Source organism: Streptococcus sp. CF8_St5-17 (assembly GCF_024295665.1).
GTDB lineage: Bacteria > Bacillota > Bacilli > Lactobacillales > Streptococcaceae > Streptococcus.
Genome location: NZ_JANCOU010000001.1, coordinates 1 through 57671 on the forward strand (window position 1 = coordinate 1; position 57671 = coordinate 57671).

General features: G+C 38.8%; 57 protein-coding genes and 1 other annotated feature (1 of these 58 running past the window's edge). Of the genes, 13 read left to right on the forward strand and 44 right to left on the reverse strand.

The genetic code is table 11. The annotated features are described in order from the left end of the window. Window positions 1–35: 35 nt before the first annotated feature. Window positions 36–1415, reverse strand: a complete 1380-nt coding sequence (gene nox / locus NMM19_RS00005; protein ID WP_178895122.1) for a H2O-forming NADH oxidase — start codon at window positions 1413–1415, stop codon at window positions 36–38. A 326-nt stretch (window positions 1416–1741) separates the two neighbouring features. On the opposite strand from nox, the gene NMM19_RS00010 reads away from it, so the two are divergent. Genes NMM19_RS00010 through NMM19_RS00020 form a run of 3 tightly spaced genes read left to right on the forward strand, consistent with a single transcriptional unit; the run spans window position 1742 to window position 4563 of the window. Continuing rightward, a complete protein-coding gene (locus tag NMM19_RS00010; protein ID WP_178895123.1) occupies window positions 1742–2662 on the forward strand; it encodes an FAD:protein FMN transferase in 921 nt (306 codons plus the stop codon). 33 nt (window positions 2663–2695) lie between these two features. After that, window positions 2696–3301: an NADPH-dependent FMN reductase gene (locus NMM19_RS00015; protein WP_004252640.1), complete on the forward strand. Its 606-nt coding sequence runs from the start codon at window positions 2696–2698 to the stop codon at window positions 3299–3301. A gap of 17 nt (window positions 3302–3318) precedes the next feature. After that, window positions 3319–4563, forward strand: coding sequence for an NAD(P)H-dependent oxidoreductase (locus NMM19_RS00020; protein ID WP_254729642.1), 1245 nt, complete (start codon window positions 3319–3321; stop codon window positions 4561–4563). A gap of 96 nt (window positions 4564–4659) precedes the next feature. On the opposite strand, the gene NMM19_RS00025 is transcribed toward NMM19_RS00020, so the two are convergent. The 5 genes from NMM19_RS00025 to rplJ form a co-directional block, all read right to left on the reverse strand. Next, window positions 4660–4917, reverse strand: coding sequence for a DUF896 family protein (locus NMM19_RS00025; RefSeq protein WP_178895125.1), 258 nt, complete (start codon window positions 4915–4917; stop codon window positions 4660–4662). 15 nt (window positions 4918–4932) lie between these two features. Continuing rightward, a complete protein-coding gene (gene glyS, locus NMM19_RS00030; RefSeq protein ID WP_178895126.1) occupies window positions 4933–6969 on the reverse strand; it encodes a glycine--tRNA ligase subunit beta in 2037 nt (678 codons plus the stop codon). A 206-nt stretch (window positions 6970–7175) separates the two neighbouring features. Further along, window positions 7176–8093 carry a glycine--tRNA ligase subunit alpha gene (gene glyQ / locus NMM19_RS00035; protein ID WP_178895127.1) on the reverse strand — a complete coding sequence of 306 codons (918 nt, stop codon included), beginning with the start codon at window positions 8091–8093 and terminating at the stop codon, window positions 7176–7178. Window positions 8094–8504: 411 nt separating this feature from the next. Further along, entirely contained in the window at window positions 8505–8873 is a 369-nt protein-coding gene (rplL, locus tag NMM19_RS00040) for a 50S ribosomal protein L7/L12 (protein WP_001196964.1), read from the reverse strand. A 75-nt stretch (window positions 8874–8948) separates the two neighbouring features. Further along, complete coding sequence (gene rplJ, locus NMM19_RS00045; RefSeq protein WP_178895128.1) at window positions 8949–9449, reverse strand: 50S ribosomal protein L10; 501 nt, start codon at window positions 9447–9449, stop codon at window positions 8949–8951. 38 nt (window positions 9450–9487) lie between these two features. Next, window positions 9488–9623 (reverse strand) — a sequence feature (ribosomal protein L10 leader region). A gap of 635 nt (window positions 9624–10258) precedes the next feature. Between rplJ and NMM19_RS00050 the strand changes: the two genes are divergently transcribed. Both NMM19_RS00050 and NMM19_RS00055 read left to right on the forward strand, forming a co-directional pair. Continuing rightward, window positions 10259–10786 carry an ECF transporter S component gene (locus tag NMM19_RS00050; RefSeq protein ID WP_178895129.1) on the forward strand — a complete coding sequence of 176 codons (528 nt, stop codon included), beginning with the start codon at window positions 10259–10261 and terminating at the stop codon, window positions 10784–10786. Window positions 10787–10796: 10 nt separating this feature from the next. Then, entirely contained in the window at window positions 10797–11312 is a 516-nt protein-coding gene (locus NMM19_RS00055) for a transcription repressor NadR (protein WP_178895130.1), read from the forward strand. Here NMM19_RS00055 and NMM19_RS00060 read toward each other — a convergent pair. The 5 genes from NMM19_RS00060 to uvrB form a co-directional block, all read right to left on the reverse strand. Continuing rightward, complete coding sequence (locus NMM19_RS00060; protein ID WP_178895131.1) at window positions 11309–11776, reverse strand: 8-oxo-dGTP diphosphatase; 468 nt, start codon at window positions 11774–11776, stop codon at window positions 11309–11311. The two genes, NMM19_RS00055 and NMM19_RS00060, sit on opposite strands and share 4 nt — an antisense overlap. 19 nt (window positions 11777–11795) lie before the next feature. After that, window positions 11796–12230 (reverse strand): hypothetical protein, encoded by a 435-nt coding sequence (locus NMM19_RS00065; RefSeq protein WP_229026665.1) that lies wholly within the window; start codon window positions 12228–12230, stop codon window positions 11796–11798. Between the two features lie 2 nt (window positions 12231–12232). After that, window positions 12233–12733 (reverse strand): hypothetical protein, encoded by a 501-nt coding sequence (locus NMM19_RS00070; RefSeq protein WP_229026667.1) that lies wholly within the window; start codon window positions 12731–12733, stop codon window positions 12233–12235. A gap of 543 nt (window positions 12734–13276) precedes the next feature. Continuing rightward, a complete protein-coding gene (locus NMM19_RS00075) occupies window positions 13277–13903 on the reverse strand; it encodes an NAD(P)H-dependent oxidoreductase (protein ID WP_178895132.1) in 627 nt (208 codons plus the stop codon). Between the two features lie 14 nt (window positions 13904–13917). Further along, window positions 13918–15906, reverse strand: coding sequence for an excinuclease ABC subunit UvrB (gene uvrB, locus NMM19_RS00080; RefSeq protein ID WP_178895133.1), 1989 nt, complete (start codon window positions 15904–15906; stop codon window positions 13918–13920). 179 nt (window positions 15907–16085) lie between these two features. On the opposite strand from uvrB, the gene NMM19_RS00085 reads away from it, so the two are divergent. The 3 genes from NMM19_RS00085 to zwf all read left to right on the forward strand — a co-directional run bounded on the left by NMM19_RS00085 (window position 16086) and on the right by zwf (window position 19908). Next, window positions 16086–17531 (forward strand): amino acid ABC transporter substrate-binding protein/permease, encoded by a 1446-nt coding sequence (locus NMM19_RS00085; RefSeq protein ID WP_178895134.1) that lies wholly within the window; start codon window positions 16086–16088, stop codon window positions 17529–17531. Then, a complete protein-coding gene (locus NMM19_RS00090; protein ID WP_178895135.1) occupies window positions 17531–18271 on the forward strand; it encodes an amino acid ABC transporter ATP-binding protein in 741 nt (246 codons plus the stop codon). Before NMM19_RS00085 ends, NMM19_RS00090 begins: the two co-directional genes overlap by 1 nt. Before the next feature lie 149 nt (window positions 18272–18420). Next, window positions 18421–19908 (forward strand): glucose-6-phosphate dehydrogenase, encoded by a 1488-nt coding sequence (gene zwf, locus NMM19_RS00095; RefSeq protein ID WP_178895136.1) that lies wholly within the window; start codon window positions 18421–18423, stop codon window positions 19906–19908. Between the two features lie 39 nt (window positions 19909–19947). On the opposite strand, the gene ftsY is transcribed toward zwf, so the two are convergent. The 7 genes from ftsY to rnc all read right to left on the reverse strand — a co-directional run bounded on the left by ftsY (window position 19948) and on the right by rnc (window position 28789). Next, entirely contained in the window at window positions 19948–21318 is a 1371-nt protein-coding gene (gene ftsY, locus NMM19_RS00100) for a signal recognition particle-docking protein FtsY (RefSeq protein WP_178895137.1), read from the reverse strand. Window positions 21319–21321: 3 nt separating this feature from the next. Further along, on the reverse strand, window positions 21322–22140 hold the full coding sequence (locus tag NMM19_RS00105; protein ID WP_178895138.1) for a Cof-type HAD-IIB family hydrolase: 819 nt from the start codon (window positions 22138–22140) through the stop codon (window positions 21322–21324). After that, window positions 22140–22931 carry a Cof-type HAD-IIB family hydrolase gene (locus NMM19_RS00110; RefSeq protein WP_070678093.1) on the reverse strand — a complete coding sequence of 264 codons (792 nt, stop codon included), beginning with the start codon at window positions 22929–22931 and terminating at the stop codon, window positions 22140–22142. Before NMM19_RS00110 ends, NMM19_RS00105 begins: the two co-directional genes overlap by 1 nt. A gap of 121 nt (window positions 22932–23052) precedes the next feature. Further along, on the reverse strand, window positions 23053–23631 hold the full coding sequence (locus tag NMM19_RS00115) for an HD family hydrolase (RefSeq protein WP_074324900.1): 579 nt from the start codon (window positions 23629–23631) through the stop codon (window positions 23053–23055). A gap of 180 nt (window positions 23632–23811) precedes the next feature. Beyond that, on the reverse strand, window positions 23812–24471 hold the full coding sequence (locus NMM19_RS00120) for a trimeric intracellular cation channel family protein (RefSeq protein ID WP_070678091.1): 660 nt from the start codon (window positions 24469–24471) through the stop codon (window positions 23812–23814). An 89-nt stretch (window positions 24472–24560) separates the two neighbouring features. Next, complete coding sequence (smc, locus tag NMM19_RS00125) at window positions 24561–28100, reverse strand: chromosome segregation protein SMC (RefSeq protein WP_178895139.1); 3540 nt, start codon at window positions 28098–28100, stop codon at window positions 24561–24563. Beyond that, complete coding sequence (gene rnc / locus NMM19_RS00130; RefSeq protein WP_006148257.1) at window positions 28091–28789, reverse strand: ribonuclease III; 699 nt, start codon at window positions 28787–28789, stop codon at window positions 28091–28093. The genes smc and rnc overlap by 10 nt, the downstream gene beginning before the upstream one ends. A gap of 153 nt (window positions 28790–28942) precedes the next feature. On the opposite strand from rnc, the gene NMM19_RS00135 reads away from it, so the two are divergent. Genes NMM19_RS00135 through ffh form a run of 3 tightly spaced genes read left to right on the forward strand, consistent with a single transcriptional unit; the run spans window position 28943 to window position 31076 of the window. Then, window positions 28943–29275, forward strand: a complete 333-nt coding sequence (locus NMM19_RS00135; protein WP_004252600.1) for a putative DNA-binding protein — start codon at window positions 28943–28945, stop codon at window positions 29273–29275. Between the two features lie 2 nt (window positions 29276–29277). Next, window positions 29278–29493 carry a hypothetical protein gene (locus NMM19_RS00140; RefSeq protein ID WP_049494484.1) on the forward strand — a complete coding sequence of 72 codons (216 nt, stop codon included), beginning with the start codon at window positions 29278–29280 and terminating at the stop codon, window positions 29491–29493. 17 nt (window positions 29494–29510) lie between these two features. Beyond that, a complete protein-coding gene (ffh, locus tag NMM19_RS00145) occupies window positions 29511–31076 on the forward strand; it encodes a signal recognition particle protein (RefSeq protein ID WP_178895140.1) in 1566 nt (521 codons plus the stop codon). 183 nt (window positions 31077–31259) lie between these two features. On the opposite strand, the gene NMM19_RS00150 is transcribed toward ffh, so the two are convergent. The 6 genes from NMM19_RS00150 to NMM19_RS00175 all read right to left on the reverse strand — a co-directional run bounded on the left by NMM19_RS00150 (window position 31260) and on the right by NMM19_RS00175 (window position 36338). Beyond that, a complete protein-coding gene (locus NMM19_RS00150; RefSeq protein WP_178895141.1) occupies window positions 31260–32150 on the reverse strand; it encodes an RluA family pseudouridine synthase in 891 nt (296 codons plus the stop codon). After that, on the reverse strand, window positions 32140–32601 hold the full coding sequence (lspA, locus tag NMM19_RS00155; protein ID WP_049494571.1) for a signal peptidase II: 462 nt from the start codon (window positions 32599–32601) through the stop codon (window positions 32140–32142). Before lspA ends, NMM19_RS00150 begins: the two co-directional genes overlap by 11 nt. Continuing rightward, window positions 32598–33506 carry a LysR family transcriptional regulator gene (locus NMM19_RS00160; RefSeq protein ID WP_178895142.1) on the reverse strand — a complete coding sequence of 303 codons (909 nt, stop codon included), beginning with the start codon at window positions 33504–33506 and terminating at the stop codon, window positions 32598–32600. Before NMM19_RS00160 ends, lspA begins: the two co-directional genes overlap by 4 nt. A gap of 151 nt (window positions 33507–33657) precedes the next feature. After that, window positions 33658–34263, reverse strand: a complete 606-nt coding sequence (gene sodA / locus NMM19_RS00165; RefSeq protein ID WP_006150800.1) for a superoxide dismutase SodA — start codon at window positions 34261–34263, stop codon at window positions 33658–33660. Window positions 34264–34332: 69 nt separating this feature from the next. Next, window positions 34333–35370, reverse strand: a complete 1038-nt coding sequence (gene holA, locus NMM19_RS00170; RefSeq protein ID WP_178895143.1) for a DNA polymerase III subunit delta — start codon at window positions 35368–35370, stop codon at window positions 34333–34335. Between the two features lie 32 nt (window positions 35371–35402). Beyond that, window positions 35403–36338: a dihydroorotate oxidase gene (locus tag NMM19_RS00175; protein ID WP_178895144.1), complete on the reverse strand. Its 936-nt coding sequence runs from the start codon at window positions 36336–36338 to the stop codon at window positions 35403–35405. A gap of 231 nt (window positions 36339–36569) precedes the next feature. On the opposite strand from NMM19_RS00175, the gene gdhA reads away from it, so the two are divergent. Beyond that, on the forward strand, window positions 36570–37916 hold the full coding sequence (gene gdhA / locus NMM19_RS00180) for an NADP-specific glutamate dehydrogenase (RefSeq protein WP_049494576.1): 1347 nt from the start codon (window positions 36570–36572) through the stop codon (window positions 37914–37916). 83 nt (window positions 37917–37999) lie between these two features. Here the strand turns inward: gdhA and NMM19_RS00185 are convergent, their stop codons facing one another. The 14 genes from NMM19_RS00185 to budA all read right to left on the reverse strand — a co-directional run bounded on the left by NMM19_RS00185 (window position 38000) and on the right by budA (window position 51669). Beyond that, window positions 38000–38455: a hypothetical protein gene (locus NMM19_RS00185; RefSeq protein ID WP_025170560.1), complete on the reverse strand. Its 456-nt coding sequence runs from the start codon at window positions 38453–38455 to the stop codon at window positions 38000–38002. Further along, window positions 38456–39097, reverse strand: coding sequence for a hypothetical protein (locus NMM19_RS00190; RefSeq protein ID WP_049494577.1), 642 nt, complete (start codon window positions 39095–39097; stop codon window positions 38456–38458). Next, window positions 39094–39381, reverse strand: coding sequence for a hypothetical protein (locus tag NMM19_RS00195; RefSeq protein ID WP_004252581.1), 288 nt, complete (start codon window positions 39379–39381; stop codon window positions 39094–39096). Before NMM19_RS00195 ends, NMM19_RS00190 begins: the two co-directional genes overlap by 4 nt. Window positions 39382–39646: 265 nt before the next feature. Continuing rightward, window positions 39647–40690, reverse strand: a complete 1044-nt coding sequence (locus tag NMM19_RS00200; RefSeq protein ID WP_049494578.1) for an SPFH domain-containing protein — start codon at window positions 40688–40690, stop codon at window positions 39647–39649. Window positions 40691–40884: 194 nt separating this feature from the next. Beyond that, a complete protein-coding gene (gene alaS, locus NMM19_RS00205; protein WP_178895145.1) occupies window positions 40885–43503 on the reverse strand; it encodes an alanine--tRNA ligase in 2619 nt (872 codons plus the stop codon). Then, entirely contained in the window at window positions 43500–44009 is a 510-nt protein-coding gene (locus NMM19_RS00210) for an LURP-one-related/scramblase family protein (protein ID WP_178895146.1), read from the reverse strand. The genes alaS and NMM19_RS00210 overlap by 4 nt, the downstream gene beginning before the upstream one ends. 274 nt (window positions 44010–44283) lie before the next feature. After that, window positions 44284–45033, reverse strand: coding sequence for an MBL fold metallo-hydrolase (locus NMM19_RS00215; protein WP_178895147.1), 750 nt, complete (start codon window positions 45031–45033; stop codon window positions 44284–44286). Between the two features lie 205 nt (window positions 45034–45238). Then, window positions 45239–46309, reverse strand: a complete 1071-nt coding sequence (locus tag NMM19_RS00220; RefSeq protein WP_178895148.1) for an ABC transporter substrate-binding protein — start codon at window positions 46307–46309, stop codon at window positions 45239–45241. After that, the gene (locus tag NMM19_RS00225) at window positions 46306–47079 is read right to left on the reverse strand and encodes an ABC transporter permease (RefSeq protein WP_178895149.1); all 774 of its coding nucleotides are present in this window, start codon (window positions 47077–47079) and stop codon (window positions 46306–46308) included. The genes NMM19_RS00220 and NMM19_RS00225 overlap by 4 nt, the downstream gene beginning before the upstream one ends. Continuing rightward, window positions 47076–47882, reverse strand: a complete 807-nt coding sequence (locus NMM19_RS00230; protein ID WP_000754116.1) for an ABC transporter permease — start codon at window positions 47880–47882, stop codon at window positions 47076–47078. The genes NMM19_RS00225 and NMM19_RS00230 overlap by 4 nt, the downstream gene beginning before the upstream one ends. After that, window positions 47863–49020, reverse strand: a complete 1158-nt coding sequence (locus NMM19_RS00235) for an ABC transporter ATP-binding protein (protein ID WP_036754586.1) — start codon at window positions 49018–49020, stop codon at window positions 47863–47865. Before NMM19_RS00235 ends, NMM19_RS00230 begins: the two co-directional genes overlap by 20 nt. 134 nt (window positions 49021–49154) lie before the next feature. Continuing rightward, window positions 49155–50060, reverse strand: coding sequence for a UDP-N-acetylmuramate dehydrogenase (murB, locus tag NMM19_RS00240; RefSeq protein WP_178895151.1), 906 nt, complete (start codon window positions 50058–50060; stop codon window positions 49155–49157). A 118-nt stretch (window positions 50061–50178) separates the two neighbouring features. Next, window positions 50179–50928: a YhfC family intramembrane metalloprotease gene (locus NMM19_RS00245; RefSeq protein WP_178895152.1), complete on the reverse strand. Its 750-nt coding sequence runs from the start codon at window positions 50926–50928 to the stop codon at window positions 50179–50181. 12 nt (window positions 50929–50940) lie between these two features. Next, window positions 50941–51669, reverse strand: a complete 729-nt coding sequence (gene budA, locus NMM19_RS00250; protein ID WP_178895153.1) for an acetolactate decarboxylase — start codon at window positions 51667–51669, stop codon at window positions 50941–50943. A 133-nt stretch (window positions 51670–51802) separates the two neighbouring features. On the opposite strand from budA, the gene NMM19_RS00255 reads away from it, so the two are divergent. Beyond that, window positions 51803–53098 carry a PLP-dependent aminotransferase family protein gene (locus NMM19_RS00255; RefSeq protein WP_178895154.1) on the forward strand — a complete coding sequence of 432 codons (1296 nt, stop codon included), beginning with the start codon at window positions 51803–51805 and terminating at the stop codon, window positions 53096–53098. Window positions 53099–53249: 151 nt separating this feature from the next. Here NMM19_RS00255 and NMM19_RS00260 read toward each other — a convergent pair whose 3' ends face one another. The 6 genes from NMM19_RS00260 to pstA form a co-directional block, all read right to left on the reverse strand. Beyond that, entirely contained in the window at window positions 53250–54065 is an 816-nt protein-coding gene (locus NMM19_RS00260) for an ABC transporter substrate-binding protein (protein ID WP_178895155.1), read from the reverse strand. 118 nt (window positions 54066–54183) lie between these two features. After that, complete coding sequence (locus tag NMM19_RS00265; RefSeq protein ID WP_178895156.1) at window positions 54184–54651, reverse strand: NUDIX hydrolase; 468 nt, start codon at window positions 54649–54651, stop codon at window positions 54184–54186. 92 nt (window positions 54652–54743) lie between these two features. Beyond that, window positions 54744–55397, reverse strand: a complete 654-nt coding sequence (gene phoU, locus NMM19_RS00270; RefSeq protein ID WP_178895157.1) for a phosphate signaling complex protein PhoU — start codon at window positions 55395–55397, stop codon at window positions 54744–54746. Window positions 55398–55407: 10 nt separating this feature from the next. Next, window positions 55408–56166 carry a phosphate ABC transporter ATP-binding protein PstB gene (gene pstB / locus NMM19_RS00275; protein WP_178895158.1) on the reverse strand — a complete coding sequence of 253 codons (759 nt, stop codon included), beginning with the start codon at window positions 56164–56166 and terminating at the stop codon, window positions 55408–55410. Between the two features lie 12 nt (window positions 56167–56178). Beyond that, window positions 56179–56982 (reverse strand): phosphate ABC transporter ATP-binding protein PstB, encoded by an 804-nt coding sequence (pstB, locus tag NMM19_RS00280; protein ID WP_075228284.1) that lies wholly within the window; start codon window positions 56980–56982, stop codon window positions 56179–56181. A 10-nt stretch (window positions 56983–56992) separates the two neighbouring features. Continuing rightward, window positions 56993–57671, reverse strand: partial view of a phosphate ABC transporter permease PstA gene (gene pstA, locus NMM19_RS00285; protein WP_178895159.1) — the 3' portion only. The gene runs 206 nt beyond the window's last position; the window shows 679 of its 885 coding nt (coding positions 207–885); its start codon lies beyond the right edge, outside the window; the stop codon is at window positions 56993–56995.

Consider the following 57671-nt stretch of genomic DNA (forward strand, 5'->3'; position numbering starts at 1 on the left):
TATTGAAGTTACTTTTTTTATTGTCATATCATCAATTATTTTTCAGCTGTAAGAGCAGCCATTGTGATGTAGTTGTATGGTTTGTTGAAGTGTGGCAAGAAGAATAGGTCAGTCAATGCCAACTTGTCGATTGTTACATGTTCTTGGATAGCAAGTGAGAACATGTGGATAGCCATAGAGATTGCAGAATCACGAGATACCATTTGAGCACCAAGGATTTCACGACTATCTTTATCAAAGACAATCTTAATTGCAACTTCATAGTTGTCATGTTTCATAAATTCTGGTTTTTGAAGATCGTTAAAGCCAGTTTCAGTTGCATTGTAACCTGCAGCTTTTGCTTTTTCAAGTGTCAAACCAGTTGAAACCATGTGAAGACCATAGATTGAGATACCATTTGATCCTTGAACACCGATTCCTTCAAGCTCATGTCCACAAGCATTGTAAGCACCTACAATACCAGTACGAACAGCGTTTGATGCAAGGGCAATGTAGCTAGTGTCTTTACGAGCGTTGTCATAAACAGTCGCACAGTCACCAACAGCGTATACACCTGGGATTGAAGTTTCTTGTTTCTTGTCTACAAGGAAAGCACCGTTACGGAAGAGTTCGATCTTACCATCAGCAAGAGCTGTGTTTGGACGGAAACCAACTGCAAGAACAACCATATCCACATCAAATGTTTCTTTATCAGTGATCAAGCGTTCAACTTTTCCTTCACCTTCGATAGCTTTAACTGTTTGACCAAGTGCCAAACGGATGTTGTGGTCTTCCAAGTTTTTAGCCATCATTTGTGTGAAGTCTTTGTCATAGTATCCGTTCAATACTGTGTCAACGATATCAACAAGGACAACTTCTTTCCCAAGACGTTCGAAAGCTTCGGCAAGCTCAACACCGATGTAACCACCACCGACAACAGCGATGCGCTCAAGGTGTTTGCTCTTATCCGCAAGTTTGTTGATAACTTCTTCAGCATTTTGGTACAATTTAACGAATTGTACGTTTTCAAGAGTTGCTTTGAACTCACGGTTACCTTTAACGATTTCAACACCTTCGATTGGTGGCAAGATTGGAGTTGAACCAGTAGCGAAGATCAATTTATCATAAGATTCTTTGTGTTCTTTACCTTCTACTTCTGCAGTAACAACTTTGTTGTCGTAGTCGATTGAAAGAACTGGTGAGTTCATGTAAACTTTAGCACCTTTTGCTTCCAATTTTTCTTTGTCAGAGTAGAACAAACCTTCAGGTCCGTCAATTTGTTCACCAATCCAAAGTGCCATTCCGCATCCAAGGAATGAAATGTTTGAGTTTTGGTCAAATACAACGATTTCGTTTTCGTTTCCAAAATTATCCAACATAGTGTTGATACATGCAGTTCCAGCGTGGTTAGCACCCACAACTACGATTTTACTCATAAGATAAATCCTACCTTTATTTTTTTATTTACTAATCAAGTATATCATTATCTGGGAACGTTTACAAGATTTTTGACCGAATTGATATTTTTTTGCAATTTTTCTAATCTCATATTATCTTATATAAAATTGTTTTCATCATTTCTCAATTCCTGAATAACTTTCTAAAATCTTATAAGCATATTTCTTGACTTTTTGTAAAAAATAATTTGTGAAAACGTTGACTTTATGATATTCTATTTATATGGAAATGAAATATAAATCTTTAGAATACTATCAATTCAAGATTTAAACTCTTTCCAATCGATTTGAAGGGAGTTGATTTTTTGCCTCTCAGTTCATCATCTGAGCGATTAATGGGAACTACGATTACTATTTCCTTAGTTCATGAACAAGCCGATAATCTTCTCCGTCAAGCTTTTGATTTGCTCAAGGAACTTGAATTCCGTTTCAATGCGAATAGTACTGAATCAGAATTGATGGAAATTAACTATCAAGCAGGAATTGCCCCAGTTAAGGTTCACCCTGATTTATTTGAATTGATTTCTTTAGGTTTAGAACATAGTCTAGCGCCTGGTAGTCATCTCAATATCAGTATCGGTCCTTTGGTTCAAACCTGGCGTATTGGTTTTTCCGACGCAAAGGTTGCTAGTCCTGAAGAGATTGCTTCTGTTTTACCATTGATAGACCCTCATTTTATTAGACTCGATTCAATCAATTCTACGGTTTTCCTAGAAAAAAAGGGAATGAAAATTGACTTAGGGTGTTTAGCAAAGGGGTACAGTGCAGATAAGGTTGCAGCTTTCTTAAAAGAAAATGGCGTCACCTCTGCTCTTATCAATCTTGGAGGAAACATCCTCACAATTGGGAACAACCAATCAAAAGATGGACGTCCGTGGCAAATCGGCATTCAAGATCCAAATAATCCACGCGGTAATCACCTGATGACCTTGTCTATTACTGGAAAATCAGTGGTTACATCTGGGATTTATGAACGGCATCTTGAAATCAACGGCAAGGATTATCATCACATTTTTGATAGTGAGACAGGTTATCCCATTGAAACGGATTTAGCCAGTTTAACCATTGTATCTGACCGTTCAGTCGACGGTGAGATATGGACCACTCGTTTGTTTGGCGAACGTAGCGCCTCTATTATGTGGCAAGTCGAAAATATTGATGGTATCGAAGCCATTCTCATTTATAAAGATGGACATGTCGCTTGTTCATCTGGTATCCAACGGTAATTAATTAATAATGCAAAAGAGAAAGGAAAGCCCATGCTTAAACTTATTGCTATTGTAGGAACAAACTCAAAACGTTCCACAAACCGCCAACTGCTTCAATATATGCAGAAACACTTTGCTGACAAAGCAGAAATCGAATTGGTAGAAATTAAAGATCTGCCTGTATTTAACAAACCAGCTGACAAACAAATCCCAGCTGAAGCTACGGAAATCGCTGCTAAAATCGAAGCTGCTGATGGAGTTATTATCGGTACACCTGAATACGATCACTCAATCCCAGCTGTTCTTATGAGCGCTCTTGCTTGGATTTCATATGGTGTATTCCCACTTTTGAACAAACCTGTTATGATTACAGGTGCTTCATATGGTACACTCGGTTCTTCACGCGCTCAATTGCAACTTCGTCAAATCCTTAATGCTCCTGAAATCAAAGCAAATGTTCTTCCAGATGAATTCTTGCTTTCTCATTCTCTTCAAGCATTTGATCAAAATGGTGACTTGGTAGATCTTGATGTCATCAAGAAATTGGATGCCATCTTTGATGACTTCCGTATCTTTGTTAAAGTTACCGAGAAATTGCGTAACGCACAAGAACTTCTTCGCAAAGATGCTGAAGATTTTGATTGGGAAAATTTGTAAGATAGGAGATCGAAAGAATGAAATTTGTTGGACTTGTTGGATCAAACTACGATCAATCATATAACCGCAAACTATTGGAGTTCATCCGCCGTCAGTTTAAATTTAAATTTGAACTAGAAGTTTTGGAAATCGATGAAGTTCCAATGTTTAACCAAGACGAAAAATGGGAAGAAAGTTTCCAGTTGCGCCTTCTTTACAACAAAATTACTCGAGCTGATGGTGTGATTATTGCTACTCCAGAGCACAACCACACGATTTCTGCTTCACTTAAGTCAGTCCTTGAATGGCTTTCATACGAAGTTCATCCATTTGAAAACAAACCAGTTATGATCGTGGGTGCTTCATATTATGACCAAGGTACTTCACGTGCTCAAGTTCACCTTCGTAAAATTCTTGATGCACCAGGAGTAAATGCCTACACATTACCAGGTAATGAATTCCTTCTTGGAAAAGCCAAAGAAGCTTTTGATGCAAACGGAAATATTATTAACGAAGGAACTGTTAAATTCCTTGAAACTTGCTTAGATAACTTTGTCAAATACGTAGGAGTCGTATCTAATTTGAAAAAACCAAAACCAATTGAACCAGAAGATTTGGATTGTGGAAAACCAATTGCCACAACTATTACAGAAGTTGACCCTGATGATCCAGAATGGGTAGAAAAAGTTGCAGAAATCACAGGAGCTGTATCTGGTGATACATACGTTAAACTTGACCATGGTATCCTTACAGTTAATCAAATCGATATGTTCTTGAAAGCTATGCCTTTTGAATTGACATATGCTGACGATAACAACCAATTCCTATACTACAACAACGCTCATCAAGATCCAGAAACAATGTTTGCGAAACGTGTACCACCTCAATCAGGTAGCCGTATGTCAACAGTTCACGGATCACTTCCACCTGCACGTATGAAGAACGTTGAGTGGGTTATCGGTACACTTCGCAATGGCAACCAAGAATACGTACGTACAATTGTTCCTGGTTCTCCAGCAGGTGTTATCAATACTCACAACTACCAAGCTATGTACTATCCTGATGGATCATATGCTGGTATCAATGAAATTGTCTTTAACTTCCAACCATGGCTTGACTGGTACTTGAAAGAAACTGGTCAACGTTTGGTAGGCGGTAGCGGACCTTTCGCTCCTGCTGCAGGTCATGGTGATGCAGATGCTACTTCTGGCGCTTCTGACTCAGCTGATGGCGGCCACGGCCACGGTGGTGGCGCAGATGCTACTTCTGGTGCTAGTAACTAATAACTAACAAAAAGGAACCATTTTGGGTTCCTTTTTTAAGAGACAACAAAACTCGGATAGCATACACTAACCGAGTTTTGTTTTGTTTTATTTAACTTAGGAATTTGGATCGTCAAGACTTCGACCATGCAAGCCTTTTTCACGTTGTACCTGACGAAGCTTTTCCGGTGTCACGTCGTTTCCTTCCTCATCCACGATTTTAATTCCTTCAACATGGTGACGAACTGCTCGACGATATCCCTCAATGTATTCTTCACGAAGTTGGGCTTGTTCTATTTTTTCTTCCGCAGTCAAACCTTCTGTTTTTTTCTTTTTAGCAAGCTCATTAATACGAGCGATTTTTTCTGGTGTCATATTTGGACCTCCAATTTATTTTGTATTGAGAAGATTGAAAGCAGCCACTGTTTTTGCTTTATTAACAAGTTCAGCAAGGATAGCTAAACGGTTGTTCTTCACATCAACATCTTCTGCCATAACCATGGTATTGTCAAAGAATGCATCAATTACTGGACTAAGAGCAAATAGTTGCGTTAATTTATCACTAGCTGAACCTTGCAATTCTAATCTTTCTACAGCTTGAGCTAGTTCTCTTTCTTGTTCATTTTCAAAGAGACTTGAATCAACTTTGACTGAACCATCTGCCTTTTCGGCTAAGTTAAAGGCACGAGAGAGAGATTCAACTGATGATTTGTAATCTTCAGTATTTGCAGCTTCGGTTAAAGCTTCTGCAGCTTCAATCATATCAGAAACAACAAAATTCGAACTTGCGAGAACAGCTTCTTTGATATCTTTTGCAGTAGAACCCATCATCTTATCAACACGAGCTTTAATGAAGTTAAGCACTTCTTCTTGATTATCATAAGTTAGACTTTCAAATGATAAGGCATAAAGGCTCGCAATCAATTCGTCCATTGGAATCTTCCAACCAAAGTCTTCCAAGATTCGAACAATTCCTTGTGTTGCACGTCGAAGAGCATACGGGTCGTTTGAACCTGATGGAATCAAGCCAACCGAGAAGAAAGATAAGAGAGTATCTAATTTATCAGCTAGTGCAAGGATAGCACCAACTTTAGACTCAGGAAGGGCTCCGTCAGCTGAATCTGGAAGATAGTGCTCACGAATAGCTTGTGCTACTGCCGCATTTTCACCAGCGAGAAGCGCATATTTCTCACCCATGATCCCTTGAAGCTCATCAAATTCACCAACCATACCGGTTAAGAGGTCAAATTTATAAATGGCTGCAGCACGAGCAAGATCAATAGATTCATCAACTGATAGACCAGCTTTTTCAGCTAGCTGGATAGCAATTTGCCCTGTACGAATCATGTGTTCACGAAGAGAACCAATCTTTTCATGGAAGGTAACGTGTGAAAGTTTAGCAACTAAATCTTCAATCTTGAGTTTTTGGTCTTCACGCCAGAAGAATTCTCCATCTTCCAAACGAGCAACCAAAACTTTCTCATTTCCTCGAATGACATTTCCCAAGTGTTCAGCATTTCCGTTACGAACTGAAATGAAGTTTGGTTTTAGATTTCCTTCAAGATCACGGACTACAAAGTAGCGTTGATGAGTTTCCATTGAAGTAACCAAAACTTCTTCTGGAACTTCTAGGTATTTAGGATCAAAATTACCCATAAAAGCGGTTGGATATTCGACCAAGTTTAAGACTTCGTTTAAAAGTCCTTCATCAATCTGTACTTGAACGCCTTGTTCTGCTTCAATTTCCTTGATTTGTTCACGAATCATATTTTCACGTTCAATGCTATCAGCAATGACATAGACTTTGCGTAAGTCTTCTTCGTAACTATCAGCATGACGAATTTCCACTTCATGTCCAAGGAAACGATGTCCACGGCTCACTCTGCCTGAATGGATGTCTAGGAAGTCCATTTCAAGAGCTTCATCATCCAAAAGGACTATCAAAGTATGGACAGGACGAATGTATTCAAAGGTATTATTTGCCCAGTGCATACTTACTGGGAAGCTAAGGCTAGCCAATACTTCTGGAATCCCTGTCAACACTTCCTCAGCAGGTTTTCCAGCTTCATGCTTGGTTACATAGACATATTCTTCACCTTTAATTTCACGGAATTCAATATCATCAACTGTCAAGCCTTTTCCACGGACGAATCCTTGAGCTGCTTTAGAAAAGTTCCCTTCTTCATCCAAGGCGATTTTCTTAGAAGGTCCTTTAAAATCTTCAGTCAAATCTGTTTGTTGGTCTGCTAAACCAAGTACACGAACAGCCAAACGACGTGGAGTTGAGAAAGTTTGAATCCCTTCGTATGAAAGGCGATTTTCATCCAAGAAGGCTGCCATTTTTTCACCTAGTTGTTTTTCACTTGGTGTGACAACGTAGGCTGGTAACTCTTCGAGTCCTAATTCTACTAATAAGTTTTTTGTCATGTTTTTTCTCCGAAAAATATCTTTTTTTCCAGTTTGCCTTATGTGATTGGCACGCAAGCAACCGACTTCGTCGTTTCATTGCTAAAATTGGAGCCTAAGGTCTCCAATTTTGCCTGGTATCGTTAGTTTCTCTAACGATACCTTTATCACTGCGGCAACTGGTTCTGTAGGATTGCTCTATCAACCAATCCTATCTAATACACTCTTTATTCTTCCTCTTCTGCTAGGAGTTGAGCACGTGTGACTTCATCTAGAAGTGGGTAACCGAGTTTCTTGCGTTCTGCGACGAAGGTTTTGGCTACGACACGAGCCAAGTTACGGATGCGGGCAATATAACCAGCACGTTCTGTAACAGAAACAGCACCACGAGCGTCGAGTAGGTTGAAGGTATGTGAACATTTCAAAACGTAATCATAGGCTGGATGGACAAGGCCCAATTCCAAAGCACGTCCTGCTTCTTTTTCAAATTTTTCGAAGTTTTCAAGAAGCATATCTTGGTCAGAAACTTCAAAGCTGTATTTTGAGTGTTCATATTCTGGCTGAAGGAAGATTTCTCCATATTTAACTCCTGGAGCCCACTCAATATCATAAACAGAATCTACTTCTTGAATGTAAGAAGCTAAACGCTCTAAACCATAAGTAACTTCAGCTGTAACAGGACCAGTAGCTAAGCCACCGACTTGTTGGAAATAAGTGAACTGAGTAATCTCCATACCATCAAGCCAAACTTCCCAACCAAGACCAGCTGAACCAGTTGATGGGTTTTCCCAGTTATCTTCAACGAAGCGGATATCGTGTTCCAAAGGATTAATACCCAATTTCTCCAACGACTCAAGGTAGAGCTCTTGGATGTTTGAAGGTGATGGTTTCATAACCACTTGGAATTGATGGTGTTGGTAGAGACGGTTTGGGTTTTCCCCGTAACGACCATCTGCTGGACGACGAGATGGCTCTACATAAGCTGCGTTCCATGGTTCAGGACCAATAGCACGGAGGAAGGTATAAGGACTCATTGTTCCCGCACCTTTTTCGTTATCATAAGCCTGCATCAGCATACAACCCTGGTCATTCCAGTATTGCTGCAAGGTCAAAATAATTTCTTGGAAGGTTAATTTTTTGGACATGTTTTACTCCTTTTTTTTATTCTTGTGACTTTGGATACAAAAAAACCGTGTCTTTGCTCCTAAGTCAAGTGACCTAGGGGCGTCAAAAACGCGGTTCCACCCTAATTTATTACTTCATTATCTTTATTAAAATACCAAAAGCGCCACACTTATCTCTCAATCACCTGACTCTCACTATCTCAGACTCGCTTAGGATTTACCAATAAGATATTCTTTCTTGGGTCTATTATAACAAAATGAAATTCAAAAGTAAATTATTTTCATAAGGAATCTTTTCTAAATCATCTAAACTAGACACACCAATTTAACATCGTTGTCCCTTTTTTGCCCCTTTTTGAACAAAAAGAAAAACCGCTACTCCTAAGAATAGCGGTTTAATCATGTTTTTAAGCTACAAATGTAGTCGCTCTATTATTTAAGAGTAACTGAAGCTCCAGCTTCTTCCAATTTAGCTTTGATTTCTTCAGCTTCTGCAGTTGGAACGCCTTCTTTGATAACACCTGGTGCACCATCAACAAGTTCTTTAGCTTCTTTAAGTCCAAGACCAGTGATTTCACGTACAACTTTGATAACGCCAACTTTTTTGTCACCAGCAGCTGTCAATTCAACGTCAAATGAGTCTTTAGCAGCACCAGCGTCAGCAGCACCAGCTGCAGCAACAGCTACAGGAGCAGCTGCAGTTACACCAAATTCTTCTTCGATAGCTTTTACAAGGTCGTTCAATTCAAGGATTGAAGCTTCTTTAATTTCAGCAATAATGTTTTCAATGTTCAATGCCATTGTTATTTCCTCCAAATAAGTTTAAATTTAATTTTGTTATTTTTTTGTAGCTAGGCTACGCTGCGTAGCTTATGATTAAGCTGCGTCTTCTTTGTTGTCTGCAACCGCTTTGACTGCAAGAGCAACGTTGCGCACTGGCGCTTGAAGTACAGAAAGGAGCATAGAAAGAAGTCCTTCGCGACTTGGAAGAGTTGCAAGAGCAAGAATCTCTTCTTTTGATGCGACAGCGCCTTCGATTGCACCACCTTTGATTTCAAGTGCTTCAGCGTTTTTAGAAAAGTCGTTCAAGATTTTCGCTGGTGCGATAACATCTTCGTTAGAAAATGCTACTGCAGATGGTCCAACAAAAACAGATGCAAGATCTTCAAGTCCAGCTTGTTCAGCTGCACGACGTAAGATTGAGTTTTTAATAACTTTATACTCAACTTCGCTTCCACGAAGCTCACGACGAAGAACTGTATCTTGTTCAACTGTCAAACCACGAGCGTCTACAACGACGATTGATGCAGCAGCTTTCATTTTCTCAGCTACTACGTCAACTAGTTCCGCTTTCTTAGCAATAATTGCTTCACTCATTAGTGTGTTCACCTCCGTAATTATTTTGCTTGGGGAATTTTTCCAAAAGAAAAACGCGCCCAAACCTAGACACGAAAGTACAATACGCTTCTTTTTACATGATACGTTTTGTCCTCGGTAGGATATTTATGAGTCTTGCTCCCCTACTGTCTTAGGCAGTTTTTTCAAACCGTTTATAAGTATATCACAATAATTCTATCAAAGCAAGTATTTTTTAAAAAAATTTAAGTTTTTTCTCAATTCTACTGCCACTTAGAGAAGAATATTTTTTATATTTTCTCAGTAAATTGAAAAGATTGGTACCAAGGTATTATAGATTAAGAGCGCATGAAAGAGCAACATTAACACATGAAATATGAATGGAGTATTTTCCGTGTTTTGAATGTCCTGATTAGATTTTTGACTGTCTAAGAATAGTGTTAATGACAAGAAAAGCAAAATCATTCCATAAATAATACTAATGTGAAAAAGAATCACTCCTATCGCACGAAAATATAGAAAACCGAAAATGGGTATACTAAAAACAATTAGTGCTAGTGATCCAAAAGCAATTTGAATTAAAGAAATCATTAAGAAACTATAGGCGGTAAATGTAGTAAATTTTGATACTCGTAATCCAGTTTTCTTCAGCTTAGATGTATAATAAATGACAAAAATCGGGTAAAGAATATCTACCATCTCAACTCTCCACTTTTAATAAGATTATTTACTATATTTTAACGATTTTTCTCCAGAAATGCAATTTGCTCCTTGACTAGTTTAAAATTTTAGTGTACTATACAACTGTATATACAGAAAAAGGAGTTATTATGAATACAAAAAAGAAAACCCAATTCATGACTGTAACCGCATTGCTAACCGCTATCGCTATTTTGATTCCTATAGTGATGCCATTTAAAATCGTTATTCCTCCCGCTTCCTACACTCTTGGAAGCCACGTGGCCATCTTCATTGCTATGTTTCTCTCTCCATGGATGGCTATTTTTGTCATTATTGCTTCTAGTATTGGATTCTTACTAGCCGGTTATCCGATTGTTATCGTACTTCGAGCTTTTTCTCATATCTTCTTTGGAACCCTGGGAGCTTTCTACCTTCAAAAACATCCTCAAACCTTGGACAACAAGAAATCTTCCTTGATTTTTAACTTTGTACTTGGTTTAGTACATGCTATCGCCGAAGTCTTTGCTTGTATCATCTTCTATGCTAGTACAGGAACAGACCTAAAAAATATGTTCTATGTTCTCTTTGTATTAGTTGGTTTTGGAACTATTGTTCATAGTATGATAGACTATTACTTAGCATTAGCTGTTTATAAAGCACTAAAAAAACGCCATTAAGAAAGAGACTATGACAAAAAATAGAAAAGAAACCCTTTTACAACTCTTAAAAGAAGCTCCAAAACCTCTAAACGGACAAAGCTTAGCAGAACATTTTCATGTAACTCGTCAGATTATTGTTCAGGATATAGCTGTGCTTCGTGCAGATGGTGCTCCTATCCTATCAACCAATCGTGGGTATATCTATAAAGAAAACAAAGCCAATTCTTTTGTTCATAAACTCTTTAAGGTCAAACATAAAGAGGAAGATATGGGGCAAGAATTACTTGCTATCGTTGATAACGGAGGACGGGTTCAAAATATCCTTATTGACCATCCTGTCTACGGGGAAATCGAAACCCTCCTCAAACTAAGTTGTAGACGCGATGTGGAGCACTTTTTAAACCAAGTTAAGACGTCTGATTTTCGCCCCCTATCTGAATTAACAGATGGCGTCCATTATCACCTAGTCGAAGCTGAAAACGAACAAGACCTCCTCTATATCGAGAAGGCCTTGGACCAGCTTGGTTATTTAGTAAAAGATTAGAAGGTTCTCTTTTCCCACCCATCCTCTGTACGGTGACGGTAGAAAAATTCAGACTTGTCTGGAGCTTCCATCATCTCCATCAAAGGTAACATATCATAGGCCAGATCCAAATTTGGAATCTGGTCTTTTTCTATCCAGGACACTTCTCCTTCTTCAGATGATTGTAGAGTACCAGTAAACTCAGTCGCCTTATAACAAAAGACAATATAACGCTCACCTGTATCTAACGGCCAATTTTTAATGCCGACAAGTTGAGGATTTTGAATCGTCAGACCTGTTTCCTCGTATATTTCACGAATAACTGACTCTGTAAAAGCCTCTCCGTCTTCGACATGGCCTCCTGGAAAGGCATAGCCAGACCAATGGTTGCTTTCGGGTGATCGATACTGCATAACAACGCGCTTCTTTTCAAGATCTTCAATCAGACAAATATTTGTTAAAATCGTTAATTGTGCTCGTGACATAGGATTCACTTTCTAATCTTTAATTTTCTATCATGTACTTAACTTTAGATTTCATAATCAAAGGATTAATCCAGTCATGATATTCATGAATTTCATGGAGTAAGAATCCTCTGTTGATTCTGATTTCATTTTTTTCCCTAATCACATAGTAGTCTAAATTGATAGGCATAGATGAATCTGGAACCGTGGATAAAATGAAAAAGATCATAAACCAGATTAAAAGAGCGAAAAAGCCACTGAGAGCCTGAAAAATCAGATGATGCCATTGAAAGATTCTAGTTTTATAGAAGATAGTCCATGGATGAATAAATAAAGTAAGGCAAAGACTAAATAACCAGATGTTCCACACAATAGGTGTAAAAGCAAAACCGAACAAGCCTAAGATAAAATGAATCAGGACAAATACAAGAAACATAAGGTAAAGAATCCTAAATATAGTTAGATGTTTTAGCATGATTAACTCCTTTTCTTTTTAATATATTTGGAAATTAAAATGATCAAAGTAGCCACTAAGAAGAAGGTTATATAAGTAAGAATTGGAAACCAGATGTAGCGGTGATCTAGAGATAAGAGAGAAGGTAAAATCCCTTTACTATTTTTCCCACCAATCCCAATAAAGAGATGAACTATTAAACCGATACTATTAAGATAGATAAATAAATCTGCATATCTTTTTATCGTCATTCTTGTCCTAGTCAAGTCTAGGAACCAATAGTCAAATAATCGATAGACCAGACAAAAAAGATTTATATATATTGGAAAACTATAGTTGATATCTCTGTATGGCGAAGGAATAGGAAGACTTTCAAAAATTAGATTCAAACTTAGTCCTATTGCTAGGATAAGACCGAGGATCAAGAAGAATCCTAAAAATTTATGAGAATCTAGCCAGAGCTGAAAACTTTCTCTCCTTGATAAATTCTTTTTTGTATTTGAATATCTTTTATTCTTTTTCATTTGAGTGGATTTTCCTTATTTTCTTATTTTCTTTTTTTCTTTTCAATATGCTTGGAAATTAAAATAATCAAAGCAGGCACTAAGAAGAAGGTTATATAAGTAACGATTGGAAACCAGATGTAACGGTGATCTAAGGTTAGCAAGGGAGGAATAGACTTTCTATTTCGACCCATTATTCCGAAAAATGAGTGAAACAACAAACCTACTCCATTTAGGTACAAGAATGGATTTGTAAAATCTTGGAGTCTAGTCATTCCATCGAAATTATCTCTAAAAATACCCTGATAAAGTATATTCACTAAGAATACTAGATTCATAAAAAGTGGAAAGACATAATTAAAGTTTTGATAGGGTTTTGGAAGAAGAGTTGTCCCAAGCAACAAATAGATTATCCCAAAAGCTGATAAGAAAAATATACTACTATCTAATAGAAAAGCTATTTTTGAATGCTGTAGCAACCACAATTTTACTTTATCCAGCCAGCTTATTTTTTGATTTGGCTTATAGTGTTTTTTGATGTTTTCTCTATTTTATTATCTTGTTTTATGATAGTTTCTTCACTTCTGCTGCGACCTTTTTGAGATGCTTTTCCCGCATACTAGCGGTATTCACATCCCGTCCAACTTCACCTAGTACGCACACGCGCTTAGTTTTAATTCCACAGTGATTCAAGACCGCATTTTTCAAAACAGAGATGCCATAGCTATCTGGAATGTTGATAGGACCCGAAAAGATTTTGTACCACCAAGTGGGTGCCATGGAGGTTGCGTAAATACTGGCTGTTTTCCCTTTTAATAACTTTTTAAACTGCTTGCCTCTAAGGTAATTCCAGATAAAACTCCCCTGATCATTAGCAGAGTAAGCAATCCCTGGAGTAAAGACCCGGTCAATCCAGCCCTTCATAAGGCTCGGCATACTACTCCACCAGATGGGATAAACAAATATGAAATGATCTGCCCACTGTATTAATTCTTGGGAACGAAGGATAAAAGAATCTTCTTCCATACGTTTTCGATAGCCATAACGTAAAACAGGATCAAAGTTCTCTTCATTAAGGTTGATGACTTCAACTTCATGGTGCTTTGAATCAATATTTTCTACAATGGTTTGAAAAATAGCCTGACAGTAACTTTCCTTATCAGGGTGTCCATTGATGACTAGAATTTTCATTCGTCTTCTCCTATCTAATCCAAAGCCTTGACTTCCAACATCATATCACGTATTTGAGCTGCCAACTCGAAATCAAGCACTTCGACGGCTTCTTGCATTTGTTTTTCTAGTTTCTTAACCAATTCTTTGCGTTCTTGTTTGTTAAGGCTATTGATGTCGACTTCTTTATCTTCTTCCTTAGCCACAGCTTTTGTAACAGAAATCAGGTCACGGATTTCCTTCTTTATGGTTTGGGGAACAATACCGTGTTCTTTATTATAAGCCATCTGAATTTTACGACGACGAGCTGTTTCATCAATGGCTTTTTGCATAGACTGAGTCACTGTGTCAGCATACATGATGACATGACCTTCACTATTACGGGCGGCACGACCAATGGTTTGGATCAGACCACGTTCATTACGGAGGAAGCCTTCCTTGTCGGCATCGAGAATGGCAACTAAACTGACTTCAGGTACGTCAATCCCTTCACGAAGGAGGTTAATTCCAACCAAGACATCAAAGACACCCAGACGCAAGTCACGGATAATCTCTGTCCGCTCTAAAGTCTTGATATCCGAGTGCATGTACTTGACTTTGATCCCCATTTCCTTGAAGTAATCCGTCAAATCTTCTGCCATTTTCTTGGTCAAGGTAGTGATAAAGGTACGTTCGTTCTTTTCAACACGGGCATTGATTTCACCAAGCAAATCGTCAATCTGTCCCATCGTTGGGCGCACTTCCACCTCTGGATCCAAAAGACCAGTCGGACGGATAATCTGCTCAATCACGGTGTCCGTTTGTTCCATCTCGTAATCACCCGGTGTCGCAGAAACGTAGACAATCTGATGAATATGACTTTCAAATTCTTCACGACGAAGGGGACGGTTGTCCAAGGCAGACGGTAAACGAAAACCGTAGTTAACCAACATTTCCTTACGCGAACGGTCTCCATTATACATGCCCTTGATTTGTCCCATGGTCATGTGACTTTCATCAATCATAATCAGAAAATCATCAGGGAAGAAGTCAAGAAGGGTGTACGGAGGCTCTCCTTCGCTTCGTCCATCCATGTGACGTGAGTAGTTCTCGACACCATTGGTATAACCCATTTCACGGAGCATCTCAATGTCGTACTCTGTCCGTTGTTTCAAACGTTGCGCTTCGAGGAGCTTACCTTCCTTTTCAAAAACAGCTAATTGCCCCTCCAACTCGGCCTGAATCTTGGCAATAGCTACTTCCATGTGGTCATCATTGGTCACAAAGTGAGTGGCTGGGAAAATCGCCAAGTGATCCACTTCACCAAGAACTTGCCCTGTCAAAGCTTCGACTTCACGAATACGGTCAATCTCATCCCCGAAAAACTCTACACGAAAGGCATGCTCGTCACGAGAGGCTGGGAAAATCTCCACCACATCCCCACGGACTCGGAATCTCCCCCGTTGAAAGTCGATGTCATTGCGCTCAAACTGGATATCTACTAAGTCGTTCAGCAGTTTATCTCGAGAAATCTCAAGACCCGGACGCAAACTTACCACACTATCAGCATATTCCTTTGGAGAACCCAAACCATAGATACAAGAAACTGATGCCACAATGATAACATCATTACGCTCCAACAAAGCTGATGTTGCTGAGTGGCGTAATTTATCAATCTCGTCATTGACCGAGCTATCTTTTTCGATGTAGGTATCGCTAGAGGGCACATAAGCTTCTGGCTGGTAGTAATCATAGTAAGAAACGAAGTACTCAACAGCATTCTCTGGGAAAAATTCCTTGAACTCCCCATAGAGCTGGCCTGCTAGTGTCTTATTGTGGGCAATGACCAAGGTTGGCTTATTAACTTGCGCAATCACTTGACTCATGGTATAGGTTTTCCCTGTTCCAGTCGCCCCCATCAGGATTTGAGCCTTTTCTCCTCCCTCGATGTTATCCACCAACTGCTCGATAGCCTGCGGTTGGTCACCAGAGGGTTGGTATTTAGATACGAGTTTAAATTTATTGTCTGTAATTCTATTTATCATAATAGCCTCATATACATTTTCTATCCTTCTATTTTACCATAAAAAGGGAAGACTTTCCGATTACCAATTTTATACCTTTGTCATTCATATGTTATATCTTCTAACATCGAAATATAAAATATTTGCCGGATTCAATTTTTTCTGCTATAATTTGAAAATACCCTGAAAGGAGACATCACATGAAGAAAAAAATTCTAGCTTGTTTGCTTATTTTATTTCCTATTTTCTCATTAGGACTAGTAAAAGCTGATACTGAGAAAACCAAGTATGTCATTGCCAGTGACTCGTCATTTGCACCATTTGTTTTCCAAGACTCAAGCAATCAATACACTGGTATCGATATGGATCTAATCAAGGCTATCGCTGAAGACCAAGGCTTTGAGGTCGAGATTACCAATCCTGGTTTTGATGCTGCTATTAACGCAGTCCAGTCTGGACAAGCAGACGGTATCATTGCAGGTATGTCAGTGACTGATGCTCGTAAAGAAACTTTTGATTTCTCTGACTCTTACTATACAGCAAACACCATTCTCGGTGTGAAAGAATCAAGTACCATTTCTTCTTATGAAGATTTGAACGGTAAAACTGTAGGTGTGAAAAACGGTACTGCTTCACAAACCTTCCTAACAGAGAATCAAAGCAAATATGGTTATAAGATCAAAACTTTTTCCGATGCTGCCTCTATGTATGATAGTTTAAATGCCGGTTCAATAGATGCCGTTATGGACGACGAACCTGTTATTAAATACTCTATCAGTAAAGGACAAAAACTAAAAACACCAATCGCAGGTACACCAATTGGCGAAACTGCCTTTGCTGTTAAAAAAGGAAGTAATCCAGAATTGCTAGAGAAGTTCAATAAAGGACTTGCAAATCTTAAGGCAAATGGAGAATTCCAAAAGATTCTTAATAAATATTTAGCTAGCGATTCTACTACCACAACTTCAACTGCTGATGAGACAACTATTTGGGGCTTGTTGAAAAATAACTACAAACAACTCCTTAGCGGCCTTGGAATTACTCTTGCCTTAGCCCTTGTTTCATTTGCAATTGCTATTTTCATCGGAATTATCTTTGGTATGTTTAGCGTCAGCCCATATAAATCACTTCGTTTGATTTCGGAGATTTTTGTTGACGTCATCCGTGGTATTCCATTGATGATTCTTGCAGCATTTATTTTCTGGGGCATTCCTAACTTTATCGAGTCCCTTACAGGTCAACAAAGTCCAATCAACGACTTTGTCGCTGGTACAATTGCCCTCTCCCTAAACTCATCAGCTTACATCGCTGAAATTGTTCGTGGTGGTATTAAGGCCGTTCCTGTTGGACAAATGGAAGCTAGCCGAAGTCTTGGTATTTCATACGGAAAAACCATGCGTAAGATTGTCTTGCCTCAAGCAACCAAACTCATGCTTCCAAACTTCGTTAACCAATTTGTTATCGCATTGAAAGATACGACAATCGTATCTGCGATCGGTCTTGTAGAACTCTTCCAAACTGGTAAAATTATCATTGCTCGTAACTACCAAAGTTTCAAAATGTATGCAATTCTCGCAGTCTTTTACCTTTTGATTATCACTCTTCTAACTAGACTAGCAAAACGCTTAGAAAAGAGGATTCAATAATGGCAAAATTAAAAATTGATGTCGATAATTTACATAAACAATATGGAAAAAACAAGGTTCTTAAAGGAATCTCTGTAAAATTCTACGAAGGTGATGTTGTTTGTATCATCGGTCCTTCTGGGTCAGGTAAGTCAACTTTCTTGCGTAGCTTGAATCTCCTCGAAGAGGGGACAAAAGGTCATATCACAGTTAATGGTTATGATTTGACTGACAAAGCAACCAACGTGGACCATGTTCGTGAAAATGTCGGTATGGTTTTCCAGCACTTCAATCTATTTCCACATATGACTGTATTGGAAAATATTACTTTTGCTCCTATCGAGCATAAGTTGTTAACCAAGGCTGAAGCTGAAAAATTAGGGATGGAACTCCTTGAAAAAGTTGGACTTGCTGATAAGGCCAATGCTAATCCTGATAGTCTATCAGGGGGACAAAAACAACGTGTGGCTATCGCTCGAGGTTTAGCAATGAATCCTGATATCATGCTCTTTGACGAGCCAACCTCTGCCCTTGACCCTGAAATGGTTGGCGACGTTCTTAACGTTATGAAGGAATTAGCTGAACAAGGTATGACCATGATCATCGTAACCCATGAAATGGGATTTGCTCGTAAGGTTGCCAATCGTGTTATCTTTACAGCAGACGGTGAATTCTTAGAAGATGGAACCCCTGACCAAATCTTTGATAACCCACAACACCCTCGTCTAAAAGAATTTTTGGACAAGGTTCTCAACGCTTAAAAAAACTGCAAGGAAAACCTTGCAGTTTTTTTCTTACTTGTATTGGAATTTTGGATTTTTTAGAAAATTATGATAAAATAAAGGGTATGAAAATGGGGATTCCTCATGACTAGCTTGACTAGGAAACAAAATAGAAATTAGGTAGCTCGATGTCATCTAAAGTTATTGTTACAATTTTCGGTGCAAGTGGAGATTTGGCTAAACGCAAGCTTTACCCTTCACTCTTTAGACTTTATAAATCAGGTAATCTTTCTGATCATTTTGCTGTTATTGGAACTGCTCGTAGACCTTGGAGTAAAGAGTATTTCGAATCTGTTGTTGTCGAATCTATTCTGGACTTGGCAGATAGCGCAGAAGAGGCTCAAGCATTTGCTAGTCATTTTTACTACCAAAGTCACGATGTTAATGACACTGAGCACTATATCGAATTACGTAAGCTTCAGGCTGAGTTAAATGAAAAGTATCAAACTGAACACAACAAGCTTTTCTTCCTCTCAATGGCACCTCAGTTCTTTGGTACCATCGCCAAACACCTCAAGTCAGAGCAAATCGTTGACGGTAAAGGTTTTGAACGTTTGATTGTTGAAAAACCTTTCGGTACAGACTATGAAACTGCGAGCAAACTAAACGAAGAACTTCTAGCAACTTTTAACGAAGAGCAAATCTATCGTATCGACCATTATCTTGGTAAGGAAATGATTCAAAGCATTTTTGCTATCCGATTTGCCAACATGATTTTTGAAAATGTTTGGAATCGTGAGCACATCGATAATGTTCAAATCACATTTGCAGAGCGTCTAGGTGTTGAAGAACGGGGTGGCTACTATGATGAGTCTGGTGCCCTTCGAGACATGGTTCAAAACCACACACTTCAGCTTCTGTCACTCCTTGCTATGGACAAGCCTGCAAGCTTTACAAAGGATGACATTCGCGCAGAGAAAATCAAAGTCTTCAAGAACCTTTACCACCCTACAGACGAGGAACTTAAAGAGCACTTCATCCGTGGTCAATATCGTTCTGGTAAAGTAGATGGCATGAAATACATTTCTTACCGCAGCGAACCAAATGTTAACCCAGAATCAATGACAGAAACCTTCGCGTCAGGTGCCTTCTTTGTCGATACTGATCGCTTCCGTGATGTACCTTTCTTCTTCCGTACAGGTAAACGCCTCACTGAAAAAGGAACACACGTGAACATTATCTTCAAACAAATGGATTCTATTTTCGGTGAACCACTAGCACCAAATGTGCTTACCATCTATATCCAACCTACTGAAGGATTCTCTCTTAGCCTTAACGGTAAAAAGGTGGGTGAAGAGTTTAGCCTTGCGCCAAATTCTCTTGACTATCGAACGGACGCGACTGCTACAGGTGCTTCACCAGACCCATATGAAAAACTGATCTACGATGTTTTGAACAATAACTCAACAAACTTTAGCCACTGGAATGAAGTAAGCGCATCATGGAAATTGATTGACCGTATTGAGAAACTTTGGGCTGAAAATGGAGCTCCACTTCATGACTACAAGGCTGGTACAATGGGACCTCAGGCTAGCTTTGATCTCCTTGAAAAATACGGAGCTCAATGGACATGGCAACCTGACATCGCCTATCGTAAAGATGGTCGTTTAGAATAATGAAAAACAATCCTGCAAGAATTCTTGCAGGATTTTCTTTTATAGCAAACCTTCTAGAAGGCCCTTCATAAAGTTTTCAGAATTGAACTCACCGATATCATCGATTTTTTCACCAAATCCAATCAATTTAACAGGGATATTGAGCTCTTCACGGATAGCAAGAACGACACCACCTCGGGCAGTTCCATCAATCTTGGTTAAGACAATACCTGTCAAAGGAGTGATTTTTGAAAATTCTTTAGCTTGTACAAGAGCATTTTGACCAGTTGAGGCATCTAGAGCTAGGAAGGTTTCATGAGGTGCTTCAGGCACAACACGCTTGATGATACGACCAATTTTTTCCAACTCTGCCATCAAGTTTTCTTTGTTTTGCAAACGTCCAGCTGTATCAATCATGAGAATATCAATACCTTCTGCTACTGCACGTTCCATTCCATCAAAGACCACACTGGCTGGATCAGCTTTTTCTGGACCCGTTACAACAGGCACACCGACACGACGACCCCATTCTGCTAGCTGAGCTACCGCACCAGCACGGAAGGTATCCGCAGCAACCAGCATAACTTTCTTACCAGCTTGTTTGTAGCGATGTGCCAATTTACCGATTGATGTTGTCTTTCCGACACCATTAACACCTACAAAGAGCATGACAGTCAAACCATCTTGGAAGTTAATACTTTCATTGTATTGCCCATCTTTTTCGTAAAGCTCCACCAATTTTTCGATGATAACACGACGAAGAGCTTCTGGTTTCTTGGCATTTTCAAGTTTAGCCTCATAACGCAATTCTTCCGTTAGATTTGAAGCTACCTGAACACCAACGTCACTCATGATTAAGAGTTCTTCTAGTTCTTCAAAGAATTCTTCATCAACTGAGCGGAAATTAGCAAAGAAGGCATTCAAACGAGCCCCAAATCCCGTACGAGTTTTCTTGAGACTGCGATCATACTTTTCCTGTACAGTCTCTTCAACCAGAGGAGTTTCTTCGATTACTAGATCTTCTTCCACTTCCTCAGTGATTTCCGGCTCTGTTTCGTCTGATTGAAGTTGATTAAAATCCTCTTCTTCTTCATCGCTTGAAGTCATATCTTCAACGTAAGATGATTCCACTTGAGGACTTTCTACCTCTTCAACTTGAATTGCTTCTTCTTGAGAAACTTCAACTTCATCAAGAGGTTCAATGATAGCTTCTTCTACAACCTCTACTGCAGGTGAGTCTTCACTTGTTTCTTCCTGAGGTTCAGCAGGTAAGATAACTTCTTCTGGTTCTGTCACTTCAGCATTTTCAGATTCCGATGCCTCGTTTTGCTCGTTATCATCTGATAAGTCAATGTTTTCTAACGCTTCTTTGACGACATCTTCAATTTTTGGTTCTTCTATTTTCCCAAATAAACGGTCAAATAATCCCATACTTTAATTCTCCTTCAGTACATATTTTTCAATAGCCCAGGCGACGGCTTCCTCATCGTTGGTCATAGGCGTTACCACATTAGCCACAGCCTTAACTTCTGGCACAGCATTTTGCATGGCTACACCAAGACCTGCCCATTCAATCATCGAAAGGTCATTAGCCTCATCTCCACAGGCCATAACCTGACTTTGGTCAATTCCCAGGTGTTCAATTAGTTTAGATAATCCTGTCGCCTTATGAACATTCTTTGGTGACCATTCTAGCAAGAGTTCACGTGATTTAAAAATTTCATATTGGTCGTATAATTCTGGTGAAATCTTTTGAATAGCCGCATCCAAAGGTTCCTGAGGAAAGGCAGTCACACATTTATTGTATGTTACCTGACTAGACAAATCTTCAAAAGTAGTTGGAACAAAAGTTAGAGCTGGGTTAAACTGAGCATATAAACTTTCTTGGTCAGACTGAATCTGGTAAACTGTTCCTTCTGAAATTGCATCTAAGGGGATTCCTAATTTTTCAGTTTCTTCATAAATACGGCTCACATCATCAATTGAAAAGACTGTCTTATCAAGAATCTCACCTGTATTTTTCTGAACCAATCCACCGTTGAAAGTGATAGTATATTCGTCATCATGACCGTCTGTTCCAAGCTCTTTAAGGAAGAAATCCATAGCCTTGAGAGGACGTCCAGTTGTTAGGACTACCTTGACCCCTTGTTCACGCGCAGCCTTTAAAGTTGCCTTGGTACGATCAGTCAATTTCTTGTCTGTCGTCAGCAAGGTTCCATCTAAATCTAGGGCAATTAATTTAATATCTGCCATTATAACCCCTCCATATAAGCGATAACAGATTGGTCCTTATGGTGACCGATAACTGTTTCAGCTAGTTCCAAAATCTCTGGACGGGCATTTTCAGGTGCGACTGGGTGCCCTACAACTTGCATCATGTGAAGATCATTAAGATTATCACCAAAAGCCATCACTTGGTCCATATCTAGATTTAACTTCTTAGCCAATTCGACAATCGCAACTCCCTTATCCACATAATCAAGAACAATATCAATGGATTCAAAACCTGTCGTCATTGCCTTAACACCAGGCACATGTTCATTAACCCAAGCTTCGCCAGCTTCTACTGTCTCTTCTGTAAAGTTAGTTGTGAATTTGAAAATTTCATCGGTGATATCTTCAAGTTTGGCTACTTTTTGAATATTCTCATTGTAATGATGACTAAACATGAGATAGGTTTCATCAACCGTATCTAGAACATAGCATGCTTTTTTACCTGTTAGGAGCATCTTCTTTTCATCAAAATAAGGTGATGTCTTTAGCTTTTCAAAAGTTGATAGGTAAAAATCTCTAGGCATGGTCGCTTCATAGAGGTCTTGTCCATGAAAACGAACCAGACTCCCATTTTCAGCAATGAAAATAATCTCATCTTTGACATCCGAAAAATGCTTTTCAAGCGACAAAAGACCGCGGCCAGAAGCTACAGCAAAGTAAATCCCTTTTTCTTTATAAGAATGGAGAAGCTTTTTTAAACGTTCCATATCAAATTGGCCAGCTTCATCCAGAAAAGTCCCGTCCATATCAGTTGCGACTAGTTTAATCATAAATCCATCTATTCTCCAGTTATAAATCTATCTTCTATTATACCATAGAAAAAGTAAAAAAAGACGTGCTGAATTGACACGTCCTTGTATTCTATAAATCTATCCGTAGGGCCAATTGTTATTATAAATATAAGCCCCTTTCCACACTTTCCTGAATCAAATCTTCCGTCAGTTTCCATAATTCTTCTGATTCACTTTTTATGAACTTTTTCTTTTCTAATACCATGTCTGCAGTGATATTATCAGGGTTATAATTTAATTCTGACACTTCTAAGTGATTTATCAGTGGTACCAATGCATCGATTACTCTTGCATATCTTGCTTCAGCACTCTGTCCTTTTTCAAATTCCAACCACAAATTTTTCATATTCAAATATTTCTCTTCTGGAAGGAGGCTCATTGTTTTTTCTATAGATTCTAACTCTCTATCATGAGAATGAACCTTTTTTTTATCATCAAAAACCCAAGTATCTCCGGCATAAATCTCACCTAAATCATGAATCAATAACATAGAAATAACTTTTTCCATTTTTAACTTTTCAGGATAATAATCTTGAAGAACTATAGCAGCTATAGCACCTTGCCAAGAATGCTCGGCACTATTTTCAAATCTTCCATCAAGGGTTCTATTAAATCTTGTTACTGACTTTAACTTCTCTATTTCTTTAATAAAATCGACTGAATTCTTTAAATTACTCATTGTAGCTCCTATCTTATTTAAAATTTTAGATATAATACCAAAAAATATTAATTTCATCAAATATTTCCCGTATTTGCAAAAAATAAAATAGCGCCTAATCCATATGAGATTAGACGCTTGATTAAACTTGTAATTTATAAAATATTTATCAATCGAGTGATTGAACTTTCCTACCATCAATCAATTCCAAGTCTTTTTATCCATATTTGGCAAAGAGAGCTTAAACTTAATAATACAGAGTCGAATCACAAAACCGACAATTGAGAGAATGATAAAAGCAGTGATTCTTGGAAAGTGAAGGACAAAGGCTAACCAGTAATAAATAATGCCAATTACAAAAGATAGAAGGGCATAGATGTCCTCTTTTAGAACACTTGGGACTTCATTAATCAAGAGATCTCGGATGATACCTCCGCCAGCTCCTGTTAAACAGGCTAAAATCCCTGCAGACATCAAGTTCAATTTACTATCAGCTAAGGCGGTAGCTCCAATCAAGGAAAAGATGATTAAGCCAATCGAATCAAAGATAAGATAAGCTTCTCTCAGCCACTTATAGAATTTTTTTTCTTGACTAGCATTGGCTTGTTTTGATGTCACAAAGGCATACATAATAACAGCTACTAGAATAGAGACATAAATCGGTCCAGGATCTGCGAGAGCGGATGGAAAACGACTGATAATAGAATCTCTTAAAATACCCCCACCTACTGCTGTTACAATTGCCAATAAACTAATTCCAAAAATATCTAAACGTTTACCAAATCCTTTAATGGCACCTGACGCCGCAAAGGCAATAGTCCCAATATAATTACAAATCATTAGGAATAGGTCAAAATCCATGTAAGCTCCTCAATTTATTTTTGTAACCTTTCTGACTTCTTGAAGGTCATTCTACATGCTCTAGCTTGAAATGTTATATTAAAAACAAACTAAGCATCCATATTTTCTAAATCTTTTAGTTTAACAGATACAATCTTAGAAACACCAGATTCTTGCATGGTTACCCCATAAATAGAGTCTGCGGCTGCCATGGTTCCCTTACGGTGGGTAACAACGATAAACTGGCTATCCTTGTCAAATCGGTTAAGATAATCCCCAAAGCGTTTAACGTTAGCTTCATCGAGTGCAGCCTCTACTTCATCCAAAATAACAAATGGAATGGTCTTGACACGAATAATTGAGAAAAGCAAAGCAAGAGCTGACAAGGCCTTCTCTCCACCACTCATGAGGTTGAGGGATTGGATTTTCTTTCCTGGCGGTTGAACAGAGATTTCAACACCTGCTGTCAATAAATCTCCCTCGGTCAAGATTAGGTCCGCTTGACCACCACCAAACATCTGCTTGAAGGTCACTTTGAAGGATTCACGAATAGCTTCAAAGGTTGATTTGAATCGTTCCTTCACTTCATCGTTCATCTCTGTAATGGTTTCAAGAAGAAGATTTTTGGCAGAAAGAATGTCATCACGCTGACTATTTAAGAATTCCAAGCGTTCGTGAACTTCGTCAAACTGTTCAATGGCATCCAAATTGACTGGACCAAGTGAACGAATGGCTTTTTCTAGATCCTTGACCTTTTGTTCAGCGATTGCTAAATCTTCCAACTGATTAGCTTGCTCCAAAGCTTCTGTATAACTAATCTGGTATTCTTCAGTCAGTTGACCCTGAAGATAGCGAAGGCGGTCCGTAATCTTCTCTTTAGTTGCTTCTGCACGTGTTTGCTTACGAATCCATTCTTCATTTTGCTGACGAGCTTGTTCTAAATGACTAGCAATATCATCCAATTGACCTTCAATATCATCCAGCTCAAACTGCTTGCGAATAAGCCCTTGTTGAATTTCTTCCTTCTGACTCTTAGCTTCTGTTTCCTGCTTGGTCAAAAGTTCCGTATCAACCTTTTCAAGATTGTCTACCTTTTCTTGGAGAAGGCGTTCGATTTCATCTTGCTCCATATCAAGGTATTCAAGCTCTTTGTTAATCCGTTCAATATCTGCAACTTCGTAACGTTTTCGCCCTATCATTTCTGTTTTGAGCAGACGTTCTTGAGAAAGTTTATCCTGCAAGCTTTGATAACGTTCTTGAATCGCATTTTTATTGGACTTAATTTCTTCAATCTCAGACTCCAGCTTTTGCTTTTCAGTTGAAATAACTGCAAGACGTTCTTGGCATTTTTCTTTTTCAGCTTGCCAATCTCCACCTCTGAGATTGTTTAATTCTTTTTCCTGAAGTTCTAAAAGTGTTTCGAGTTCTTCGACTTGTTGGCAAGTTTGTTGATAAGCCAGATATAAGCCTTGCTCCTCTATTCGAGCTTGCTCTCCTTGGGACTTAATGATTTCCAAAGTTTGAGCGAGAGCAGTCAAGTTTTCTTGAAGTGATTTCAGATTTTCTTCTTCCTGACCAAGAATCTTCTCTTCCTTAGCAATTTCTTTTTGCAATTGCTCCAATTCAGGCTTGATGAAAATACTGTTATTTTGACGATTGGCACCACCAGCATAAGAACCACCTGTTCGCAATTCTGTACCATCGAGGGTTACCATCCGAACCTGATAGCGTACCTTACGAGCTGCATCACGCGCATGCTCTACCGTATCAAAGATTGCAGTTGTAGCAAGCAAGTTTTTAAATATAGCTTCATGCTTAGCATCAAAAGTAACCAATTCATCTGCCATTCCAAGAAAACCTGGACTTGAGGCAATCACATCTTGGTTCTGACCAGAAATGCTACGAGCCTTGATGGTTGTCAAAGGTAGGAAGGTCGCACGACCAGCTCGGTTTCGTTTAAGGAAGTCGATAGCCTTAGTCGCAGCCTGTTCGTCTTCAACGATGATATGTTGGCTACTTGCTCCGAGGGCAATTTCAAGGGCTGTTTGATAACGAACATCAAAAGTTAAATGTTCACTGACCGCTCCGACAATACCGCCCAGGCGATTTTTTTCTTGTAGAACACTTTTAACACCCGCATAGAAATTACTATGGTTTTTAAGAATGTTTTCCAGACTTTGCGCCTTGGCCTGCTTGTTTTTCAAACTATCTAGGCGGTCAAAAAGTTGATTTTGCTGACTTTGATAAGCCTGCTTTTGTTCTTCTTCCTGTTTAGCATTCGTCTGATAGTCAGCAAGCAAGGTCTGTACTTTTTCTTTTGCTGATTTAAGAGCAGTTTCTTGTTCACTTGCCTTAGATTTGGCAGAAGCTAATTGTTCCTTCAAGGACTCCAATTGTTCTTCTTGCTTTTGAGTCTGTTGGCGACTATTTTCAAGATCATTTTCAATCCGTGTCAATTGGTTAGAGACATCCGCTTCTTCCTGCAAGAAAGCAACAAAGCGCTCACGCAATTGCTCAATCATCTGATCTGGATCATCAGAAAATGCTACTAACTCAGCTTCTAAACGATTGATCTCCTTGGTATTGACTGCAAGATTTTCTTCTAACTGACTGAGATTTGCTTCTTTTTCTTCCTTCTCTTGAATAAGAACATTTCTCTTTTCATCCAAACTAGCTAAACGAGCTTGAGCCTCTTGTTGATTGAGAGCAACCTGCTCTGTCTCCAGTTTAGACAAGGCCAATTTCCGTTCTAAATCACTGATTAGAGCAGTCAAATCCATCAAACTAGTTTGATCTTTAGCCATCTCTGCTTGTAAATCTTGTCTCTGCTTCTTGAGAGATTGATTTTCAAGTTCTAGTGACTCGCGTTTTTGATAATAACTAGTCAACAGTTCTTGAACTTGGTTTAATTCTTCTTCTGTTAAATTCAATTCAGCCTTATTGGCTTGAATTTGTGCAACTAAAACATCTAAGTAGATGCCTTTACGCTGACTGTCCAAGTCTATAAATTTACGAGCTGTTGCTGCTTGCTTTTCTAAGGGCTTGATTTGATTGTCTAACTCATAGATGATATCTTCCAAGCGGTCTAAATTGTCTTGAGTTTGTTGAAGTTTGCTTTCCGTCTCTTTGCGACGAGTTTTATATTTTAAAACTCCGGCAGCTTCTTCAAAGATTGCGCGACGTTCCTCAGGTTTAGAGTTGAAGATTTCTTCAACCTTCCCTTGGGAAATAATAGAGAAGGAGTCGCGACCAAGTCCGGTATCTAAGAAAAGATCATGAATATCACGAAGACGGACTTTTTTCCCATCAATCTTGTATTCACTATCTCCCGTACGATAGATGTGACGCTCCACCTTGATTTCCTGTCCTGAATCCTTGATGAAACCATCCTGGTTATCTAGAGTAACAACTACAGAAGCATAGTTTAATGGTTTTCTACTTTCTGTTCCTGCAAAGATAACATCTGGCATCTTCCCGCCACGAAGACTTTTGACACTGGATTCCCCAAGAGCCCAGCGTAAACTTTCTGTGATGTTAGATTTTCCAGAACCATTGGGTCCTACAACTGCTGTTACTCCTTGGTCAAAGACAACCTTGGTTTTGTCAGCGAAGGACTTAAACCCCTGAATCTCAATTTCTTTTAAATACATGAATCCAGTCCTTCCTCAACTGCATTTTTAGCGGCTTCTTGTTCGGCCAATTTTTTAGATCGTCCTTGACCCCTACCTAAACTTTGACCCTCGACGAGGACTTCAACCTCAAACATCTTATCATGGGCAGGTCCAATCTCTGAAATCACCTGATAACGAATATCGACATCACCATTGACTTGGAGTAATTCTTGGAGGTGAGTCTTGTAGTCTTTAATCATCTCAAAATCACCAGCCTCAACCTTCGGTATCATGACCTGATAGATAAACTCTTTTACCGTAAGTAGATCCTTATCTAAAAGCAGGGCACCCAAAAAGGCTTCGAAAGCATCTCCCAAGATGGTATCTCGATTACGGCCTCCAGATTTTTCCTCTCCCTTTCCTAGCTTGATAAACTGGTCAAACTGGCAGTCACGGGCAAAACCAGCCAAACTCTCTTCACGTACAATCATGGCACGGAGTTTAGATAGGTCACCTTCTGGTTTTTTAGGATATTTTTTGTACAGATATTCTGAAATCAATAATTGCAGAACAGCGTCTCCTAAAAATTCCAAGCGTTCATTGTGTGAAATTTTTAAGAGGCGGTGCTCATTGGCATAACTAGTGTGAGTAAAAGCTGTTTCAAGTAATTGTTTATCTGAAAAAACAAGCCCAAAACGTTGCTCTAACACGGTTTCTAATTCTTTCATAAGAACCTCTTTCTAAAACATTATAATACACTCCATTATACCAAAAAATACAATCATAGTCAGAAAATAACAGTTAAAATCACTTTTTCTGACTTGTGTTTAAAATCAATCCATTACTAGCAGTTCAGGCTATTTTTTGGTATAATAAATCTTATGGAAATTGAAAAAACCAATCGAATGAATGCTCTGTTTGAATTTTATGCAGCCCTTTTGACTGATAAGCAGATGAACTATATCGAGCTTTACTATGCAGACGACTATAGTTTAGCTGAAATTGCAGAAGAGTTCGGTGTCAGTCGTCAGGCTGTTTATGATAATATCAAACGTACAGAAAAGATTCTGGAAGATTATGAGATGAAGCTTCATATGTACTCTGATTACATTGTCCGCAGTCAGATTTTTGATCAGATCATTGAGCGCTATCCAGAAGATGCTTTTCTACAAGAGCAAGTTGAGATTTTAACAAGTATTGACAATCGGGAGTAATCATGGGCAGTCTAGTTAATTATCAAGGAATACCTTGCAAACTATTAGCCGCAGAGGAACCATTTCCTACTCGACTACAGATTATCTCGCCCAATGATATCTCCAAAGCTATGCAAATAGGTTTTAGCTGTTGGGGATATCCAAATGAAATCATGAAAGAAGTCACACCTGAAGAACTAGAGTGTTTGCAACATTTCGGACGATTTCCACTGAATTGAATAAATAGGAGAAAAATATGGCATTTGAAAATTTAACAGAACGTTTACAGAACGTCTTTAAAAATCTACGTAAAAAAGGAAAAATCACAGAGAGTGATATCCAAGAAGCAACCAAGGAAATTCGTCTGGCTCTTTTAGAAGCCGACGTTGCTCTTCCAGTTGTCAAGGATTTTATCAAAAAAGTTCGTGAACGTGCGATTGGGCACGAAGTCATTGATACCCTCAATCCAGCTCAACAAATCATCAAGATTGTTAATGAAGAGTTGACGGAAGTTCTTGGTTCTGATACAGCTGAGATTATCAAGTCTCCTAAGATTCCTACAATCATCATGATGGTTGGTTTGCAGGGGGCTGGTAAAACAACCTTCGCTGGAAAACTTGCTAACAAACTCAAAAAAGAAGAGGATGCTCGTCCTCTGATGATTGCGGCCGACATCTATCGTCCTGCAGCTATTGACCAGCTTAAAACACTAGGACAACAAATTGATGTTCCTGTCTTTGCTCTTGGAACTGAAGTTCCTGCAGTGGAGATTGTTCGCCAAGGTTTGGAGCAAGCTAAAGCCAACCATAACGACTATGTTTTGATTGATACGGCCGGTCGTTTGCAAATTGACGAACTTCTCATGAACGAGCTCCGTGATGTTAAAGCTCTTGCTCAACCAAATGAAATCCTTCTCGTCATCGATGCCATGATTGGTCAAGAAGCTGCAAACGTTGCGCGTGAATTTAACGCCCAATTAGAAGTTACCGGTGTCATCCTTACCAAGATTGATGGTGATACTCGTGGTGGTGCTGCCCTTTCTGTTCGTCACATTACTGGAAAACCAATCAAATTCACTGGTACTGGTGAAAAGATTACCGACATTGAAACCTTCCACCCTGACCGTATGGCAAGCCGTATTCTCGGTATGGGAGATATGCTGACTCTGATTGAGAAAGCTTCCCAAGAATACGATGAGCAAAAAGCCCTTGAAATGGCTGAAAAAATGCGTGAAAATACCTTTGATTTCAACGATTTCATTGATCAGTTGGATCAGGTACAAAATATGGGACCAATGGAAGATTTGCTCAAGATGATTCCTGGTATGGCCAACAATCCAGCTGTCCAAAACATGAAGGTGGATGAAAAACAAATAGCTCGCAAACGTGCTATCGTGTCTTCTATGACTCCTGAAGAACGTGAAAATCCAGATTTGCTCACTCCAAGCCGTCGTCGTCGTATTGCAGCTGGTTCTGGTAATACCTTTATCGATGTCAACAAGTTCATCAAAGACTTTAACCAAGCTAAACAACTCATGCAAGGTGTCATGTCTGGTGACATGAACAAGATGATGAAGCAAATGGGCATCAACCCTAACAACCTTCCTAAAAACATGCCTGGTGGCATGGATATGTCCGCCCTTGAAGGTATGATGGGACAAGGTGGCATGCCGGATATGTCTGCTCTCGGAGGAGCTGGAATGCCCGATATGAGCCAGATGTTTGGTGGAGGTCTCAAGGGTAAAATCGGTGAATTTGCCATGAAACAATCCATGAAACGCATGGCCAACAAAATGAAAAAAGCTAAGAAAAAACGCAAATAAAAAAGAGAGTGGGACAGAAATCGGTAATTCGTTAGAATTCGATTTCGTCGTCCCACCTCCGCACAGTTGAGTAGGGCTGTAAAAGCTGATGAAATCAGCGTAGTAGAGCCCACTCAACCACTGCGTCTTGATCGACAATCCAAAGATAATTGAGAGGCTGGGACAAAAGTCCTAGCCTCTTTTTTAGTTATTTCTAAGTTTCTCCAAGGTTTGCTTGAATATTTCTGGAATATCAGCAGTAAATTCCATAGTTTCACCGGTTCTTGGATGAGTAAATCCTAGCGTTTTGGCATGGAGAAATTGTCCATGTCCCTTTAGGGTTTTACGAAGTCCATAAACCTTATCCCCAGCTACAGGATGGCCGATATAAGCCATGTGCACACGGATTTGATGAGTTCGTCCTGTTTCCAATTGCAACTCTAATAAAGAATAGTCACCAAAGCGTTCTAAGACTTGGAAACGTGTCACTGCTGGTTTTCCTTTAGCAGTCACAGCTTGTTTCTTGCGGTCTTTTTCGCTACGACCAATCGGCGCCTCAATAACACCTCGGTCATTTGGAAGATTTCCATGAACGATGGCCCAATACTTACGAAGAGATTTCTTGTCCTTCAATTCTTGAGCAAGTGCGATGTGCGCTTCATCATTTTTGGCAATCATCAAAAGCCCAGATGTGTCCTTATCGATACGATGGACAATCCCTGGACGTATCACACCATTGATTCCTGATAAGTCTTTGATATGATACATGAGAGCATTCACCAAGGTACCACTGGTATGACCAGCACTTGGATGAACAACCATGCCTTGAGGTTTGTTGACTACTGCTACATCCTCATCTTGATAAATGATTTCTAAAGGAATATCTTCAGCTACATACTCTAAAACCTCTGGTTCGGGAACTTGATAGGTGATGACATCCCCCTCTTGGACCGTATACTTGGCTTTCTTAACCTGGCCGTTGACCAGGACTTGACCAGACTTGATTTGTTCATTGGCGAGACTACGAGACAATTCTGTCAAATCTGACAAAGCCTTATCTAGGCGTATCCCGCCGGTTTCAATTTTAATTTCCATTCATTTCCTCTTTTAGCATTGCAATTAATAACACAACTACTCCTACTGTCAGATAACTATCAGCCACATTGAAAATCGCAAAATTGATAAAGTCTAAGTGAAACATATCCACGACAAATCCTTGGCTAATGCGATCAATGAAGTTTCCCAGACCACCTGCAATAATCAGAACCAATCCAATGACTGTCCAGAGGGAATCCTCTATATGCTTATGCAAATACCAAATAGCTCCCACCATAACTACTAGTGTTATAACTGCAAAAAACCACTGTTGATCTTGAAGCATAGAAAAAGCTGCCCCCCTATTTTGCAGATAGGTTAAACTCACCAGATTAGGAATCCATGATTTGATTTCACCAAGAGCAATATTCTGAACGACATAAGCCTTTACCAATTGATCTAATACAATCAAGGCTGCTATAATCCCTGCTACTAATACTCTTTTTTTCATGCTTTCCTCTTCTGATCAAAATACTCTTGCATAACTTCTACAAATAAGGTTCCCGCTGGGCTCAAGTCTACTTCCTCACGTTTCACATAAACCATGCGATTATTGAGATTATCATTTAATGGAATAACCGTAATTCCGTTGACACTATCGCTATCTAAGAATCCAGAACCAGTCGCATAAGCATTTGTTCTTTCAAGAATTCCATTTAAAGTAGCGCGGTCTGTTACGTTAAACATCTGAGAGCTGGCACTTGTATCCACAAAGTTTTCTGAGTAATAGAGATATTCATCCTTTTCTTGCGTGAATCGAACTGTTGGCAAATCAACTAAATCTTCCATGACCAACTCTTTTTTCTTAGCTAAAGGATGTCCTTCACGCAGATAGATATGCGTCTGGAAAGGAATCAACTCAATCACTTCAAGGCCTAACTTTTCAACCCGTTGCATGATACCCTTTTGGTTTTGATTGTTGAGGTAAATAATCCCAATCTCACTATGACCTTGGGCTACTTCATCCAAAATCTGAACAGTTGTAGATTCAAAAATACGGAAATTTTTATAGTCTGGGTACCTTTGAGAAAAAGTTGTGATAGTCGGTGGCAAGAAATCATAGTGCTGGCTGGCTATTGAAAACTCATCCTTTTCCTCTTCAGGATTGGCATACTGGTTCTGGAAAACATCAAATCCTTTGACCAACTCTTGGGCCTTTTCATAAAATTCCATTCCACGACGAGTAAGAAAGGTACCCGAACTAGTTCTGCGGAAAATCTTGAATCCTAGCTCTTTCTCCAGATCTCTTACAGAAATAGATAGACTGGGTTGGCTAACGTACATTTTCTCAGCCGCTTCACGAAAAGTACCACTATTTGCAATAGCAACAACGTAGCGTAATTGTTGAATATTCATGATTTCTCCTTCGTTTTCTATCTTATCATTATACCATAAATAAAGCCTATCCAACAAAGGAAAATCATGAGACTGATTCTTCTAATCAAAGCAAACAAAAAACACCTTTCATGTTAGATAAATTTCTAACCAAAAGGTGTTGTTAGTAAGTTTATTTAGCTGCTGCGTAAAGCTCGTCTACTTTGTTCCAGTTAATCACTGAGAAGAAAGCTTTGATGTAGTCAGGACGAACGTTGCGGTATTTCACGTAGTAGGCATGTTCCCAAACGTCCAAGCCCAAGATTGGTTTTTTACCTTCTGAGATTGGTGTGTCTTGGTTTGCTGTTGAAGTCACTTCAAGTTTACCTTCTTTGTTAACAACCAACCATGCCCATCCAGAACCGAAACGAGTAGTTGCTGCCGCAGTAAATGCTGCTTGGAATTCTTCAAATGAACCGAAAGTTTCATCGATGGCTGCTGCAAGTTCTGCTGAAGGAGCTGTCTTTTCAGGAGTCATCAATTCCCAGAAAAGAGCGTGGTTCAAGTGTCCACCACCGTTGTTGATAAGCGCTTGACGGATATCAGCTGGGATAGATTCAACATCTGCAAGCAATGCTTCGAGGTCTTCACCAATTTCAGGGTGTTTTTCAAGAGCTGCGTTTGCGTTGTTTACGTATGTTTGGTGGTGTTTGTCATGGTGCAAGTGCATTGTTTCAGCATCAATGTATGGTTCCAATGCATCGTAAGCGTATGGAAGATCTGGTAAGATAATAGCCATCTGTAATACCTCTTTTTCTTTTTATATAAAAATGATAACGCAAACAACCTATTTTTTCAAGTTTTTTGCTCAATTTGACTGGCTTGCAATTTGCAACAAAGCATTCTCAAACAGGTAGCCTTTTTCGTAAACCCCTGTCTTAATTTGGTAATCTGCTTGGATAAGATAACGAATGGAATCCTGTAAGAAATTCAAGGACAATCCTCGCGTGTCACGAAGGGCAAATCTGATTTGGTAAGGATTAGGATTGCGACCAAGATAGTGACCTAAACTGCTGACCATCTTAGCCTCTGTCTGACCAGACTCTTGTAAAATTTTCACTTGTGTATAGAGTCTGAACTGCCCCAGCATAATGGCAATCAGTTTAATCTCATCTTCTCCCTGCAAGGTCAAATCTTTGACTAAATCACGTGCCTGATCAATCTTCTTAGTCAATATTAACTGGGTCAAATCAAAGATATTATCCTGCAAAGTCTTTGGTATGGCTTCAACAATGTCTTCTTCTGTAATGTCACCATTATCCTTGTAGGCCTGTAAGAAGAGTAGATTTTTCTGAATTTCACTAAATTGAAAACCTGATTTAATAAGCAACTGTTCGAAAGATTTTCCAGCAAAATTCAGTCCTAATTCCTGAGCCCACTCTTGAAAATAAGCTCGTATTTCTTGCTCTTTTGGCTCGATGGCTTCAAAAACTGTCGCATCCCTCTTGAGCAATTTGACCAAACGTCTCTTACTATCCAACTTCCCTTCAGCAAAAATGACTAGTTTACTAGAAGGTAAAGGATTTTCCAGATAGTCTTCAAAAGACTTAAGCTCATCATCAGTTAGATAGCGTTTTTTAGCTGTCGTTATATCGACAAAATGATCTAAAATAACAATTTTTTCATCCGCAAAGAAAGGAAGACTGACCAGCTCTAGTTCCAAGCTTTTGTAGTCTACTTCTTTCATGTCAAAATAAGCAAAATTCAAATCTGCAGGATCGTAGCCGATTTGCTTTAGAACCTGAGTTTTCATGATGTCGTACTGTCCTTGATCGACCCCTGTAAACAGGGTCAAACTCGGAAGGTTTGCTAAGGACAGTTTTCGGCTTTCTTCTATGGCTAGCATTTATTCTCCTTTCTTTTTAATTTAGCTTCTGTTTAATCCATATAATTCAATTTTCCACGGAAATCCTCTAGGCTTTGGTATCCTTTTTCCGTCATAATTTCTTTGAGTTCCTTTGTAATACGTTCAAAAGCACCTACACCTTCTTTATGAAGAGTAGTTCCTACTTGTACCATGCTGGCACCACATAGGATATGTTCAAAGGCATCACGCCCTGTGAGCACTCCACCAGTTCCGATGATTTGAATTTGAGGATTTAAGCGTTGATAAAAGGCATGGACATTGGCAAGTGCAGTTGGTTTAATGTATTCTCCACCAATTCCACCAAAACCATTCTTAGGACGAATTACGACAGACTCGTCTTTAATATAAAGACCATTTCCGATAGAGTTAACACAGTTGACGAACTTGAGTGGGTATTTGTTAAAAATCGCTGCTGCTTGATCAAAATGTACAATATCAAAATAAGGTGGTAGCTTAATTCCTAGAGGTTTTGTAAAATACTCAAAGACTTCTGACAAGATACGGTCTGTTGTTTCAAAATCATAGGCAATCTGAGGTTTTCCTGGAACATTGGGACATGAGAGATTGAGTTCAGTTAGACCACGAAAATCACTTTCTTGCACCTTCTTCAAAATGGTATGAGTTTCCTCTGGAGACATTCCAACTAAAGACAGAAAGAAAGTACGGTTTGGTTCTTTTTCTTGTAACTCTAATAGATACTTCAAATAATAATCTAAACCATTATTAGGCAGCCCCATCGAGTTAATAGAACCTAGTGGAACATCTTGATAACGTGGTTCAGGATTTCCCTGACGAAATTCCAAGGTTGCTGTTTTTGTGACAAAAGTTCCTGCTGCTGAGTTTTTAACACCTTCCAATTCCTCAATGGTCATACAAGTAACTCCTGCTGCATTCATCAAGCAATTATCAAATTCAAAACCAGCAATCTGTGTTTTAGTTGATACCATGATTCTATTCCTCCAGATGATTCCTTTATATCTCCACTATTATACCATACTTTGATAGGACTCTTTTAATAAAACTGACCTCATAAAAATGTTGGCTTTTTTAGCTGAAAAATAGAGCTGTTGCTAAATTGAAAGAATTTTTAGAAAATTTGTGTTTTTTCCTTTACAGTAAAAAATTTTTCTGCTATAATGTCTCATGTAATAAAATATGACAACAAAAAGGAGAACGATATGACATCTGCTAAAGAATATATCCAAAGCGTGTTTGAAACTGTAAAAGCTCGTAACGGGCATGAGGCTGAATTTCTCCAGGCGGTTGAAGAATTCTTCAGCACTTTGGAGCCTGTCTTTGAAAAACACCCTGAGTATATTGAAGAAAATATCTTGGCACGTATCACTGAACCTGAGCGCGTAATTTCTTTCCGTGTTCCTTGGGTTGACCGTGATGGAAAAGTTCAAGTTAACCGTGGTTACCGTGTTCAATTCAACTCAGCTGTTGGACCATATAAAGGCGGACTTCGTTTCCACCCAACTGTAAATCAAGGGATCTTGAAATTCCTCGGATTCGAACAAATCTTTAAAAACGTTTTGACTGGACTTCCAATCGGTGGAGGTAAAGGTGGATCAGACTTTGATCCTAAAGGCAAAACTGATGCTGAAGTGATGCGCTTCTGCCAAAGCTTCATGACTGAATTGCAAAAATACATCGGACCATCTCTTGACGTGCCTGCTGGTGATATCGGTGTCGGTGGACGTGAAATTGGTTACCTTTACGGACAATACAAACGCCTCAACCAATTTGATGCTGGTGTCTTGACTGGTAAACCTCTTGGATTTGGTGGTAGCTTGATTCGTCCAGAAGCAACTGGTTATGGATTGGTTTACTACACTGAAGAAATGCTTAAAGCAAACGGCAACAGCTTTGCAGGTAAGAAAGTTGTTATTTCAGGTTCTGGTAACGTAGCTCAATACGCTCTTCAAAAAGCAACTGAACTTGGTGCAACTGTTATCTCTGTATCTGACTCAAATGGTTATGTGATTGATGAAAACGGAATCGATTTTGACCTTCTTACAGATGTTAAAAACAACCGTCGTGCTCGTTTGACTGAATACGCTGCAGAAAAACCAACTGCTACTTACCATGAAGGTTCTGTATGGACTTACTCAGGCAACTACGACATCGCCCTTCCATGTGCGACTCAAAATGAAATTGACGGTGATGCTGCAAAACGTTTGGTAGCTCAAGGTGTGAAAGTTGTCTCTGAAGGAGCAAACATGCCAAGTAACTTGGAAGCTATCCATGTTTACAAAGAAAATGGTGTCCTTTACGGACCTGCAAAAGCTGCCAATGCTGGTGGTGTTGCTGTATCTGCCCTTGAAATGAGCCAAAACAGTCTTCGCCTTTCATGGACACGTGAAGAAGTTGACGGACGTCTCAAAGACATCATGACAAACATCTTTAACACTGCTAAAACAACTGCAGAAACATACGGTCTTGGTACTGACTACCTTGCAGGTGCAAATATTGCAGCCTTTGAAAACGTAGCAAATGCTATGATTGCCCAAGGTATTGTTTAAAAATAAAGATTATTATCAAAAAAGCAACAACTTATTAAGTTGTTGCTTTTTATCATATTCAAATAAAGTATATCAAACTCTTATTAAGAAACGATAAATGTTTCACCACAGTTTTCACAAGTTAAGTTAGTTCCAATTACTCCATCTGTTGATGTATGACAATTAGGACAGTAGGCCCGTTTTGCTGACAATCTATAAGATAATTGATCTTGTAATACTTTTCCCTTTGTTTCTATAACATCTTCTTCAAGTTCTTCAAATTCAAGAACTGTCATCAAACTTTTATTATATTGTTTCATCCTTGGTTGTATTAAAAATAAAATAAATGATATGACAATAAATAAGAAAAATAATATGAATAAAATTGTAACTATCAAAAGCCACATAAAGTAGAAATCGTGAAGTAATCCTTCTTTTTTTCCTAATAACCATCTTATTTCCTTATCTATGGACTGATAAAATTTCAATCCCGAAACAATACAAATGAAAGATACTAGCGGATAAACAAATTTTGATATCATTAAACGATAGCGTCTCATTTATACTTCCTTTCTAGATAACCATGCACCACAATAATCACATGATTTACCCTGACCTAAGTCAAGCAAATTCTCCCCACTGCATGATGGACAAATAACAGGATAGGTGTTTTTATGAATCTTATGCTTTTCAAATAAGGTGAATAATGCTTGTATCTGTTTTTGTGTCTTAATTTCCTCTTCTCTCTTTGATTCTCGGTAAGTTAGGATCAATATCACAATCAAATTAAGCAAATACCAAGGAATTAAAAGAAATAAAAATCGGATAGACCATTCCCTGGATTTTACTAGTTCAAAAAGTGATGAAAAAGTAATTAAAACAAGCATTTGAAGTAGATTCTTTTGTTTCAACTTTTTCAAGGAAAAGGAATCTTTAATTGTTTTTCGGAATAAGAATAAAATAATTAAGGCAATAACGACATAAGAAATATTTTGGAATGCTAAAAACACTAAACTTATAACAATAGGAATCCCGATAACCTTCCCCAAGAGTATAAAATCAAGATTTTTTAAAATAACATTAGTTGGTTCATCTTCGAGAGCAAAGATAGCTAGTGATAGAACTACAAAACAGAGTATTACTATATTTGAAATTAACCAATGAAAGACTTCTTTCCAATTATTCTTAATATACTGTTTCACCTATCTTCTCCTCTAGTTGCTATATATTCTCTATAAAGAGCTTTCCCATTATATATCTCATCCAAAGCTTTGACTTTAATTTTTATATTTTCTAAAACACCAAAGCTATAAAATGCAAAGGAAGACAAAAAGAAACCTGATAAAGAAAAAATAATAGGTGTCACTATTGAGAAAATCGGCTTACCATATCCTAGAAATAGAGTTGCAATCAATAGTGAAATAAAAAATGTTGCACTTGTTAATCCCATAAAAAGTATACTTAATAAACGAAATACTTGATACATTCACAATATCCTCCTATAATAAATTTCCTAACTGTTTAACTGTCTAGTTTTTCTAATTTTCCTTCTACATTGATACAATTCCATTAATTTAATGTTCACACAAAGAATACATATGTATCAGTATAAAAAATGGGAACTCTGACACAAACAGAACTCCCAAAATAAGCTAATGATTGGGATTAGAAACATGATAGAATCAAAATATTATAAAGATTTTTAAGACATATGTATATTTCATCCCACATTTTATTTTAAAATTTAAACTTTATCTAGGTTGACCGCAATTAGAACAAAACTTAGCTTCTTCAGAAAATTCAGCCCCACACTGACTACAGAACTTAGCTAAAGCATCCTCTTTACTTGAATCGAATTGATTCTGTTCGGAACTATTATTAGCTTGGTTAAGCCCTTCGATATTTCCTACAAGGTTGTTAAGTTTAGCTCCTATTCCAAGACCCATAGCGACTTCCATTCCTACACCCATTAATTTTCCATTAGAATTTTCATTTTTCGCTGCTTCTTCTAGAATATCAAATTTTCGCTCCTCCTGATAGTTATATCCTTCGATATCTCGACTTGTAGTCTTAATTTTAGCATCTACAATTTGTTTATGGAATTTGAAAATATCTTTATATCCCTGACATCCTTGATTAACTTTTAGAGATTCAATATTAAATTCTTCAATACGAATACCATACTTATCGAACTGATTCTCTAAAATCTTAGATAGTTCAAGACCAATTTCATTGCTGTGCATTTCAATATCAATAACAGCAATCTGATTACTATAGACAACTTTTGAAATAGCTGAACTAATTAGTCCAATGGTAGCTTGCCTAAAGCGTTTTTGAAAAATATCTACTGTAATAAGATCAGGCTGACTTGGCATAAATTCCAATAAAAAAGCTTCCAAGTTTACAATTCGAGGAACAAAATTTCCATGTAATTTCAATTCGACAGGAATATCAGTCTCTGGATCTCGTACTAAAATAGCTGAAGGAGTTCCCCAACCAATGGGTTGTAAATCATACAAATTTACGAACCATAGATTTGATGAATTCTGTAAAACACCACCACTGACAAAGGTTTTAAATTCATCCAATAACTGTGTGTCAGAGATTTCAATCTTATGCTTTCCTGCATTAAATCTAGCTAATTCTTTCCCATTTGAAAATAATATTGCACATTGTCCAGGGTTAACAATTAATGTTGAACCAGATTTAATATCCGTTTTAGGATGTCTCCAAGCAAGTATATTTCTGGTATTTTCTCCTTCGTACCGAATAACATCAAACATTTTTAAAGCCATGGTTTCTCCTTTTTATAGTTTCCAAAAATTATAATCAATCAAATCTTATTTTCTTACTTATACTTATATTTATATTATATAATCTCGTTATTAAAAAGGCAACTCAAATTATTAAAGGTTATATCAAGCAAATTGTGACTTAATATGAGCTTTATATGTAAAAATCCCTATCCAAACGGATAGGGATTTTTTGATTACAATTTACCTGCTACGGCATCCAACAATTCTTGGATTTTTGCTTGGTTGCTTCCTCCTGCCATGGCCATGTCTGGTTTACCACCACCACGTCCATCAACGATAGGAGCCAATTCTTTGACCAAGTTACCTGCGTGGATGTCTTTTGTCTTGCTGGCTACAAGAAGGTTGACCTTGTCACCGATGGCTGCGACAAGAACAAGCACATCAGAGTAGTCTTTTTGCTTCCAGTTATCTGCAAAGGTACGAAGAGCACCTGCATCTGATACAGAAACTTGACTAGCAATGTAACGGTGGCCGTTTGCTTCTTGAACATTCTTGAAGACATCGCCGGCTGCAGCTGCTGCCGCTTTTTCCTTCAATTCTGCATTTTCTTTTTGCAATTGACGGAGTTGTTCTTGAAGTCCTTCAACCTTGTGAGGTACTTCTTTGAGTTGAGGAGCTTTCAAGGTTGCTGCGACTGCTTTCAGTGCATCTTCTTGTTCACGATAAGCTTCAAAGGCTTCCTTACCAGTCACTGCCAAGATACGACGAGTTCCTGAGCCGATCCCTTCTTCCTTGACAATCTTGAAGAGACCGATCTCAGAAGTATTGCCAACGTGGGTACCACCACAAAGTTCAACTGAGTAGTCACCAATCGTTACAACACGGACTTCTTTACCGTATTTCTCACCAAAGAGGGCCATAGCTCCCATTTCTTTGGCTGTGTCGATATCAGTCTCAACAGTCTTGACTGCAATAGCTTCCCAGATCTTCTCATTGACTTGTTGCTCAATAGCACGCAATTCTTTTGGAGTCACGGCTTGGAAGTGGGTGAAGTCAAAGCGAAGAAATTCTACTTCATTAAGTGAACCTGCTTGAGTAGCGTGATGTCCAAGGATATTGTGAAGGGCCGCATGGAGCAAGTGAGTGGCTGTGTGGTTCTTCATGACACGGTGACGACGATTGCTATCGATGGCCAAAGTGTATTCTTGGTTCAAAGCAAGCGGTGCAAGAATTTCAACAGTATGAAGAGCTTGTCCATTTGGTGCTTTTTGAACATCCGTTACAGTCGCTACAAGATTTCCTGCAGCATCCAAGATTTGACCATGGTCCGCAACTTGTCCACCCATTTCAGCGTAGAATGGAGTTTCTGCAAATATCAGTGATGCAGTTCCTTCTGCTACAGCTTCTACTTCTGCATTATCTGCTACGATAGCCACCAATTTAGAAGGCAATTGGCTAGCATTGTAGTTGAAGACACTCTCTACAGTGATGTTTTGAAGGGTTTCATTTTGCATACCCATAGATCCGCCTTTAACAGCTGACGCACGCGCACGCTCTTGTTGTTCCTTCATGGCTGCTTCAAAACCTTCACGGTCTACAGTCATTCCTGCTTCTTCAGCGATTTCTTCTGTCAACTCTACTGGGAATCCGTATGTATCATAGAGTTTGAAGACATCTTGACCAGCGATAACCGTTTGACCTTTTTCTTTCAAGTCTGCTACGATAGTTTCTGCAAAGTGTTGACCTGAGTGAAGAGTACGCGCAAATGACTCTTCTTCGCTCTTGACGATTTTTTCGATAAAATCACGTTTTTCAAGCACTTCTGGGTAGTAGCTTTCCATGATTTTTCCAACAGTTGGAACCAGTTTGTAAAGGAAAGGCTCGTTTATGCCCAATTTTTGACCATGCATAGACGCACGACGGAGGAGACGACGAAGAACGTAACCGCGTCCTTCATTACCAGGAAGAGCTCCATCCCCAATCGCAAATGAAAGTGAACGGATATGGTCGGCAATAACCTTGAAGCTCATGTTATCGCCATCTTGGTCGTAAACCTTACCAGATAATTTCTCAACTTCACGAATGATTGGCATGAAGAGGTCTGTTTCAAAGTTGGTCTTAGCACCTTGGATAACAGCTACCAAACGCTCCAATCCAGCGCCCGTATCAATGTTTTTGTGTGGCAATTCCTTGTACTCGCTACGAGGTACAGCTGGATCAGCGTTAAATTGTGACAATACAATGTTCCAGATTTCGATATAACGGTCATTTTCGATATCTTCTGCAAGAAGACGAAGACCAATGTTTTCAGGGTCAAAGGCTTCTCCACGGTCGAAGAAGATTTCTGTATCAGGTCCAGAAGGTCCCGCACCGATTTCCCAGAAGTTGTCTTCAATTGGGATCAAATGACTTGGATCTACTCCCACTTCAATCCAGCGGTTGTATGAATCCTTGTCATCTGGATAGTATGTCATGTAAAGTTTGTCTTTAGGGAAGTCAAACCACTCAGGACTTGTCAAAAGCTCATATGCCCATGTAATTGCTTCGTCACGGAAGTAATCCCCGATTGAGAAGTTCCCCAACATTTCAAACATGGTATGGTGACGGGCAGTCTTCCCTACGTTTTCGATATCGTTGGTACGGATGGCTTTTTGAGCATTGGTAATACGTGGATTTTCAGGTTTGATAGTTCCATCGAAGTATTTTTTAAGAGTGGCAACCCCTGAGTTGATCCACAAAAGGGTTGGGTCGTTTACTGGAACCAAGCTAACGGATGGTTCTACTGAGTGGCCTTTTGTAGCCCAGAAATCAAGCCACATTTGGCGGACTTGTGCACTAGATAATTGTTTCATAGATATCTCCTTATTGTATCATTGTTTGATTGACTTTCTAGCATCTCTACGTAGTCGATAGCGACACAGAGAGAAACAACTAGATCAGCATAAGAATCTTCATAAACGGTAAGATTGTATGTAGAGGTCAGACGAATGAATTCTTTCGAGATTTCTGCAATCACTTGATCTCGGTCATCCAAAAGTTTGAAATCCCAATCCCAAATATCTCCTTCAATGCGAAGACCCAGGTTGTCAAATTCATACTTATCTCTAAAGAAAGTAAATTTCTTGCGGATGTAAAAGCTATCTCCGTTACTCAGTTGAATTTCAAAACGGGGCAAGAAGGTCATGACTTCTTTTCGAATCTCACTGACCTTTTGGTTATCTGCATCATAGATAGTAAATGTTTTGGGAATATTAAAAAAAGAACCTTCTACCTGATAGGCGATTTCTCCCCTATCATCCTTGATATCAAAACGTTCACCACCTATGCGGAATTTTTGTTTGACATGAAATGTTCTCATAAACACCTCCAAAAATAAAAGACAAATCCATATCACGAAGGGCGAAAAACCGCGGTACCACCTTCATTCAATGAACTTGTCATTCTCTTATTCTTATGCAATTGTGTGATTGAGTAGCATGATTTTCTATCTTAGATGGCTCGCAGCACCGCCAATTCTCTGAACTAAGATGGAGAGAAAATCAATTCTCAACTCTAGTATTATATCGTTTTTAGAGAAGTTCGTCAAGGTTTATCCTCTTAAAGATACTGCATCAAATAATAAATTCTGAAACTTAGATACTAATCGTCTCTCCTACAGAAAGAGTTTTATAATTAGCATCTATTACTTCTTTTTTTGTCGTCTGGTAATGACTATAATCCTCAATATGAATTGGATAAATATTTTTTGGTTGAAGTGTAGATTCTAATTGCTGTAACATCTTTAAATTCATTGTGAATGGACCACCAAATGAATCTGATTTAACAGCTCCAAGGTTTGCAAAAATAGCATCAATTTTTCGGGAAACAAAATCTGTTACCCTTGGATATAAAATCGTGTCACCTGTAAAGTAGATTATTTTAGTTTGCAAAGGAGCTGTGATTGTTATTTGATATCCATTAACCTTACCAACTATTTTTTGCATTATATAATTACTCGCATGATAAGCTGGTACAGCTTTTATAGCAATTTGATATTCATCAACTGAAAACAACTGCTCTTCTCCCCAATTTAAAACTATATTATTTAAGCATGATAATCCTTCTGTGATTTTTCTGTTAGGAGTAATTACAGTTTTATCCCTTAGGTATCCCTTTCCTACATCATCTAAATGATCTTTATGACCATGAGTTATTAACCATAAATCAACTTTGTTAAAAAGAGTCATATCATGATAAACATCGGTCTTTTTCTCAGATAGAAAACCTTTGAACTGGACCAAAGTACCTTTAGGAGATAAATCAGGGTCAATTCCTATATGAAATTTGTCATCTACGGAAATGACTCCACATGCAACTCCACAATAAGTAAACGAAATAGACATAATACTCCTACAAATACTTCCCAAATCACTTTTTCTATGAAAAGATAGATTCCTTATGATTAGAAAAATTATAACACGATTCACAAATTATTACTACTTAACACTTGTAACAATAATAAAACCTAGCTATAGAAACTTTACTAGTTACACATAGCTAGGTTTTGTTTTACTTTAATTGAAATTATTTACGACAGTTGGAAAGCTCCTACTTCCGATACATCTTAAATTGTAGGAAGAGGTCGCTGTAGATTCCTGTCCATTTATGGTCAAACTTCTCATAAACTTCTAGGTGTTTCATAGTATCTGCATCTGGATAGAAGGACTTATCCTCTTTTGTCTCCTCTGGGAGCATTTCCTTAGCAGCATTGTTTGGTGTTGAATAACCGACATACTCTGCATTCTTGAGAGCATTTTCAGGCTTCAGCATAAAGTTGATAAATGCATAAGCTGCTTCCTGGTTCTTAACTGTCTTAGGTATCACCATATTGTCAAACCAGAGGTTACTTGCTTCTGTCGGTACGACGTATTTGAGGTTAGGATTCTTTTCCAACATCTGGCTAGCTTCCCCTGAGAAAGTCACACCGATAGCAGCATTATTCTGAATCATGTAACCCTTCATCTCATCGGCTACAATAGCCTTGATATTAGGAGTCAACTCATACAGTTTATCAACCGTTTGTGACAGTTGCTCTGGACTTTTTGAGTTAAGGCTATAGCCTAGTGAGTTAAGACCTAAACCAAGAACCTCACGCGCCCCATCAAAGAGCATGATCGAATCCTTGTATTCTGGTTTCCAGAGGTCATCCCAATGTTCAGGCGCTTCTTCCACCATGGTTTCATTGTAGACAATTCCCAAAGTTCCCCAGAAATATGGGATTGAGTACTGGTTGTTTGGGTCAAAAGACTGGTTGAGAAACTCTGGACCGATATTCTCAATTCCCTCAATCTTACTATAATCCAGTGGAACTAGAAGATCTTCATCCTTCATCTTGTTAATCATGTACTCACTTGGGATAGCAATATCATAGGTTGTTCCACCCTGCTTGATTTTCGTGTACATGGCTTCGTTAGAGTCAAAGGTTTCGTACTGAACTTGGATTCCCGTTTCTTCCGTAAATTTCTCCAGAAGTTCAGGATCGATATAGTCTCCCCAGTTGTAGATAACCAATTTTTGACTATCACGGCTATTGATTTTACTATCAAGATGGTAAGAAATTCCCCACAAGACGAGGATAATCGCTAAAATTCCTGCTAAAAATGAATAGAGTCGTTTCATGCTTTCTCCTCCTTCTCACGTGAAATGAAGTAATATCCAACTACTAGGATAATACTAAAGAGAAAGACCAAGGCTGAAAGAGCATTGATTTCAAGCGAAATTCCCTTACGAGCCCGAGAGTAGATCTCAACTGAGAGGGTTGAAAAACCATTCCCCGTTACAAAGAAAGTCACGGCAAAGTCATCTAGGGAATAGGTGAAAGCCATAAAGTAACCTGCGATGATAGACGGCGTTAAGTAAGGAAGCATGATTTCTTTAAACATCTGGAACTGACTAGCCCCAAGGTCATAGGCTGCATGAATCATATCTCCATTCATCTCTTTCAATCGTGGCAAGACCATGAGCACTACGATTGGAATCGAGAATGCTACATGACTGGAAAGTACCGTCAGAAAGCCAAGTGAAAACTTGAGTTGGGTAAAGAGAATCAAGAAACTGGCACCAATCATAACGTCAGGAGCAACCATCAAAATGTTATTAAGTGATAGAAAGGCTTCTTGGTATTTTTTGCGTGATTGGTAAATATAGATAGCACCGAAAGTCCCAATAACAGTCGCAATCAAGGCTGATAGAAAGGCTAGTAAAAAGGTTTGAACCAAGATAAGCATGAGCCTTCCATCACCAAACATGGTTTCAAAGTGAGTCCAGCTAAAACCTGTAAAGCTGTTCATATCATCCCCGGCATTGAAGGCATAGCCAATCAGGTAAAAGATTGGCAAATAAAGGACGATAAAGACAAAGGCTAGGTAAATATTCGATAATTTTTTCATCGTTCTCTCCTTTCCTTAGTCACCCACATGGTGATAAACATGGTCAGGATAAGAACAACACCGATAGTTGACCCCATACCATAGTTGTCATTGGTCAAGAAGTTCTGCTCGATGGCAGTCCCCAAAGTAATCACTCGGTTCCCCCCAATCAAACGTGTCAACATGAAGAGACTCAAACTTGGGATAAAGACAGATTGAACTCCGCTTCGCACCCCGTTCATAGACAGAGGGAAGATGACATGACGGAAGGTTTCCCACTTGGTTGCACCAAGGTCATAGCTGGCATTGATGAGATTGTTATCCATATCATCCAAAACATTGAAGATGGGCAAAATCATAAATGGAAGCTCGATATAGCTTGCGACAAAGATAAATGAGAAATCTGTAAATAGCAACTGCTGAGAACCAATTCCGATGAATTCTAGAAATTGATTAATAGAGCCATTTTGACCAAAAATTCCGATAAAGGCATATGCCTTAAGGAGAAGGTTGATCCAGGTTGGCAAGATGATTAGCATGAGCCAGAGTTGACGGTGTTTGAGACGAGTCAAAAAGAGGGCTGTTGGATAACTGATAAGAAGCGTCACCAGAGTCACAATCCCAGCATAAAGAACAGAGTTAAAACTCATTTTGAGATAGGTCAAGTTTTGTGACGCAAAATAGGATTTATAGTTTTCTAAACTAAACTGGCCTTCGATGTTGAAAAATGATTGTCCAAAAATCAAGACCAAGGGTGCCAATACAAAGAGTGCAATCCAAAGCATGTAGGGCACTACAAAGAGTTTAGAGGTTGTTTTCTTCATCTCTTTCCTCCTCGATAGCGTTTATCAAACCTGCTTCATGCTCTTCGATTTCTACGTACTCTTCGATACGAGCATCGAACTCTTCTTCTGTTTCATTGAGACGCATGATGTGGATGTCTTCTGGTTCAAAGTCCAGACCGATTTCCTCACCAACGATGGCCTTACGAGTCGAGTGAATCATCCATTCGTTACCGAGTTCATCATAGGCGATAATCTCATAGTGAACCCCACGGAAGAGTTGCGTATCGACTTTAACTTGAAGTTTTCCTTCTTCTGGAAGAGTAATGCGCAAGTCCTCTGGACGAATGACGACTTCGACAGGCTCGTTTGGCTTCATCCCACCATCGACCGCTTCAAATCGTTTGCCATTGAACTCGACCAAATAGTCCTCAATCATGGTCCCTGGCAAGATATTTGATTCACCGATGAAGGTGGCTACAAAGTGGTTGATAGGCTCGTCGTAGATGTCAACTGGTGTCCCAGACTGAACAATCTCACCGTCATTCATGACAAAAATCCAGTCACTCATGGCCAAGGCTTCTTCCTGATCGTGAGTAACAAAGACAAAGGTGATGCCCAAGCGTTGTTGCAGTTCACGTAGTTCGTACTGCATGTCTGTCCGCAACTTCAAGTCAAGTGCTGACAAAGGCTCATCCAAGAGCACCACACGAGGCTGGTTGATAATCGCACGCGCAATAGCTACACGCTGACGTTGTCCTCCAGATAATCTACGGATAGAACGTTTTTCATATCCTTCAAGCTGTACCATCTTGAGAACTTCTAAGACACGTTTTTCGATTTCTTTTTTATCGACCTTGCGTAATCGCAATGGAAAGGCAACATTTTCAAAGACATTCATATGCGGGAACAAGGCGTAAGATTGGAAGACCGTGTGAACATCGCGCTTATTGGTCGGGATGTCATTGATACGAACACCGTCTAGCAAAATATCACCCGTCGTTGCATCCAACAAACCGGCGATAATATTTAGAATGGTTGATTTTCCTGAACCAGAAGCTCCTAGCAGTGTATAAAATTTTCCTTCTTCCAACTCAAAGTTAATATCCTTGAGAACCTTAGTGTCACTATCTTCAAAAACTTTAGAAACGTTTCTGAATTCGATAATTGGCTTTTTCAATTCCTCTAAATTCCTTTTTCTTCGTAAATTAACAGATTGGGACCTTGTTAAATGCTAGCAATAACTGTAAGGAATTGACCCAAACCATATCTAGCGATAAAATCCCAATCTTTGTATAATGTGTAATAATAATGTTATTCGTGCTCACCCAAGATACGAACTTCTCGCTCTAAGGTAACACCTGAATGTTCTCTAACTTTGTCAATGACAGACTCAATTAAGTCTTCATAATCTCGAGCAGTCCCATCAGCCACGTTTATCATAAAGCCTGCATGTTTTTCTGAGACTTCGACACCACCGATACGGTAGCCCTTCAAACCAGCTTCTGAAATCAATTGCCCTGCAAAATGCCCGACTGGACGTTTAAAGACAGAACCACATGATGGATATTCCAAAGGTTGTTTGAGTTCTCGAAGGTGGGTCAAACGTTCCATTTCTTGATTAATAGTCTCATAATTCCCTGGAGATAGTGCAAATTTAGCTGATAAGACTACTGCTCCAGAATCTTGAATAGCTGAATGACGATAACCAAAGGCTAAATCCTTAGCTGATAAAGTCACGATTTCCCCATCCTTGGTCAATACTTTGCAAGACTGCAAAATATGAGCAATCTCACCTCCATAAGCACCAGCGTTCATAAAGACAGCTCCACCAACGCTTCCTGGAATTCCACAGGCAAACTCAAAACCAGTCAAGCTATGGCGTAGAGCAATACGAGTGGTCTCAATCAAGTTAGCACCTGCTTCTGCTTCAATGGTGTAACCATCGACCGAAACATTGTTGAGCTTGTCACACATAATGACAAAGCCACGAATTCCGCCTTCTCGGACAATAATATTACTGGCATTTCCAAGAACCATCCATGGGATATTTTCTTGATTAGCGAACTTAACCACACGGGCCATCTCATAATGATTGCGAGGAAAAGCTAAGTAATCTGCCTTCCCTCCGACTTTGGTATAGGTATAAGTTTTTAATGGCTCATCGAATCGAATATCAATTCCTTCTAATGTTTCTTTTAATTTATCTAGTACTGTCATATCTCTCATCCTTTTATAAAATCCATTCTATTATACCATTTTTAGCGATTTTTTTCGACGATTTGAAAAGCTTTTTTATTCACACAAGTAAAAAAGAGGTCAGACCTCTTTTGCATGATTATTCTTTATACAAGATGGTTTTTGTAAAGTATACAAATAGAACAACTTCCATTGCTAACAATCCTTCAACAAGAAGCGGATTTGAAATCCAACCAACCTGAGATAGACTCGGAGCCAGATCAAAGAAGGCATGTAAACCATAAGCAGTTACTAGATAAATCCAATTCTTTTGACGAACTGCTTGATAGACCCAGAAAGAGAGACCGATTTGCATAATAAGAGCAAGCACACGCTCAACACCTAGTAAATAAACCTGCCAAGCAGATAGAGATTGAACTGTTTCGAGAGTAGTTTTCGGAAGGAGATTTGCCAAATCTGGATTTGAAGACTCTAATAACGAAAAGAGAATCAAAAGACTAATCAAGCTTCCCATTCCGAGGTAGAGCAATTCTAAGCCACCATGACCAAGTCCATAGGCGAGGGCATCCGAATCTTCCAAAGCTCTCTTCTTCTCTAACCATTTAAAGAAGACAAGTCGAGCCGTTTCTTCAAAGAGAGCTGCCATAGCAATTCCATAAAGGACATATAAAAAAGGGTGCTCCTGCATAAGCGAAATGGTTCCATCTTTTTGTGGATGAAGCACCAAAAGGTGAACAATTTTCTCCAGTACTTGAGATGATACAAAAAATGCAACTGCCCCAAGTCCTAAAACTGAAAGGTTAATCTTGTACTTCTTTTTTGAGAACCAAATGGCAGCTATGAGAATTACAAATAAAGCTATCATTGTGATTATTACATGAATTTTCATACTTTTCTCCTTTTATTCAGCCTGATCGATATCTTTTTTCATCTCATCAACATTGAACTTAGCAAAGAGGTACTGACGATCCTGGACAGGGAAACGTTGATCCAACTGATCGACAGCTCCAACCTCTACGATTCCTTCCTTGATGACAAAGTCCATAACGTGACCACCAAAGGTTAGGTCATCTGAGATAAAGTGCAAATGATAACCTGCGACACTGACACCATGGAAAATTTCAGGTGTCCAGAATCCAACGATAGTCCCAGAGACATTTTCGCAACTATATTCAGGCTGATGAGTCGCAACCTCAGCAAACTTTGTTTCAGTTGTTGATTTTGGAATCATGCGAACATGCATGTGTTTAAAGTCACCATGAATTTTGATAGAGCGGAAGAGGTTTTCTCCATCATAATAGGACTCGATACGTTTTTCTAGTTCCTGATCAGTCATTTCAAAACGCTGGCGAAAAATGACTTCTGCCTGATGGGGTACAACTGCTGCATAGGGAATCAGCGCGTCTGGTGAAACTTCAACGATTTCAGGCTTCTCACCTGAACCCTTAGCTTGATAGGCTTTACCATCTAAGACAATTAACTCCCCATCAATAGAGTCCAAGGTTCCTAGCCCTAAATCTCCATGTTCCAATAACTCACCAACTGTCATGGTCCCGCCGTAAAGTCCTGCCATCAAGGCTCCCAAAGTATTATATTGGAATAATTTAACTGGTTCTTGCACCTTTATCATCTCACTCTTCTTTGAAAATTTTACTTACTAAGTATATCACATTTCTGATTAGAATTGAATGCTGGAAAGCCTTTTAACATTGCCAAACGTCTAAAAAAAAGGTACAATGTAACAAAATCAAGAGAGGTCTGGAATGAAGCAAGAAAGTAAGTACGAACAAGTTGTTCACTATCTAAAAGAAGAGATTGAATCAGGAAAACTTCAAACAGGAAGTCGTCTACCTTCTATCCGAAAACTCAGTCAAGACTTCCACTGCAGTAAAGATACTGTGCAGCGTGCACTTTTGGAACTCCGATACGAGAAATACATATACTCCAAACCTCAAAGTGGCTATTATGTTTTAGAACAACAAGCTAGCCACGAAGACCTCGTTATCTCGGTCAATGACGAACATGCTGCTGCCTATGATGATTTTCGTCTTTGTGTCAATGAAAGCTTGATTGGTCGAGAAAATTATCTCTACAACTACTATGAACACCAAGAGGGTTTAGAAGAATTACGAAAGTCTGTTCAGAAACTACTGTTTGACCAAGCTATCTATAGTAAACCCGATCAATTAGTCATGACAACTGGAACCCAACAAGCACTGTTTATTCTTTCTCAAATTGACTTTCCAAGTAAGGGCCAAGAAATACTGGTCGAACAACCAACCTATCACCGAATGAACCAACTTCTGCTGGCTCAAAATATTCCCTATCAAACCATTGAACGTCGCGTGGATGGCATTGACCTGAAAGAACTTGAGAAACATTTTAAAAGTGGTAACATTAAGTTTTTCTACACCATTCCTCGATTCCACTATCCGCTGGGTCATTCATATTCTGAAGAGGAGAAACGTGCTATCCTTGATCTAGCAGCCAAATATCAAATTTATATTGTTGAAGATGATTATCTGGGAGATCTAGATCCTAAAATGGGACAAACCTTTCATTATTTGGACCAAAATGATTTGGTCATCTACATCAAGTCTTTTTCAACAAGTATTTTCCCCGCACTTCGAATCACTGCTCTCATACTTCCAAATGTTATGAAAGAAGCTTTTGTCTCTTATAAAAACATTCTGGACTATGATAACAACCTCATTATGCAAAAGGCTTTATCTCTCTATATTGATAGTCAACTCTTTGAAAAAAATAGAGTAGCAAGATTGGCACTGCAAGAGAAAAGTCAAGACTTCATTCATAAGCTATTAAAATCTTATCCCCTTTCCCTACCAAACTATCCTCTCCATGATGGACTTTTGCTTGATCTCAGGAACTATCCTAAGATTGCAAGCCTCAAACATAGCTCTTTAAATCTAGACTTTTTCGAATCGTCCTACATTGAGACTTGCCCTTATCAATTTGCTAAGGTTCCTTTAGAAAATCTTGAAACAACTTTAAATTACTTAAAAACAGAGAGTGGGACAGAAATCGGTAATTCGTTATAATTCGATTTCGTCGTCCCACCTCCGCACAGTTGAGTAAGGCTGTAAAAGCTGATGAAATCAGCGTAGTAGAGCCCACTCAACCACTGCGTCTTGCTTGATAATCCAATGACAATTGAGAGGCTAGGACTTTTGTCCCAGCCTCTGTTATTTTTTATTGCTCTACTTCTGTTAGCTTGGCAGCTTTTTCAAGATATGTTTGATAAGTACCGTCATCTTTCAGTTTTTGAATAACCTTATCAACTACTTCCTTCAAATCTGAATTGCCTTTCTTGATAGCAACTGCATTTTCTTCGCCTTCTTTCATAGTTAAGCTTACTGTTGCGACAACCAAGTCAGCATTTTTTGTTGCATAGCTGAGGGCTACTGGCTCGTCCATATGAACAGCATCAACCTTACCTGATTGAAGTTCATTAACAGCTTCACCCATATTTGTCAATGAAGTCAACTGCGCTTTAGGAAGTTGCTCTTTGACCATAGATTCAGGGACAGTTCCTTTTTGAGCTGCAATATTTGCACTTACTAGAGAATCCAAATCTTTGTATTTTTCAAGATCAGTTTTTCTGATTAGGAAGCTAATTTTGTTTTCATAGTAAGGAATTGAGAAATCAAAGACTTCTTTTCTTTCTTCAGTTGCACTGATTCCCGCAATGGCCAAATCTGCTTTCCCTGTTTGAAGGCTGGTCAAGACATTATCAAAACTCATGCTTGAAACTTCCAATTTCACTCCAAGTTCATCAGCGATAGCTTGTGCCATATCAATATCAGCTCCTACGACTTGGTTCTTGCCATTCACAAGTGCTTGAAACTCAAATGGAGCATAGTCTGGACTAGTTGCGACCACCAATTTTCCTTTTTGTTTGATAGCCTCTACTGCAGACTGTGAGCTTGAGCTAGACGATTGGCAAGCTACTAAAAAGAAACTTGCAAGAAAACTACATAAAACAAATATCCATTTTTTAAATTTCATAAATAAACAGCCTCTCTATTAATTTTGTATAATTATAACTTATTTAAAAATAATTGTCAACATTTTCTTGCGTTTTCCATAAAATATATTTATAAAAAATACAAATTCAATGATTGGTTTATCTATCTATTGGGAAACAATTTTCAAAAAAATCATTAATCATATCTTGATGTTGCTGGTTTACAATTGTGATATTTTGCATATCTCTGTGATCAAACAACCCTAATTCTAAGGTTTCGTCGCTCGTAAAAACATTTGTAGAGATTGAAGTTTCAGATGTAACTAAATACAACATTGTAATAACTTGTGCCTCATCACCATTTGGATAACTATCTGAATATTTTGTATAAACATTTAAGAGTTTTTTCACTGTTACTTTCACTCCAGTTTCTTCATAAAACTCTCGCACTAATGCTTCTACAGCCGATTCACCTAATTCAATAGCACCACCTGGTAAACCCCAAGTTCCTTTGTCTGCTCGTTTTTGTAATAATATTTTCCCTGTTTGACTTAAAATTCCACAAGTAAAATTTAAAATAATTTTATCTTTTCCAACTTTTTTTCTTATACTCTGTATATAGTTCATTATTCACCCCTGACAAAGAAAACTATCGATACAATGAAAGCTTACTATATTAAAAAGTAAGCTTTCACAATAATTATTATCTTCTAAATATTTTACAATTCAACAATCTTACCCGTTTCAAAGTAAACAACCCATTCACAGATATTCTTTGCATAGTCACCGATGCGCTCCAAGTAAGAAATAACTTGGAAATAATCACGACCTGTGACAATAGCATCCGGATTCTTTCTGATTTCTTCAGTTGCCAAATCACGAATATTTTCGAAGTAATGGTTGATTTTTTCATCCATGGTTGCAACTTCGTAGGCCTTATCAACTGATCCGTTAAGGTAAAGTTCAAGAGTTGTTTCCACAAAATCTTTAACATCGCGTCCCATGTTTTTGATTTCTTCCTCAACTGCTGGGATACGTTGTTCACCCTTCATACGAATAGTAGCTTCAGCAATGGATACTGCGTGGTCCCCCATACGTTCCAAGTCTGAAACAGCCTTTAGAACAGTTAGAACTGTACGCAAGTCTTGTGAAACAGGCTGTTGAAGTGCAATAATTTCAAATGATTTCTTTTCAAGTTTTACTTCATATTCATTTACTTCTGCGTCTTCCTCGATAACTTCTTTTGCCAAGTCACGGTCATGTGTCACAAAAGCTCGTACTGTACGATTGATTTGGGAAAGAACTTCTTGTCCCATCGCGTAAAATTGGTTGTGCAATTTCTCTAAATCTTCTTCAAATTGAGATCGTAACATCTTTTTCTCCTTATCCAAATTTACCTGAAATGTAGTCCTCAGTTTCTTTATTTTGAGGATAGAGGAACATTTCCTTGGTATCGTTAAATTCTATCAAATCTCCATTAAGGAAAAAGCCTGTTTTATCAGAGATTCGAGATGCTTGCTGCATGGAACGAGTAACCAAAAGCATGGTGTACTTGTCTTTTAGACCATACAAGGTTTCCTCAATCTTACCCGCAGAAATAGGGTCCAAGGCTGAAGTTGGTTCATCCAAAAGGATAATTTTAGGACTAGTCGCCAATACGCGCGCTACACAAACACGTTGCTGTTGACCACCTGAAAGACCAATAGCAGAGTCATGCAAGCGATCCTTGACCTCATCCCAGATTGAAGCACGCTGTAAAGCTTTCTCCACTGCTTCATCCAAGACCTGCTTGTCCTTTTCTCCATTTATACGGAGACCATAGACGACATTTTCATAGATAGACATAGGGAAAGGATTAGGTTGTTGAAATACCATTCCAATTTCCTTACGCAATTCAACTGTATCGGTACGAGGACTATAGATATTGTGACCATTATAGACCACTGAACCAGTTGTCGTCACTTCAGGATTAAGGTCACCCATTCGGTTAATAGCCTTGAGCAGGGTTGACTTCCCTGAGCCTGATGGTCCGATAAGGGCTGTAATTTCCTTGGGTTGAAATGATAAGGAAACACTATTCAAGGCCTTCTTTTTATTGTAATAGACTGACAGGTCTGAAACCTGCAAAATCGGTTCTGTCATACTGTTCCCTTTCTAACCAAAGTGTCCTGTTACATAGTCATTGGTTGACTGTAGCTTAGCATTTTGGAAAATATTAGCAGTCTTATCATATTCAATCAAGTCACCCAAGTAGAAAAATCCTGTGTAGTCACTAGCACGCGCAGCCTGTTGCATACTGTGGGTTACGATGATAATGGTAAAGTCCTTCTTCAACTCCAACATAGTTTCCTCAAGTTGAGCTGTCGCAATCGGGTCCAAGGCTGATGCAGGTTCATCCATCAAGAGAATATCTGGTTTAACAGAGATGGCACGAGCGATACAAAGACGTTGCTGTTGACCACCTGATAGGGTTAAGGCAGACTTATGAAGGTCATCTTTGACCTGATCCCAGAGGGCAGCCTGACGAAGAGAGGTTTCTACAATTTCATCTAGGACTTTCTTGTCCTTAACTCCTGCACGTTCATGTGCAAAAGTAATATTACGATAGATTGATTTTGCAAATGGATTTGGACGTTGGAACACCATTCCGATATGTTTACGCATTTCATAAACATTGATTTCAGGACGGTTAACGTCAATACCTCGATAGAGAATCTGTCCTGTCACCTTAGCAATATCAATGGTATCATTCATACGGTTGAGACTGCGAAGGTAGGTTGATTTCCCTGATCCAGACGGACCTATCAAGGCCGTGATTTTGTTTTTTTCGAATTGCATATCGACGCCCTTAATGGATTCGTTTTTACCGTAGTAAACATGTAAATCCTTAGTAGAGAGGGCCACTTTTTCTTCTGGAAAGGTAATGATATGCCTTTCATCCCAATTATATTTTGACATGGCTTCTCCTTTAGGCAGCGGTTAATTTCTTGTGTAGGTAGCTTCCGAGTTTGCGAGCTCCAAAGTTAAAGATTAAGATAAAGATTAGGAGCACCGCTGCAGAACCTGCTGAAACAAGTGTTCCATCAGGAATAGTTCCTTCACTGTTGACTTTCCAGATATGAACAGCCAAGGTTTCTGCTTGACGGAAGATTGAGATTGGACTGGTTACGCTGAGGACATTCCAGTTTGACCAATCAAGAGCTGGTGCTGATTGTCCTGCTGTGTAGATAAGAGCTGCAGCTTCACCAAAGATACGACCTGATGCAAGTACTACCCCAGTAACAATACCAGGTAAGGCTTCGGGGATAACGACATGAAGAACTGTTTCCCAACGTGAAAGTCCAAGTGCTAAACCTGCTTCACGTTGCGTATGGTGAACGTGCTTCAAACTGTCTTCAACATTACGTGTCATCTGTGGAAGGTTAAAGACGGTTAAAGCCAAGGCACCTGAAATAATTGAAAATCCATATTCAAACTGAACGACAAAGATAAGGTAACCAAAGAGACCGACTACAACGGATGGTAGAGAAGACAAGATTTCAATACAGGTACGGACAAAATTTGTAATCCGACCTTTTTTAGCATACTCTGCTAGGAAAATTCCAGCTCCCATTGAAAGAGGTACTGAGATAAATAAGGTAATCACC

What these genes read in the sequence shown, in the direction of transcription:
- nox (WP_178895122.1), bottom strand. Translation starts at nt 1,415, where the DNA reads ATGAGTAAAATCGTAGTTGTGGGTGCTAACCACGCTGGAACTGCATGT.
- NMM19_RS00015 (WP_004252640.1), top strand. Translation starts at nt 2,696, where the DNA reads ATGCTTAAACTTATTGCTATTGTAGGAACAAACTCAAAACGTTCCACA.
- NMM19_RS00020 (WP_254729642.1), top strand. Translation starts at nt 3,319, where the DNA reads ATGAAATTTGTTGGACTTGTTGGATCAAACTACGATCAATCATATAAC.
- NMM19_RS00025 (WP_178895125.1), bottom strand. Translation starts at nt 4,917, where the DNA reads ATGACACCAGAAAAAATCGCTCGTATTAATGAGCTTGCTAAAAAGAAA.
- glyS (WP_178895126.1), bottom strand. Translation starts at nt 6,969, where the DNA reads ATGACAAAAAACTTATTAGTAGAATTAGGACTCGAAGAGTTACCAGCC.
- glyQ (WP_178895127.1), bottom strand. Translation starts at nt 8,093, where the DNA reads ATGTCCAAAAAATTAACCTTCCAAGAAATTATTTTGACCTTGCAGCAA.
- rplL (WP_001196964.1), bottom strand. Translation starts at nt 8,873, where the DNA reads ATGGCATTGAACATTGAAAACATTATTGCTGAAATTAAAGAAGCTTCA.
- rplJ (WP_178895128.1), bottom strand. Translation starts at nt 9,449, where the DNA reads ATGAGTGAAGCAATTATTGCTAAGAAAGCGGAACTAGTTGACGTAGTA.
- NMM19_RS00050 (WP_178895129.1), top strand. Translation starts at nt 10,259, where the DNA reads ATGAATACAAAAAAGAAAACCCAATTCATGACTGTAACCGCATTGCTA.
- NMM19_RS00055 (WP_178895130.1), top strand. Translation starts at nt 10,797, where the DNA reads ATGACAAAAAATAGAAAAGAAACCCTTTTACAACTCTTAAAAGAAGCT.
- NMM19_RS00060 (WP_178895131.1), bottom strand. Translation starts at nt 11,776, where the DNA reads ATGTCACGAGCACAATTAACGATTTTAACAAATATTTGTCTGATTGAA.
- NMM19_RS00065 (WP_229026665.1), bottom strand. Translation starts at nt 12,230, where the DNA reads ATGCTAAAACATCTAACTATATTTAGGATTCTTTACCTTATGTTTCTT.
- NMM19_RS00070 (WP_229026667.1), bottom strand. Translation starts at nt 12,733, where the DNA reads ATGAAAAAGAATAAAAGATATTCAAATACAAAAAAGAATTTATCAAGG.
- NMM19_RS00075 (WP_178895132.1), bottom strand. Translation starts at nt 13,903, where the DNA reads ATGAAAATTCTAGTCATCAATGGACACCCTGATAAGGAAAGTTACTGT.
- uvrB (WP_178895133.1), bottom strand. Translation starts at nt 15,906, where the DNA reads ATGATAAATAGAATTACAGACAATAAATTTAAACTCGTATCTAAATAC.
- NMM19_RS00085 (WP_178895134.1), top strand. Translation starts at nt 16,086, where the DNA reads ATGAAGAAAAAAATTCTAGCTTGTTTGCTTATTTTATTTCCTATTTTC.
- NMM19_RS00090 (WP_178895135.1), top strand. Translation starts at nt 17,531, where the DNA reads ATGGCAAAATTAAAAATTGATGTCGATAATTTACATAAACAATATGGA.
- zwf (WP_178895136.1), top strand. Translation starts at nt 18,421, where the DNA reads ATGTCATCTAAAGTTATTGTTACAATTTTCGGTGCAAGTGGAGATTTG.
- ftsY (WP_178895137.1), bottom strand. Translation starts at nt 21,318, where the DNA reads ATGGGATTATTTGACCGTTTATTTGGGAAAATAGAAGAACCAAAAATT.
- NMM19_RS00105 (WP_178895138.1), bottom strand. Translation starts at nt 22,140, where the DNA reads ATGGCAGATATTAAATTAATTGCCCTAGATTTAGATGGAACCTTGCTG.
- NMM19_RS00110 (WP_070678093.1), bottom strand. Translation starts at nt 22,931, where the DNA reads ATGATTAAACTAGTCGCAACTGATATGGACGGGACTTTTCTGGATGAA.
- NMM19_RS00115 (WP_074324900.1), bottom strand. Translation starts at nt 23,631, where the DNA reads ATGAGTAATTTAAAGAATTCAGTCGATTTTATTAAAGAAATAGAGAAG.
- NMM19_RS00120 (WP_070678091.1), bottom strand. Translation starts at nt 24,471, where the DNA reads ATGGATTTTGACCTATTCCTAATGATTTGTAATTATATTGGGACTATT.
- smc (WP_178895139.1), bottom strand. Translation starts at nt 28,100, where the DNA reads ATGTATTTAAAAGAAATTGAGATTCAGGGGTTTAAGTCCTTCGCTGAC.
- rnc (WP_006148257.1), bottom strand. Translation starts at nt 28,789, where the DNA reads ATGAAAGAATTAGAAACCGTGTTAGAGCAACGTTTTGGGCTTGTTTTT.
- NMM19_RS00135 (WP_004252600.1), top strand. Translation starts at nt 28,943, where the DNA reads ATGGAAATTGAAAAAACCAATCGAATGAATGCTCTGTTTGAATTTTAT.
- NMM19_RS00140 (WP_049494484.1), top strand. Translation starts at nt 29,278, where the DNA reads ATGGGCAGTCTAGTTAATTATCAAGGAATACCTTGCAAACTATTAGCC.
- ffh (WP_178895140.1), top strand. Translation starts at nt 29,511, where the DNA reads ATGGCATTTGAAAATTTAACAGAACGTTTACAGAACGTCTTTAAAAAT.
- NMM19_RS00150 (WP_178895141.1), bottom strand. Translation starts at nt 32,150, where the DNA reads ATGGAAATTAAAATTGAAACCGGCGGGATACGCCTAGATAAGGCTTTG.
- lspA (WP_049494571.1), bottom strand. Translation starts at nt 32,601, where the DNA reads ATGAAAAAAAGAGTATTAGTAGCAGGGATTATAGCAGCCTTGATTGTA.
- NMM19_RS00160 (WP_178895142.1), bottom strand. Translation starts at nt 33,506, where the DNA reads ATGAATATTCAACAATTACGCTACGTTGTTGCTATTGCAAATAGTGGT.
- sodA (WP_006150800.1), bottom strand. Translation starts at nt 34,263, where the DNA reads ATGGCTATTATCTTACCAGATCTTCCATACGCTTACGATGCATTGGAA.
- holA (WP_178895143.1), bottom strand. Translation starts at nt 35,370, where the DNA reads ATGCTAGCCATAGAAGAAAGCCGAAAACTGTCCTTAGCAAACCTTCCG.
- NMM19_RS00175 (WP_178895144.1), bottom strand. Translation starts at nt 36,338, where the DNA reads ATGGTATCAACTAAAACACAGATTGCTGGTTTTGAATTTGATAATTGC.
- gdhA (WP_049494576.1), top strand. Translation starts at nt 36,570, where the DNA reads ATGACATCTGCTAAAGAATATATCCAAAGCGTGTTTGAAACTGTAAAA.
- NMM19_RS00185 (WP_025170560.1), bottom strand. Translation starts at nt 38,455, where the DNA reads ATGAGACGCTATCGTTTAATGATATCAAAATTTGTTTATCCGCTAGTA.
- NMM19_RS00195 (WP_004252581.1), bottom strand. Translation starts at nt 39,381, where the DNA reads ATGTATCAAGTATTTCGTTTATTAAGTATACTTTTTATGGGATTAACA.
- NMM19_RS00200 (WP_049494578.1), bottom strand. Translation starts at nt 40,690, where the DNA reads ATGGCTTTAAAAATGTTTGATGTTATTCGGTACGAAGGAGAAAATACC.
- alaS (WP_178895145.1), bottom strand. Translation starts at nt 43,503, where the DNA reads ATGAAACAATTATCTAGTGCACAAGTCCGCCAAATGTGGCTTGATTTC.
- NMM19_RS00210 (WP_178895146.1), bottom strand. Translation starts at nt 44,009, where the DNA reads ATGAGAACATTTCATGTCAAACAAAAATTCCGCATAGGTGGTGAACGT.
- NMM19_RS00215 (WP_178895147.1), bottom strand. Translation starts at nt 45,033, where the DNA reads ATGTCTATTTCGTTTACTTATTGTGGAGTTGCATGTGGAGTCATTTCC.
- NMM19_RS00220 (WP_178895148.1), bottom strand. Translation starts at nt 46,309, where the DNA reads ATGAAACGACTCTATTCATTTTTAGCAGGAATTTTAGCGATTATCCTC.
- NMM19_RS00225 (WP_178895149.1), bottom strand. Translation starts at nt 47,079, where the DNA reads ATGAAAAAATTATCGAATATTTACCTAGCCTTTGTCTTTATCGTCCTT.
- NMM19_RS00230 (WP_000754116.1), bottom strand. Translation starts at nt 47,882, where the DNA reads ATGAAGAAAACAACCTCTAAACTCTTTGTAGTGCCCTACATGCTTTGG.
- murB (WP_178895151.1), bottom strand. Translation starts at nt 50,060, where the DNA reads ATGACAGTACTAGATAAATTAAAAGAAACATTAGAAGGAATTGATATT.
- NMM19_RS00245 (WP_178895152.1), bottom strand. Translation starts at nt 50,928, where the DNA reads ATGAAAATTCATGTAATAATCACAATGATAGCTTTATTTGTAATTCTC.
- budA (WP_178895153.1), bottom strand. Translation starts at nt 51,669, where the DNA reads ATGATAAAGGTGCAAGAACCAGTTAAATTATTCCAATATAATACTTTG.
- NMM19_RS00255 (WP_178895154.1), top strand. Translation starts at nt 51,803, where the DNA reads ATGAAGCAAGAAAGTAAGTACGAACAAGTTGTTCACTATCTAAAAGAA.
- NMM19_RS00260 (WP_178895155.1), bottom strand. Translation starts at nt 54,065, where the DNA reads ATGAAATTTAAAAAATGGATATTTGTTTTATGTAGTTTTCTTGCAAGT.
- NMM19_RS00265 (WP_178895156.1), bottom strand. Translation starts at nt 54,651, where the DNA reads ATGAACTATATACAGAGTATAAGAAAAAAAGTTGGAAAAGATAAAATT.
- phoU (WP_178895157.1), bottom strand. Translation starts at nt 55,397, where the DNA reads ATGTTACGATCTCAATTTGAAGAAGATTTAGAGAAATTGCACAACCAA.
- pstB (WP_178895158.1), bottom strand. Translation starts at nt 56,166, where the DNA reads ATGACAGAACCGATTTTGCAGGTTTCAGACCTGTCAGTCTATTACAAT.
- pstB (WP_075228284.1), bottom strand. Translation starts at nt 56,982, where the DNA reads ATGTCAAAATATAATTGGGATGAAAGGCATATCATTACCTTTCCAGAA.